Origin of the sequence: Actinoallomurus oryzae, from assembly GCF_039541955.1 — a bacterium.
Lineage (GTDB): Bacteria > Actinomycetota > Actinomycetes > Streptosporangiales > Streptosporangiaceae > Actinoallomurus > Actinoallomurus oryzae.
The window spans coordinates 114,562-171,552 of sequence record NZ_BAABHF010000061.1 but is presented as its reverse complement, the minus strand read 5'-3'; the positions used below and the strand labels follow the sequence as shown (position 1 = coordinate 171,552).

Genomic DNA, 56,991 nt, shown 5'->3' with positions numbered 1-56,991 from the left:
CTCGGTGACTCCGTGGATCACGTGATCGCCGTCGGCAAGCAGGAGATCCGGAACCGCTCCAACCCGGCCCAGTCGATCGCGCCGGGCAACCGGGTGGTCCTCCGCATCGACCACACGCGCGTCGCCGTCATCCCGCCGGCGGACCAGAAGACGGCCGCGGCCGGCGCGGCGGCGACCGAGACGCCCGGCGACGCCGGGTGACACGAGCGACCGACGGCTCGGCACAGACGACAGATCTCCGAAAGGGCGTGGCATGCGGCTGCTGGACAACGACGACGTCAGGTCGGTGCTCGACATGCGGGGGACCATCACGGCCCTCCGGCGAGCGTACGACGACCTGCGCGACGGCGAGGCGACCTATGTGCCGCGCATCGACATGTTCGCCCCGACCGGGCGCCCCGACGACTACTACCAGTGGGGGAGCATGGCCGGGGTGAGCATGTCGTACGGGATCGCGGCGGTGCGGCTCAAGTCGGACGTGGTGTCCTGGCAGGGCGGCACTCATGAGAAGTACTGCGTGCGGCCCGGCCGGTACTGCGGGCTCATCCTGTGCTTCCGCTTGACCGACGGCGCCCCGCTGGCCATTCTCCAGGACGGCTACCTGCAGCACATGCGCGTCGGCGGCGCCGCCGGGATCGGCACCGACGCGCTGGCGCGCGGCGACGCCGCCACGCTCGGGGTCCTCGGCTCGGGCGGTATGGCATGGACCTTCGTCGAGGCGATCGCGCAGGTCCGCGAGCTGACAGCGGTCCGCGTCCACAGCCCGACACCGGAGCACCGCACGGAGTTCGCCGGACGGATCCGCTCCGAGCTCGGCATCGACGCCGTCGCGGTCGAGCACGCCGAGCAGGCCGTCCGGGGCATGGCGATCGTCGCGACCGCCACCGACTCCATGTCACCCACGTTCGACCCCGCATGGCTCCGGCCCGGCGCGCACGTCGTCTGCGTCACCCGCCGCGAGCTCGGCGACGCGCTGCTCGACCACGCCGACGTCGTGACACAGCTCGGGATCCACACCGTGCCCCACGGCACCGACGTGCCGATGATGGAGTGGAAGGCCGGGGCGATCGCCGCGTACGTCGCCGGCCGCCCGGAGGACCGGCGGCGCATCCCCGCGGGACGGGCGCCCGAGAGGGGTGCCTGGCCCACTCTGCTGGACCTGGAGACCGGGCGTGTGCCGGGGCGCCGGAGCGACGACGACGTAACGGTCTTCGTCACCACCGGCACCCAGGGCCTGCAGTTCGCGTCCGTGGCCGGTCACGTGCTCCAGCGGGCCGAGAAGGCGGAACTCGGCCGGCGGTTGCCGGCCGAGTGGTTCCTCCAGGACATCAGGGACTGAGGGCGCCGGTCACTTCAGCTTCGGCGTGCTGCTGATCAGCCGGTCCCACTCGTCCGCCCACTTCTTCTGCTGGGCCTCGTACCCCTTGGTGTCATAGGGCACGACGTTCAGGCCCTTGGTCGTCGTGTCCCCGGGGACCTTGGTCGCCGGTGTCAGCCCCTGGTCGACGAGAACCTGCTGGCCGTCGCTGAGCATCCAGTCCTCGAAGAGCCACGCCGCGGCGGCGTGCTTGGCCGCGGCGGTCACCGCCACGCCGTTCGGCCGTGCGAACGCCGGAACCGGGTTGGCGCCGCCGGAACCCACGGCGGTGACGGGAGCACCCTTCTTCGCGACCACGGTGTACTCATAGCTGTAGTTGTCGGCGTTGAGCGCGGTCTGGCCGGCGGCCAGCAGGTCCGCCATCGTGATGTGGCCGTTGACCACCTTGGCGTTGGCCACGATCTTCTGCCACAGCTGCGTGATCTCCTGGTCGCTCTTGCCGTGGTCCTTCCACCACTTGGTGACGTTCTCGTACCAGTCGTTGTCACTCTGCTCGATGGAGATCTTGCCCTTGAACCGCGGGTCGGCGAGGTCCTCCCACGACTTCGGCAGGTCCTTCTCCTGCATCTGCTTGGTGTTCCAGCCGTCGACGAGGATGTTGAGACGGTCGGCGATCCAGCTGGTGTAGTGGTACCGGCTCGGGATCTGCTTCCCGGCCGTGCCGTCGTAGCCGCCGAAGATCTTCTTGGTGCCCAGGACGTCCATCTCGGAGAAGTTGCTCTCGACGACGTCGGCGCCGAGCTTGTTCGCCGCCGCCTCCTGGAGTGTGCGCTGCAGGACGTCCTCGGAATGCCCGCGGTACGTCGACACCTTGATACCGGTCTGCTTGGTGAACTCCGCCGCGACCCGGTCGGCGATGTCGGCGTTCATCGAGGTGTACATCGACAGGGTGCCACCCGCGGACTTGGCCTCCTTCAGCGCTTCGGCGCGCGCCTGGTCCTTCGGCATGGCGTTCAGCTTCTGGTATGTGGCGGCCGCCGCCTTTCCGCCCTTGCCGGATCCGATGTCGGAGTCCTGCGCGGGGGTGCCGCCACAGGCGGTCAGCGCCAGGCCCAGCGTCACCAGGCCCGCGGTCATCGTCGGTTTCCTCATCCGTCTCGCCTCCATGGTGGGACCGGGTCGCCGCTTCGGCTCGGTTGGACGCGTCGAGGGCCGGGCGGCGTGCCGGCACCTCGCCGTCCCGGTCAGTGGCGTGCCGTCCGCACGTGGACGACGGCCACCGCACCGTCCACCGCGTCGGCCGTCGCGGCCCGCAGGACCGCCGGCAACTTCTCCGGATCCTCGACGGTGCCGTGTGCGGCGCACCCGTACGACGCCGCCAGCCCGGCGATGTCGATGGCGGGGTCACCGATGCGCATGCCGATCCAGGAGTTCTCCTCCGGCCGGCCGCGGTGTCGTGCGACGTGCACCTGGTGGGGCTCGTCGTTGTAGAACGAGCTGTTGTCGTTGACCACGACGAGCATCGGGATCTTGTAGTGCACCGCGGTCCACAGCGCGCCGGAGGCCATGAGCAGGTCGCCGTCACCGACGATCGCGACGCCGAGCTGGCCGCGGTCGCGCGCGGCGAGCGCACCGCCCACCATCGCTCCGGGGCCGTAGCCGACGCCTCCGCCCCCGGAGTGCCCGAGGTACTCGCCGGCGCCGCCGAACTCCCACACACCGGCCGGCCAGCTCCGTGTGTTCCGCAGCGTCAGCAGCCGGTCGACGTCGCGGACCGCGGCCCACGTCTCGGCCACCAGGCGCCCCGGCCAGATCGGCGTGTCCGACCAGTGGGCGCGCAGCTCGGCCTCGGCCCGCTCATGCACCGCGGCCCGCCGCGACCGTGCCTCCGCCGCCGAGCGCTCGACGTCGTCGGCGGCGCGTCGTCCGTCGAGCGCGTCCACCAGCGCCTCCAGGCCGGTGAGTGGGTCGGCGAGCAACTGCACCGCGCGGGGGAGCGGGGCGGCGAAGGCGTTCGCCCACGACCGCATCGCCAGGTCGCCTGCCGACAGATCGATGATCGCCGGTAGCGGCGCGCCGGCGGCCGCGGCGCCACGGTCACCGCGGCCGCGGTCCGCCAGCAGGCCGGGGAGATCCACCACGTCCACGGCGAGGACCACGTCGGCGTCGCGCGGCAGGCGCGCGTCGCCGGTGCAGTTGGCCGGGTGCGCGGTCGGGAACGCCACCAGGTTGCGGTCGTCGACGTACGCGGCTCCGATCGTCTCGACGAGCCGGCGCAGCAGCGGTGTGGCGGCCGGGTCCAGTCCGACCCGGCCGCCGACGACGACGGGCAGGCGCGCGCCGGCGAGCAGGCGTGCCGCGGACTCCACCTCGGCCGGGTCGGGCCAGAGGGGTGGGGCGGGGCGGTGCAGGGCCAGGTCGGGCAGGTCCACCGGGCCCGGGAGCCGCTGCTCCTGCACACCCGCGTCGAGCGAGACGTAGACCGGCCCGGCGGGTGCCGAGTGGGCGAGCTGGTGCGCGCGTACGACGCTGTGTGCGAAGGCCTCCGGAGTCGTGGGCTCGTCGTCCCACTTGACGTACTGCCGCACCAGCTCGGCCTGGGTGGTGGCCGAGTGCAGCCAGTCGATCGGCCGCCGTGCGGCGGGATCGGCCGGCCCGCTGCCGCCGAGCAGCAGCAGCGGTGCGCGGTCGGTGAACGCGTCGTAGACCGCCATCGACGCGTGCATCAGGCCGACCAGATCGTGTACCGCGGCCGCGGCCGGACCGCCCCGTGCCTTGGCGTATCCGTGCGCCAACGCGACCGCGATCTCCTCGTGCAGGCACAGGAGCAGCTGCGGCGTCTCGTTGCCGCCGTGGTTGACGACCGAATCGTGCAGTCCGCGGAAGCTCGACCCCGGGTTCATCGGCAGGTACCGGTAGCCGAGCGCGTGCAGGAGGTCGACGACGAGGTCGGAGCCGAAGCCCGGTTCGGTACGCCGCGGGGGAAGGCCGGCCGGTCGCTCGACGCTCACCTCGGCGCTCCCACGGCCGGGTCCTCGGGGCTGGTCGGCAGGGGGCGATGGTGGTGCGTGCGCTCCGTCAGATGCGGTTCGACCATGGGCGTCTCTCGCCTCCAAGGACTAATGGACTAACCAAAATAGAGCATAAGTGGCACATGCCACAAGAAGCTGGGAGATATCTCCTCCGCCGCTCTCAGCGCGGCTGGCACACCACGTCGACCAGGGCGGGCAGCCCGGTGGCGGTCACCCGGTCGGCGGCGCGTCGCACGGCCGCGCCGACCCTGCCCGGGTCGTCGACCGGGCCCTCGGCGTACCAGCCGAACGAGCGGGCCAGCGCGGCGAAGTCCGGCGCCGGGTCGGCGATCTCCATGCCGATGTACGCGCGCTCGATCGGGGTGCCGCGTTGCCGGGCGAGGCGTTCCTGGTGCTCCCAGTCGTTGTAGTAGGCCCGGTTGTTGTACATCACCACGAGCATCGGCAGCCGGTAGTACGACGCCACCCAGAGGGCCCCGGCATCGAACATCAGGTCGCCGTCCGGTTGCAGGTCGACGACGAGACGTCCGCTGCCGCGGTGGGCGAGCGCGACCCCGAGGGAGATGCCGATCTGCGTGGCGGTGCCGAGCTGGCGCCCGGGGTGACGGTGCGGCGCGTCGAAGTCCCACAGGCGCCGGGCCCACTCGGCCGCGGTGCCCGCGGTCAGCACCCAGTCGTGGTCCTTGACCACGTCCCAGACCTCGGCGGCCAGCCGCGAGGTGGAGACCGGCGAATCCTCCGCGTGCCGCGCGGCCTCGGCCTCCCAGGAGGCGCACCGGTCGGCGTGCAGGCCCGCCAGCTCGGCGGCGTACGCCCTCCGGCGTCCGGCCCGGTCCGCGTCGTCGGCGCCGACGAGTTCCCGGCACAGTGCGAGGAGCATCGGCAGGGCGACGACGGTGTCGGCGGTGACCTGGAGATCGGTCTCCAGCAGGGCCGCGTGGTCCTCGCTCCACGAGGAGGTCCCGATGTCGTTGAAGCCCAGGTCGAGAACGGTGGTGCCGGGCGCCAGGCGCGAGGCGATCGTCCGGGTCGTCGAGTCCAGCCGCTGCGTCGGCTTGCCCATGTCCTTCACGTCGAGGAACAGCACGCAGTCCGCGCGTTCGATGGCGGCGGTCCCGGTGACGCACAGCGGATGGCGGTTGGGGAAGTTGAGCCGGATGCCCGTGTCGTCCACGCCCGCGCCGACCACCTCGGCCAGCTCGGTGAGCAGCCCGAACGCCGCGGGGTCACGGCCGGCGTAGCCGGGCACGATCACCGGCCGGTCGGCCGCGCACAGGAGTTCCGCGAGCCGGCGCAGGGCGGCCGGGTCGGGACCGATCCGCGACGGTGCCGCCAGGCGCGAGAAGTCCGGCATCGCGACCGGCTCATCCAGCGGGTCCTCCTGCAGCCCGGCGTCGAGCGCCACATAGACCGGGCCGCAAGGTTCGCTCGTCGCGATCCGGTGCGCCCGCGCGAGGGTGGTCGGCACGTCGGAGACCGAGCGCGGTTCGTGGTCCCACTTGGTGTAGTCGCGGACCGCGTTGCCCTGGACGTTGGCCGAGTGGATCCAGTCGATGTTGGGTCGCCGCCGGTCGTGCGTGGCCGGCCCGGAGCCGCCCAGGACGATGACCGGCGCGCGGTCGAGGTGCGCGTAGTAGATCCCCATGGCGCCGTGCAGGAGACCGACCACGTTGTGCAGGATGACGCCCATCGGCGTTCCCGTGGTCTTGGCGTAGCCGTGCGCGATCCCGACCGCGATCTTCTCGTGCGGGCAACAGATCATCTCCATCTCGTTGCCCGCGTGGTTCACCAGGGAGTCGTGCAGGCCACGGAACGAGGATCCGGGGTTGAGGCTGACGTACGGCAGGCCCAGCGCCCGCATCGACTCCACCATCACGTCCGAGCCCCAGGCGGGCTGGTCCGTCGTGCCCATCGGTCCTCCCGTCGGGATCACGCCGCACCGGCGGGAACACCGGTCGCGGCCATCAGGTCGTCCGCCTCGAGCCTTCCGGGGTCCATGGCCACGTCCAGCCGCTGCGCGAGGGCGGCGAGGACGAGTTTGCGCACCCGGCGGCCGTCCCACCCCGCACACCGCTCGGCGACGCGGGCGTGCAGCTCCTCGTCGGCCGCCAGCTTGGCGAGTTCCGGCCACAGCCCCGCGAGCTCGACCAGGGAGTGGCGGATGATCGAGGCGATCGTGGCGGTGTCGGGGAGCTCGAACGTGATGACGAGGTCGGCGCGGGACAGGAACGCCTCGTCGACGCCGGTCAGGAAGTTGGTCGTGGTGAGGAAGAGCACGCGGGGGAGTTCGGCGGCGATGGCGTCGATCCCGGCGAGCACCGCGTCCGTGGACCGGTGCACGTCGACCGGGTTCGTCTCCATGGAGGCCGCCGAACGGGCCACCGCGAAGGACTCGACCTCGTCGATGAGCACGATCGTGTGCGGCCGCCGCATCGCGAGTTCGGGGATCGTGTCGCGGAGCAGCCGGGTGATCGCCCGCTGGCTCTCGCCGAGCAGTTCGGAGGGGAACGCGTGCGGGTCGATCTCCAGATAGGTGGTCGCGCCCTCCGGCGCCACCGCGAGGGCGGCACGCTGGGCGAGGCCACGGGCGAGGGTGGTCTTGCCCGTGCCCGGCGGGCCGGCCAGCACGATCAGTCCGTGCGGCAGCCCGGCGAGGGTCGCCAGGCGCCGCCCGTGCAGGAGGGTGAGCAGCGCCTGGGAGAGCAGCCGTTCCTTCAGGCCCGGTGGCGTGACGATGTGGTCCCAGGGGCCCTCGTGGTGATCGGCGGGCAGGGCGTGCAGCGAGAGCACGCCCTTCGGCAGCGCCGGTCCGTTCACCATTCCCAGGTGGGCCGGGTGAGGGCCGGCCAGTCGATGGTGCTGGGATCGCCGGCCTGCTTGTCGCGGATCGCGTCCGGTGGTTCCTCGAACAGCACCATCGGGTCCATGAGGACGCGCATGGTGTCGAGGAGGCTGTCGAACATGTGGATGCGCACGACCTTGGCGGTGTGATCCGGATCGGAGTTGAGGTGCTGATGCCACAGGTAGTGGTCGACGACGATGATGTCGCCCTTCTTCCACTCGTGGAACTCTCCGACCTCGGGCTCGGTGCCGAGGAACGACCTGCCGTGGCCCTCCACGACGTACAGCCAGGCCTCTCCGGGGTGGCGGTGCATCGACTGGCCCCGGCCGGGCCCGATCTCGAACATCGCCATCGACATGCCCGACGCCTGGTAGCCGATCGCCCGGTCGAGGAGGAACGTGGTCCGGGTGCCGCGGGGGGTGTTGAGCAGTTCCAGCTCGTCCCAGTCGGTGTGGAGCCGGCCGTTGCGTCGGCGGTCCTGTTCGGCCGCGAGGCGCTGCCTGCGCCGGGCGTACGGGTCGGCCCCGGGGATCGCCGGGGACTGGACGGGCTTGGGCGCCAGCTCAGCGTACGGGGTGTCGCCGCCGTCCTCGTAGATGGAGTAGCCCATCGTGAACATGAGCGGCTCGGCGGAGAACGTCAGGTACCGGCAGGGCTCGGTGCCGTCGTTGCCGAAGCGGTGCCAGGACCACAGCGGCAGGTGCAGTGAGTCGCCGGGCCCCCAGTCGATGCGCCGGCCGTCGATCTCGGCCCAGCCGTGGCCGGCGACGCAGAAGACCATGACGTCCCAGGAATGCCGGTTGACGTTCGTGACCGTGCCCGGGTCGAGTTCGTGCGCGAGGGCGTCCATCGTCCGCGTGGGGCGGTCGCCGTCCGCGCCGACGTACACGCCGCGGCGTACGCCCGGCGCCGTCTCGGCCATCGCGACGTCCTCATGGGCCACGACGGTCTTCTGGTAGCCGCGCCATTCCTCGAGGAATTCCGCACGACGCTTCTTCTGCACGTGGTAGTGCGTCACGCGGGTGGTGGTTCGGTTCGGCATGAGCGCTCCTCAGGCCTCGGCGTCCGCGGGAGTACGCGCGTCGTCGTATTCCGGGGCGTTCTCGAGGTAGACGACGTTGTCGTAGCCGAGGTGCTTGAAGATGCGGTTCTGTCCGGAGAGCAGTTGGAGAGGGCTTCCGTCGGCCGCGAAGTGCTGAGCGACGGTGTTGTGGGGGACGTAGAGGGTGTCGCCGGCCTTGATCTCGTGCCGCGTCGGCTCCTTGGCCACCCGCGCGTAGTAGCGTTCGGCGATCTCGGCCTCGACCTCCCAGTGCAGGCTGTATCCCTCACCGGAGAGCACGTACAGCACCTCATCGGCCATGTGCCAGCGTTTGCCCGACCGGCTCCCGGCCGGAATGTCGAGGACGAAGGCGTCGACGCTGAAGGTCCGCACGTCGGTGTGCCGGGGGGAGGACAGCACGCGTACGCGGCCGAGGGGCGTGGTCTCCCAGGGCGTGTCGGCGGGCTTGACGACCTTCTTGCGGTCGTCCACGCCGGGCGTCCAGATCGCGCCCCAGTCCTCGCGCGGCCCGAAGCGGTCCTCGTCCTCGACCGGGCCGCTGCGCCCCTGCTGGATGAGACCCAGGTACATCCACAGGGACTTGGCCTTGATCACCAGGCAACGGGCGGTCTGGTCGTAGGGGTTGAAGTGGCGGTGAACGGAGTCGGTGTGGACCAGGACGAGATCGTCTTTGGCCCATTCGTAGCGTTGGTCGTCGTGGATCTCATAGCCGGCGCCCTGCAGGATGTAGAAGGCCGCTTCGTTCTGGTGCCCGTGGCCGTGGTTGGAGGAGTGGGGAGGAAGCTCGACGAAGTGAACCTGGAGGCTCTGGGTCAGGAACGGGTCGTCGCCCGGACCGATTCGCCACCATGTACGGGACTGCGCCGAGTCGCCGGAGTGGGCGACCTTGGCGTCGTCGACGACGACCGAATCGTCGCGGACCCGGGGAGCGGCCAGCTGCCGGCGCCGGAACTCCTTCAGCCCGTAGGTCTCCGACGTGATGCCACGCAGAAAAACCCGCCCGCTCTTGCCCATGTGAACCTCCAGTGGTCTTCGTCGCGCGGCCACGACGGGGGCGGAAGCGGTCCGCCCGGGCCGTCACGACGCCGAGCGCGCAGAGGACGGGGAACGGCCCGGTGGGACCGGCCCCGACGATCGGCGCGCCGGCCGATACCCGCGCGGGTGTGCCGCCCGCCGCACGCTGCGCTCCATTGGTACTACCTTTATACCTAACTGAGAGGCTGGTCAATGAGGCGACGCCCCGTAATGAAGTCGTTTCAACCGGTCATGCTGGTTTTTTGGGATTGAAAATGGTATTACCAACATGCCATAGTGCGTAAGTTGCGACGAGTTCGTGGGCCGGCCGGAGGCCATGGGATGACAGTGGTGGGCGCGCTGGGACTCGGCGCGATGGGCGGTCCGATCGCCGGGCACATCCGCCGGGCCGGATTCGACGTACGCTGCCTCGACATCGATCCGGAGGCGACCCGGCCGCTGGCCGCGCTCGGTGCCCGGGTCTGTGACTCGCCCGCGGAGCTCGCCGCGGGCACCGACGTCTGCCTGGTCTGCCTGCGCGGCGACGAGGACGTGCTGGAGGCGTGCCTGCCGGACGGCGGGCTGCTGGCCTTCCTCAAGCCCGGCTCGGTGCTCGTCGTCTGCAGTTCGGTACGCCCCGAGACGTGCCGGACGCTGGCCGGCGCGGCGAACGCCGTGGAGGTGCTCGACGCGGCCCTGACCGGCGGCGTGCGCGGTGCCGAGGCAGGGGAGATCAATCTGCTGGTCGGCGGGGACGAGGAGCCGCTGCGGCGCGCCCGTCCGGTGTTCGACGCCTTCTGCTCGGCAGTGCACCACCTCGGCGAGCTCGGGTACGGTCAGGTCGGCAAGACCGTCAACAACCTGATCCACTGGGCTCAGATCGCCGCGATCGCCGAGGCGCTCTCACTCGGCTCGCGACTCGGCGTGCCGCCGGAGCTGATGCGTCCCGCGCTCGCCGCCGGGCCGACCGACAGCCGTACCCTCCGCGAGATCGAGCTGATGCGCCTGACGTGGTACGTCAAGGACATCGACAACGCCCGGCGGATGGCTCGTGCCGCCGGCACGCCGCTGCCGCTGACCGACGAGGTCCGCCGCCTGATGGACCACATCACCGTGCCCGGCATCGCCGCGCTCCTGGAGGAGGGCCGCCCGATCGACCTCCCGGCCCGGGAGTGACCCGGGAGTGACCCGGGAGTGAACGCGGTGCGGGAACGGCCTGCGGCCGTTCCCGCACACCTCACGTGGCGGCGGGCCCGTCGTCCCGCTCCGTGCCTGCTGGCGGGCGGGCCGCCGAGGACAGGACGTTGAAGAGCGTGTCCGTCCAGGCGCCGGCGTCCTCGGGTGCGTCCGTCGCCTGGCGCACACCGGTCTTGGCCGCGTACAGGACCAGATCCGACCGTGCCGTCAGCGACCGGGCCAGCCGCGCGACCTCGCCCTCCAGGTCGGCCGCGGGCACGACCTTCCCGACCAGGCCCCAGGACAGGGCGGTCTCGGCGTCCAGCGTACGGGCGCAGAGCAGCATCTCCATCGCACGTGCCTCACCGACCATCCGGACCAGGCGTCGCGCCCCGCCGCCCCCGACCACCATGGCGTGGTCGACCTCGGGATAGCCGAGACGGGTGTCCTCCGCCGCGATCCGCAGGTCGGCGGCGAGCGCGACGTCCAGCCCGCGGCCGAGCACGTGGCCGTGGAGACCGGCGACCGTCGGCACCGCGCACGAGGCCACGGCGGCGGCGAGGTTGCCGTGCACGCGCGTCCACAGCGCCACCCGGGCACCGGGGTACGGGCCGCGCGGCTCGCGGAGATCCTGGCCCGCGCAGAACGACGGCCCGGCGCCGCGCAGCGTCACGGCGCGCACCTCCGGGTCCTGGCTCGCCCACGCGAGCGTCGCGGCGAGATCTTCGCGCATCCGCGTGGACAGCGCGTTGTGCTTCGCCGGCCGGTTCAGCACGACCTCGGCCACCCCGCCGGTCACCGTGACGACGACGTCCTCACCGGTCGTCGGCTGCCGTACCGTCATCGTGCGGCCCCTCCCACGGCCAATGCGTCGAGGGCCAGGGCCCCGCTCCGGCCCGGCGACGCGACGAGCGGGTTGATCTCCGCGGCGGACAGCAGGTCGCCCAGTTCGGCGGCGAGCCGGCCCATCGCGCAGACGGCGTCGAGGACCGCGTCAAGGTCGCAGGCCGGGCGGCCACGCCACGCTCGGAGGAGCGTGGCCACGCGGGTGCGGTTGAGCGCGGCGAGCGCGGTGTCGCGCGAGCAGCCTGCCGGCGCGAACGCGACGTCGCCGAACAGCTCCACGCCGACGCCGCCCGAGCCGACCATCACGACCGGCCCCACCTCCGGATCGCGGACGAAGCCGACCACCAGCTCGACATCGGCCGGCACCTGCTCGGCGACGAGGAAACCGGTACCCGCGCCATGCCGGGAGGCGATGCCCGCGCAGGCGTCGCGGACGTCGTCCGGAGTGGTCAGCCCGAGCACCACGCCGCCCACGTCGGACTTGTGGCCGACGTCCGCGGAGACGAGCTTGACCACGTACGGCGCGGTGAGCCGGCTCGCGGCCCGTGCCGCCTCCTCCGGCGTGCCCGCCTGTTCCTCGCGGGGTGTGCACAGGCCGTAGGCGCGCAGCAGCGACTTCGCCGAGGGCTCGGTGAGCCGGTCCGTGCCCGAGGCGGACAGCAGCCCGGCCGCGAGCGTCCGCCGCTCCGTGACGCCGGGATCCGGCTCGCCGGGCGGCGGAGGCGACGGCGTCGCGCGGGCGATGGCGGTCACCGCGCCGAGCGCCCGGTCCGTACCCTGCAGGAAGGCCAGGTTGCCCAGCTGGTCGCGCAGCGACCGGCCATGGGCGGTGACGTTGACGGATGCCATCGAGAACAGGGCGACCGGTGTCCCCGAACCGGCCACCACACCGCCGGGGAACCGCGAGTCGAACAGCCGCAGCGTCCGCTCCTTGCCCGGTTCGGCCCGGCCGAGGAGCTCCTCCTGGAGCAGGACGACGCCGACCGCCGGGTCCGCCGCCATCGCCTCGACGCAGCGCGCCAGCGTCTTCGGGTCGGACAGGCCGGCGTAGCCCGAGTCGAGCGGGTTGCTGACCTCGACGCCCTCGCCGACCAGCTCCCGCAGGCGGCGGTGCGTCTCCTCGCCCAGCTCGGCGAAGGTCGCGCCCTGCCGCTCGGCCCCGTCGAGCAGCAGCTCGCGTACGCCGCCGGAGACGGTGACGGCGCCGACGGCGGGCCCGCGCGGGCGCGCGACCCGGGACAGGTACTCACACGCCTCGACCGCCAGGTCCATGCTCGCGACGCAGACGATCCCCAGCTGCTCCGCCACCGCGGAGAATGCGGCGTAGGACCCGGCGAGGGCGCCGGTGTGGCTGGCGGCCGCCTGCCGGCTCTGCGGCGTCTGGCCGGCCTTGAGCACGACGACGTGCTTGCCCGCCGAGATCATCTCCGCGCAGGCGGCGAAGAACGCGTCCCGGTCCCGGATGCTCTCGGCGAACACCAGGACGACCCGTACACCGTCGTCGGTGGCGAAGAAACGGAGGTAGTCGGCGGTGGTCAGGCAGGTTTCGTTGCCACTGGAGACGACGTAGCGCGTTCCGATGCCCCGGTCGGCCAGGACCCGGTTGAACGACATGATGATGCCGCCGCTCTGGCCCACCACGGCGATCGGGCCTTCCTTCAGCTCGGCGAGCCGCGAGTCGGTGGTCGTGACGAGCGAGGCCGGTACGGAGATGTTGCCGAGGCAGTTCGGCCCCGAGATGGCCAGCTCGTCCGCCGCCGCGATGTCGCGCAGCCGATCGAGCAGCCCGCCGCGCTCGCCGCCGAAACCGCTGGAGAACACGGTGGCGCTGCGCGCGCCCGCCTTCCCCGCGCCGCTCAGGACCTCCACGGCGGCGGGGGCGGGCAGCAGCACGACCAGGTGGTCTGCCGGGCCGGGGAGGGAGGCGAGGTCCGGGTAGCAGGGCTCGTCCCACAGGGTCGGGTGCCGCGGGTTGACGGCGAAGACGGGGCCGGGGAAGCCGAAGCGCCGGAGGTTTCCGCGGATCCGGTCCGCCCACCCGCCGGCTCTGTCGCGTGCCCCGACGATCGCCACGCTCCTGGGCCGCAGGAGCGCGGCGACGCCGTTCGCGGCCTGCTCGCCGGGCATCAGGCGCGGGCCCGCGGCATCGGTGCGAATCCCGGGCGGTACTCCTTCTTCAGGAAGCTCTCCGCCCCGTCCGTGCGCCCGGCCTGTGCCTGCTGGCGCCTGAGCTGGTCGGACTTGGCGGTCAGCCAGGACAGCGAGGCCTCGGCCGACATACCCCGGATGTCCACGCCCTTGAACGCCTCCTTGCAGGCGCGCAGGGTGAGCGGGTCCTTGGCCTTCAGCTCGTCGGCGAGCTCGCTCACCGTACGCTCGAGGTCGGCGAGCGGGACCGACATCGTGGTCAGGCCGATCCGCGCCGACGTCGCGCCGCCGAACGTACGGCCGGTGAGGATGTAGTACAGCGCCTGCTTGGGCGGCATGAGGTCGGCAACGATCTTCGTCACCATGCCGCCGGGAATGTGTCCCCAGTTGACCTCCGACAGCCCGAACGTCGCCTCGTCCGCCGCGACCGCGATGTCGCAGGAGGCGACCACGGTGAAGGCACCGCCGAAGCAGTAGCCGTTGACGGCCGCGATCGTCGGCTTGGGGAAGTTGTACAGCAGGCGGTACCGCCAGTCGTGCGAGTCGCGGCGGGCCTGCTCCCGGGCGCGGGCGTCGTCGCGGATCTCGTGGAAGTACTCCTTGAGATCCTGCCCGGCGCAGAACGACCGGCCCGCACCGGTGAGCACGAGGACCTGCGTGGTGTCGTCGTCGGCCAGCCGGCGTAGTGCGTCCACCATCTCGCGGTGCATCGTCGGGTTCATCGCGTTGCGCTTGTCCGGCCGGTTGAGCCGTACGGTCGTGACGCCGTCGGCGGTATCCACGACGATCGTCTCGTAACCGTCCATCTCTGCCATGGATGCTCCTTTCAAAACCGCGTGGGTCAGCCGGCCTCGACGAAGAGGCGCTGGTAGAGGGAGTTCCACTGGGACATTTGCGCCGACGCCTGATCGGCGGGCACGTAGTTGGCGGTGAACCTCCCGCCGTCGGGCTTCAGCGCGGCAAGCTTGGCGGGGACCGCGGGACTGGCCGGGATGTCCCCGTGGTCGGCGATGATCTGCTGGCCCTCCTTGGAGAACATGAAGTCGAGGAAGAGCATCGCGGCGTGCGGGTGCGGCGCCTTGGCCGCGAGCGAGATCCGGCCGAGCTGGCTGGTCACCGGCTGCAGCGGCACCCAGTCCACCGGAGCGCCGTCGGCCCTGCTGCCCGTGACCTGGTGGTTGAAGACCTGGAGCGCGATCGGGAACTGGCCGGCCACGACCTGGTCGAGCACGGTGCGCCCGGAGGAGTTGACGTTGTGAATGTCCTGCTTCGCCAACTGCTGAAGGTAGGCCATGCCCTTGCTCTGGCCCATCGAGGTGAGGATGTTGCCGACGAAGGTCGGCGCTCCGGACCCGGCGCTGGTGCTCCAGGCCATCTTTCCCTTCCACTTCGGGTCCAGGAGATCCTGGTACGTCTTCGGCGGCTGACCCTGCGGAACGAGCTTGGTGTTGTAGGCGAGCACCATGTAGTAGAGCAGTTCGGTGCCCCAGTAGCCCTCGGGGTCCTTGAACCGCGACGGGAAGGACTTCAGCTCGGGGCTGTCGAACTTCTGCAGGAACCCCGCCTTCCGCAGCAGCGTCGAGGTCCCGGACCCGTCGACCACGTCCGCCCGGTACGACCGGGCGCGGTACTCCTGGATCATCTTCTGGGCGACCTGGTTGGAATCGCCCCGATACAGCTGAACGGTGATGAACGGGTACTTCTTGTGGAAGGCGTCGGCCATCGGCTTGGACACCTCCGTGGGGATCAGAGTGGTGTACCAGACGAGCCGCTTCTCCTTCTTCGCGCCCTCCACCAGCATGTTCGTGCGATCGCCCTTGGTGTACTGGGCCACTTGGGCGACCTGCCGCGCGGAGACGCCTCCGTTCGCGCAGCCGGCGACCGCGAGCGTGACGACCGCCGCGCAGAGCGCGCCGGCGACTCGATGACCGCGCATGTCCGTCCTCCTCACCCCCGAGACGTGTTCTCCGTCGTTCGCCGGGGTCAGGTGAGCGTGATGTTGACCGTCTTCTCGCGGGTGTAGGAGAGCAGTTCCTCCAGGGAGTTCTCCTTGCCGAGGCCGCTGTGCTTCCACCCGCCGAAGGCCGTTCCGGCCGGGCGCCGGCCGGTGCCGTTGACGTAGACGTAGCCGGCCTCGAGCCGGCGGGCCATCCGGTGCGCGGCCGTGACGTCGCGCGCCCAGACGTTGGCGGTGAGGCCGTACTCCGAGTCGTTGGCCCGGCGCAGCACGTCGTCCACGTCGGACCAGGCGAACACCGACATGACCGGACCGAAGATCTCCTCGCGGCCGATGCGCATGTCCTCGGTCACGTCGGCGAAGACCGTGGGCTCGACGTAGAAGCCGCGGTCCAGGTGCGGCGGCCGGCGGCCACCGGCCAGCAGCGTCGCGCCCTCACGCTTGCCGCTCTCGATGAACTCCATGACCCGCTCGTAGTGCGCGCGGAACGCCAGGGGGCCGACGTCGCTGCCCTCCTCGCTCGGGTCGCCGACGACGAGTTCGCCGACCCGCGCGACGAGCGCGTCGAGGAAGGCGTCTCGGATGTCGTCGTGCACGTACACGCGTGAGGCCGACCCGCACGACTGGCCGGCGCACCGGACGAGGTTCATCGCCGCGACGGCGGCGTGGGCCGCCTTGAACGGGTCGACGTCGGGGAAGACGATCAGGGGGTTCTTCCCGCCGAGTTCGAGGGTGACGTGCTTGATGTGCTCCGCCGCCGCGCGCAGCACCGCGCCACCCGTCGGCACCGAACCGGTGAAGGCGATCCGCGGCACACCGGGGTGGGAGGTGAGGGCGTTGCCCGCGCCCGCGCCACGGCCCGTGACGACCGACACGACACCCGGGGGGAAGACGTCCGCGGCGATCTCACCCATCTCCAGCGCGGACAGCGAGGTCTGCTCCGCCGGCTTGAGGATCACCGCGTTGCCCGCGGCGAGCGGCGCCGCGATCTTGCCCGCCGCGAACTTCAGCGGGTGGTTGAACGGGATGATGCGGCCCACGACCCCGTACGGGCTGCGCTCGGTGAACGTCAGGCTGTCCGGGAGCTGTGGTGCGGTGAACCCCTTGGTCTCCGAGGCGATCCCCGCGTAGTAGCCGATCTCATCGGAGACGCTGCGGGCGTCGGCCAGCATCCCGGCCAGGGGGTTGCCCGAGTCGGCGACGTCGAGCCGGGCGAACTCCTCCGCCCGTTCCCGGATGCGCGCGGCGAACTCGCGCAGCAGCTCGCCGCGCCGCCGCCACGGCACCGCCGCCCAGCCCTCGGCCGCCTCGCGGGCCGCCGTGACGGCGCGGTCGACGTCCGCGGGTCCGGCGTCGGGGAACGTCCCGATCGTCTCCTCGGTCGCCGGGTTGACGGAGGTGAGCCGCGCCCCGTCCGCGGCGTCCACCCACTCACCACCGACCAGCATCGGGCGATGGGGAACATCCACGGGGGCGGTCGCGCCGGCCTGGACCGTCTCAGTCACTGGGCATCATCCTCACAGGCGTCGATTCGTTGGTGGGGGAAGTCATTCCAGGCCGAGCGCCCGCGCGGGGTTCTCGGCGGCGACCCGGTGGATCTCCGCGGCGGTCAGCCCGGCGTCGTGCAGCGTGCCGAGTGTCAGGCGGAAGAGGTCGGACGGCTGCGGGACCGCGCCGGTGAAGTAGTCGGTGGCCACGACGACACGGTCCAGGCCGATCTCCCGGATGGCGGCCACCACCTCGGCGGGGTCCTTCCGGCCCGGCGCGATGTTGGTCCAGCACACCTCGGCGTACGCGCCGAGCTCGGCGACGCGCCGTACGGCGTCGAGGGGCGCGCGTACGGAGTTGGAGAGCGGATGGCTGCAGATGAGCCGGTCCAGCCCGGCCGTCGCCGCCTCCTCCGCCACGGCGAGGGACTCCTGCCACGACACGTGCCCGGTCGCGAGCGTGAGGCCGTGGTCGCGGCAGAACCGCACCAGGTCGCGTACGTCGTCGGTCGGCTTGCCGCCGTCGTCGATGACGCGCTGGACGCACAGTCTCTCCGGGCGGAACCACTCGAACGCGTCGGCCAGCCGCCGGTGGAACCCGCCGTTGCGCAGGTCGTTGACCGAGCCCCAGGTCGGCAGGAACACCGTCCGCGCGCCCTGGTGGTACGCGGCCTCGACGCTCCACAGGTCGATGCCGCCGGTGGCGCCGTTCAGCGTGATGCTCGGCCACACCTCGACCGGCCCCTCGTAGAGCCGCTTGATGAACGGCACCACCGAGACGGTCGGCCACAGGTGCGACTTCAGGACGACACCGCGCATGCCCGAGCGCTCCGCGGCGGGCAGCCATTCGTCCTCCGGCCCGCGCTTGCGGAACAACGTCTCGGAGAACTCCAGGTCGACGTGACAGTGCAGGTCGATCGTGTCCTGAAGGAGATCGTCGTAACGGTTCATCGTGAGCCCCTAGCCCTGGATCTCGATACGGGCGCGCCGCGCGATGACGCTGAGCAGCGCGACGCAGACGCCGAGGCCCAGCGTCCACACCACGCCGAAGGCGGCGCTCTGGGTGATCTGGCCGTTGTTGAACAGGTCGAACAGCGACACCGCCATGACCTGGGTGTCCGGGCTGGAGAGCAGCACGGACATGGACAGCTCCTTGCCGGCGACGAGGAAGACGAAGATCCACGCGGCCGCCAGCGACGGCATCAGCAGCGGCAGGACGATCCGTGCGAACGTACGGCCGGGCTTGGCGCCGCTCATCACGGCGGCCTCCTCCAGCTCCCGGCCGATCTGGACCAGGCCCGAGCCCGTGTAGCGCATCCCGTACGGCAGGTACCGTGCGACGAAGGCCAGCACGAAGATCCAGATCGTCCCGTACACCGCGATCGGGACCTGGAGGTAGAAGGCGGACACGCCGAGTCCCATGATGATGCCGGGAATGACGAGCGGGATGCCGCCGAGCTGCTCCAGCACCCAGCGACCGCGCAGTCGCGTCCGGGCCACGAACCAGCCGGCGCCCGCGGTCAGCAGGCACACCGCCGTCGCGGTGCACACGCCGATCAGCAGGGTGTTGGTGATCGAGCCGAGCAGCGCCGGCTGTCCGAGTACCGCGTGGTAGTTGTGCAGTGTCAGCAGCCGCGTCGGGATCTGCCCGGGCGCCGCGTAGTACGGCAGCACGCTCGCCCAGACCAGCAGCCCGATCGGCGCGACCAGGCCGACCAGGACGAAGAGCCACACCAGCGCGGTCGCCAGGGACCGCCACCGGCCCAACCTGATCCGGTGCGGCCGGAAGCCACGCCCGGTCACCGTCGCGTACGCGGCGCCTCGGCGGGTGATCCGGGCCGACAGCGCCAGCAGCACGCCGACCGCGACCATGAGGAGGACGGCGTACGCGCCGGCGCCTCCGTAGTCGGGCGGCTGTCGCTGCGTGCCGAGGTAGATCCTGGTCGTCATCACCGTGACGCCGCCGGGCAGGCCGACCATCGCCGGCACCTCGAACGCCTCGAGCGCGCGGACGAAGATGAGCATCGCGACGGCGATCCCGCCTGGTGTGACCAGCGGCGCGGACACCCGCGACAGCGTCTTGCCGACTCCGGCCCCCGACACCTGCGCGCACTCTTCCAGAGACGGGTCCATGTTGCGGAGTACGGCCGCCAGCAGCAGGAAGGCCAGCGGCGCCGACACCAGACCCTCCACGAAGATCATCACGGGCAGTGAGTAGGGCTTGACGACCTGGCCCAGGCCGAACCAGTGCCTCGCCGCCTGGTTCACCGGGCCGTTCGGCCCGAGCAGCAGGATCCACGACATCGCGTACAGCACATACGGCATCGCCAGGGCCAGCAGCATCGCGACCCGGCACACCCCGCGGCCGCGGGCGTCCGTGCGCTCGACCACCCACGCGAGCGTGCCGCCGACCACGAGGGCGAGGACGGTCGCGCCGGCCGCGAGCGTCAGGCTGTTGCCGACGACGCGCAGTGACGCTCCCTGCGTGAACAGATGCTTGTAGTTGTCCAGTGTGAACGTGCCGGGCTCACCGATGAAGTCCGTCGTGTACAGGCTCCGCTGCACCACCGTGACCAGCGGCGGAACGGTGAGCAGTGCGAACACGGCCGCGACGAGCCACATGACGATTCGAGGGGACAGGAGGGACGCTCGCTCGGTCCGCGGCCGTGCGGTGACGGAGGCCGGCGCGAACCGCGGCTCGGATGACACACCCATCGCGGATCAGCCGCCCTGCACGAAGAGCTGTTGGTACACGTCGCTCCAGTGGCTGAGCTGGGTCGCCGCCCGATCCTGGATGTAGTCGGCGGTGAACCGGCCCGGACCCGGCTTCAGCGTGGGCCGCAGCGCCTCGACCTGGGGACTGGCCGGGATGCCGCCGCGCTGCCGGACGATCTGCTGGCCCTCCTTGGAGAACATGAAGTCGAGGAAGAGCATCGCGGCGTCCGGATGCGGCGCCCGGGCCGCCAGCGAGATCCGCGAGACCTGGCCGGTCACCGGCTGCAGCGGGACCCAGTCCACCGGCGCGCCCGCCGCCTTGCTGAAGTCGACCTGATCGTTGAAGACCTGAAGAGCGAGCGGGAACTGGCCGGCCACGACCTGGTCCAGCACGCTCCGGCCGGAGGAGTTCACGTTGTGGATCCCCTGCCCGGCGAGCTGGTGAAGGTAGGCCGTGCCGCGGGCCTGGCCCATGGAGGTGAGGATGTTGCCGACGAAGGTGGGTGCGCCGGAGCCGGAGCTGGTGCTCCAGGCGAGTTTGCCCTTCCACTTCGGGTCCAGCAGATCCTGGTACGTCCGCGGCGTCTGACCGGAGGGGACGAGCTTGGTGTTGCGGGCGAGGACCATGTAGTAGAGCAGCTCGGCGCCCCAGTAGCCGCTCGGGTCCTTGAACTGCGCGGGGTAGGAGGCCAGCTCCGGGCTGCGGAACGGCTGCAGGAACCCGGTCCGCTGCAACATGGCCGACGTGCTGGTGCCGTCGATCAGGTCGACTCGGTACGAGCGCGTGCGGTACTCCTGGATCATCTTCTGCGCGACCGTGCCCGAGTCGCCGCGGTACAGCTGAACGGTGATGAACGGGTACTTCCGGTGGAACGCGTTCGCGAGCGGTTGGGCGATCTGGTTGGTGATCACGGTCGTGTACCAGACCAGACGCTTTTCCTTCTTCGCGCCCGCGATCAGCATGTTCGTACGGTCGGCCTTGGTGTACTGAGCGACCTCGGCGACCTTCTTGGCCGCCGAGGCACCGGTCTGTCCGCATCCCGCCGTCAGGATTCCCAACGTGACGGCGGACACGGCACCGATGATCGCCCGTAGTGTGCGCGGACCGGTCATCTCGCCACCTCTTCCGGGTTCGCTGGGAATCGATCAGTGCATGACCGAGCCACCGTCGACCACCAGGGTCTGTCCGGTGACGAAGTCGCTGTCCGGAGAGGCGAGGAACGCCACGGCGCCGACGAGGTCGGCGGGCATCTGGACGCGCTTGAGCGCGCGGTCGCCGAGCCGCTCCGCCCGGCGGTTCACCGTCGCCTCGTCCGGATCCTCCTCGCTCAGCGTGCTGCCCGGGGCGACGCAGTTGACGGTGATCCCGTCGCCGCCGAGCTCGCGGGCCAGCGTCCTGGTGAACCCGAGGATCGCGGCCTTGGCGGTCACGTAGTGAATGCGGGTCGCCGAGCCCTTGAGCGCGGTACCCGAGCTGATGTTGACGATCTTCCCGTAGCCGCGCTCACGCATGGCCGGGGCCACCGCCCGGGTGGTCAGCCACGGTCCCTTGACGTTGACCTCCATCAGCCGGTCCCACTCGGCCGGCTCGATCGCGTCGAAGGACGCCCGGGACATCGGTACGACGGAGAACATCGCGGCGTTGTTGACGAGCACCGTGATCGTGCCGAAGGCGTCCAGGGCGGCGGTCGCCAGCCGGCCGACGGAGGCCTCGTCGGCGATGTCGGCCTGGACCGCGACCGCCTCGCGGCCCTCCTCGCGAAGCGACGCGGCGACCTTCTCCGCCGCGTCGCCGTCGAGATCGGCGACCACGAGCCTGGCGCCCTCGGCGGCGAGGCGGCGCGCGTAGGCGACGCCGATCCCGTGGGCCGCGCCGGTCACGATCGCGGTCGCTCCCGTCAGTCGTCGGCAGTTCACTTCATCCATTGATCCTCCCTGGATAAACGCCATGCCGGACAGGAGCTCGAGCGTGATCGAGCGCATCACCGGAATCGCCGGGGGCTCGGCAGGGCTTTTCGGGGGTCGGCTGAGATTCGCGACAGAGTGACGTGCCGCCGTGGGCGGCGAATCGGCGTGAATGAGGGGTGCTCGCGGAGTCGCCGGATCGGCCTGGCTAGTCGCCACTTTTGCATATTGGTAATACCATTGCAATACCCAGACCTTATTTTCCGGCATGAGAAGGCCCGGCCGGGCGCGCCGGCTCTTACTTCAGGCTCGTGATGATCGACGCCGGGGGCACGACCGAGTCGGTGACCTTGAACTGCGCGGCCGCCTGGGACCACGGTTGGACGTCGGCGGGGGTCATGGTCGTGGCGAAGTCGGGCAGCGTGACCCGGCCGGCGAGCTGTGCGGAGACCTTCGTGTACTTCGGCAGGATCGAGGACAGGTAGCCCGGGTGCGCGGCCATGTACTGGTCGGCCTTGTTCAGCGCGGCGGTGAACCTCGATGCGACGTCCTTGTGGTGGGACAGCCATGAGGACGACGCCATCCAGCACGCGTACACGGGATGCCGTGCGATCTCGCTGTCCGGCTGCGGCGACATGACCTTCGAGCCGTGGGAGACCACCGTGGTGGTGAACGGCTCGTCGACGATCGCCGCCGCCACCCGCCCCGCCGACAACGCTCCCGGCATGCGGGGGTAGTCCAGCCCGATGAAGTGCACCGAGGCCGGGTTCACGCCCCGCGACTGAAGGTACTTCTCCGCGATCAGCTGGTTGGCGTTGTGCAGGGTGTTGACGGCGATCGTCGTACCGGCCAGGGCGGCGGGGGTTCGGATGGCCGCCGCGCGCGTACGCGAGACGACGAGCGCCAGCTGAGGACCGCTCGGCGAACGGAAGGCCGCGGCGAAGCAGGAGATGTCCAGGTGACGCCGGCGTGCCTGTAGCACCGAGACGATGTTCGACTGGCCGATGTCGACGGCATTGGACTGCAACGCCGGGACCACCTGCGCGCCACCGTTGATGGAGCGGACCTTCACCCGGAGCCGGTGCGCCTCGAACAGGTGCCGGCTCTCGGCGGTGTACAGGTCGCCCAGCCCGACGACCGGCGGCGCGCCGACGGTCACGGACGTGACACCGGCCGGCCCGCCCGAACCTCCACGGGCCGGCGCGAGCAGGGTGAGAGCGGCGGCCGTCAGCACCGCGGCCGGCCGCCCGGCGCGGCGGCGCATCGGGTGCGCGCCCCGGTTGTTCGCCATGGAGACCTCCCCTTCAGATCCGGTAACGCGTGCGGACGGACGCGGGGAACAGCTCATCGACCTCGACCCGGCGATGGGTGACGCCCTGCTCGTCCGCCCAGCGGGCGAACGCCTCGAGGGTCGTGCGGTTCGCGTCCACGCCGTACGGCCAGGGCTCGCCGCCGAACGCCGCGCGGGTGCGCGCCAGCGCCTCATCGGTCCACAGGAGCGGCACCCGGCTGCCGGGCCCCGCGGGCCCCGCGGCGAGCCGGGGGATGCGCGCTCAGGACGGCGTCGATGTCGCCCGCCAGGAGCATGTCGTTCAGGCTGCGGCCGGGCACCGGCGTCAGTTCGACGCCCGGCGGGAGTGCGAGCTTGACGTGCTCACGTCGTCCCGGCTGGTTCACGCCCGCCTGGAACCACCGCACCTCCTCCAGCGGGATTCCCCACTCCTGCGTGAGCAGCCCGCGCATGTACACCGCGGCGGTCTGCGCCCACTCGGGGATGCCGAGGCGCTTGCCCCGGAGCCGCTCCGGCGCGGTGATCTCGCCGGCCCGTACGTAGAACGCGGAGTGGCGGAACACCCGCGAGGGGAACACCGGGAGCCCGACCATCGAGTCGTCGCCCTGGGAGACCTGCGCGATGTACTTGCCCATCGACATCTCCGAGAGCTCCCACTCGCGGTACTCGTAGAAGCGGTGAAAGATCTCTTCGACCGGTAGCTCCAGCCACCGCACGCGCGCGCCCTCGACCGGAACCCGTCCGGACGTGAGCCCCGCGACGTGTTCGTAGTAGGCCATCGCCAGGGTGAGGTCCACCGTGGTTTGCGTCGTCACCTGGCCGCTCCGTTCCGCTCGACCAGCCCGAGCACCTGCTCGTGCAGCTCGTGGAAGCGCGGCAGCGCCCGGGTGACGGACTGGCTGCGCGGCCGGGGCAGGTCGACGGTGACCTGCGAGACGACCGTCGACGGCCGCGCCGACATCACCAGGACGCGGTCGCTGAGATAGATCGCCTCGCCGATGTCGTGGGTGACCAGGAGCGCGGCGAAGCCGACCTGCTCCCACAGGTCGCGACGACCAGGCCGATGAACATGGCTTCCAGCGTGGTGCCCAGGCTCGCGAGGATGTCGGTGGCGGAGTCGCCGAGCGCGCTCAGCACGGCGGGGATGGTCGGCAGGTTCTGGGTGTCCAGGACGCCCGTCTCGGTGAGTAGCGCCCAGACCACCAGCACCACCACGACGCCCGCCGCGCCCCGGAGGCGGCGGCGCCGCCGCGGACGTGGCGTGCGGGCCGGTCCGGAGCCTGCGGGGCGTGTCATCGCGGCGCGGGTCCCCCTTCGCGTGACGCTCGTCATGTCCCGGCCCCCATCAGCACCTCGTCGGGCGCCGGGACGGATTTGAGGAGTCCGTACTTTCGCGCGACGTTCTCCCACGCGGTGATGTCGCCGGGGGTCAGCTTGTCGGTGAACAGGGGCAACGTCATCGCCGACCGGGCCTGCGGGCTCACCTTCAGGTGCTTGCCGACGATGGTGCGGAACTCGTCCGGGTGGGTGGAGATATAGGTGTCGGTCTGCCGCATGGCCGCGACGAAATCCGCCGCGACGGTCTTGTGCGAGGACACCCAGGACTTCGACGCGTTCCAGCACGAATAGGTCGGGGTACCGGGCACCGAGGCCAGCGGCGTGCCGGTCAGTATCGTCCCGCCCTGGCCCATCGCGATCGTGGTGAACGGCTCGGTGGTCATCGCCGCGGCGACCCGCCCGGCCTTCAACGCGGCCGGCATGTCGGGGAACTGCAGGCCGATGAAGTGCACCGACGTCGGGCTCACCCCGTGTGCGGACAGGTAGGTATCGGTCAGCAACTCGTTGACGCCGGACGTGGCGTTCGCCGCGATCGTCTTGCCGGACAGGTCGGCCGGGCCGCGCACGCCGGCGGTGTGCGATGGTTGCCGGCATTCATGGGATTACCCCTTGGTCGTCACGACCGTCCGAGGGCGATCTGGTGACTGAGATGGCCGCTGGCCAGTGCCGCCAGGCGGCCGGGTTCGGGCAGCCCGTCCCGGCCGCGCCAGACGACGTGCAGGTCGGGCCGTACGAGAATGAGACGGTGGCCCTCGTAGACCGTCTCGGCTGCGGCCGAGCGGACCTCGAAGGCGGCGAACGGCGCGTCGTATCGCGCGAAGGCCCCGGCCAGCCCGGCGACGTCCGCCTCGGTGCCCGGGGTGTACAGCAGTGTGAAGCAGCGGCCCAGGTGGTCGTGCAGGGCCGTGCCGTCATCCAGCCAGATGTGCGGGAGCCGCGCGCCCGGCCAGGTCGTTGGCGTGTACTGGAAGCTGTTCGGATCCGGCCCGTCCCCCTCTTCGGAGACGATCAACGGTGAGTCCTGGTAGCGGTAGCCGAGTTCGATGCCGAGCAGGTCGTTGCTCCAGCGCTGCTCGCGGTCGGCGATCTCGGCCAGTGCGGCGCGCGTGCGCGCGCCCGCCGGGGTGTCGTCGGCGATGTCGGGCCGCCACGCGGCCCGCCAGGCACGCCGGCCCCCGGCCGCCTTGCGGGACGCCGCGACGTTGCGCTCGCCGATCGGCCTGCGTTCTCGTTCGTACGAGTCGAGCAGCGCCGGTCCGCCCCATCCGCGCAGGGTGCCGGCGAGCTTCCAGGCCAGGTCCACGGCGTCGCCGGCGCCGGTGTTCATGCCGAGCCCGCCGGTCGGGATGACGAGGTGGGCGGCGTCGCCCGCGATGAACACCCGGCTGTCGCGGTAGCGGTCGGCCAGCATGAGGCGCTGCGTCCATCGGCCGACGTACAGCGTCTCGTAGTCGACGGGGATGCCGGCCACCGACTCGAAGAGACGCGGCATGTCCTCGTCTCGGTCGACGACCGCGTGCAGGGAGAAGTGCTTCGTGTCGTCCTGGACGATGAGGAAGGAGGAACGCTCGTCCGCGATGTGGTAGTGGCGGCCCTTGCCGATCGGGATGCGTTCGAACAGGTCCGGGCAGTGGAACAGCGCCTGGCGCAGTTCGAGCAGCGAGTCGCCGCGCAGTTCGACGCCGAGCGTCTTGCGCACCGTGCTGTTGCCGCCGTCGCAGCCCACCAGGTAGTCGGCGCGGATCTCCCGGGATCCGCCGTCCGCGGTCCGTACCCGCGCGGTCACGCCGTCGCCGTCGTCATCGAGCCCGGTCAGCTCGTGGCCGAACCGGACCGTGACCCCGGGAGTGCGCTCCGCGACCTCGCGCAGCAACGGTTCCAGGGTGTACTGGGAGATCAGCTGGTACGGCTCCAGCGGCAGCGACCCGTCATTGACGTCGCGGGCGGTCGTGACGAACTCCGCGACCGACGGGTACCGATGGTGCACCAGCGGTGGCCGCGTCACCGACTCGACGCAGACGAAGACGTCCATCGGCACGTCGCGAGGCAGCCCCGCCGCCCGGATCCGGTCGGCGATGCCCGCACGCCGGAAGTTCTCCATCGTCCGTGCGTTGCACCGCTCCATCTTGGGCAGCCGGCCGAGTTCCGCCCGCTTGTCGATCAGTTCACAGGTGACGCCCTGCTGGCCGAGCTCGATCGCCAGCGTCAGCCCCACGGGGCCGCCGCCGACGATGAGAACCTCCGGCATGCTCACGCCTTTGCGGTAAGGCCGAGAAGGCGGGTGACGTTGCCGTGGAAGATGGTGTCCTGCTCGGCCTCGGTCAGCCCGACCTCCTGCAGGTTCTTGATGGTGGACCGGATATAGCCGGGGCCCCGCTCCGGGTCGTACGGGCTGTCGGAGCCGAACAGCACGTGGTCGACGCCGTAGAAGTCGATCGAGCAGCGTACGGCGTTGGCGGCACCGAACATCGCGGTGTCGACGTACATCTGCTTGAAGTACTCGATCGGCCGTTTGGTCAGTGGGTAGCCCTCGACGTCCTCCTTCTGGTCCTCCGGCGTACGGGCGCCGAGCTGGTCCCAGCCGGGGCCGACCCGGCCGGCGAAGTGCGGCACCATGCTGCCGCCGTGGTGGATGAGCAGCTTGAGATCCGGATGACGTTCCAGCACGCCGGAGAAGACGATCCGGGCCATGAACGCCGACAGGTCGTACTCCCAGCCGAACGTCCACCAGATCTCGTACCGGGACCGCGGCTCGGTCGGGTAGTCCGACCACGCGGAGCTACGGCAGGGATGCACCTGGAGGAGCCCGCCCGAGGCCGCCATGCGTTCGTAGAACCCCTCGAACCGCTCGTCGTCCATCGGCCGGCCGTTCACGTGGGTGTAGATCTGCGCGCCGTAGGCGCCGAGCTCCTCGACGGCATAGTCGAGTTCCGCCACCGCGGCGTCGGGATCGTCCATCGGAACACACGCTGTGAACCCGGCGAACCGGTCAGGATGGTCGCGGACCAGCTCGGCCATCGACTCGTTGCCGATGCGCGCCATCTCCTTGGAGATGGCCGGAGAGCCCAGATCCTCCACGGGCGGCGCGGCGATGTTGATGATCTGGCGGTAGTCGCCGAACTCGTCCATCTGGGCGAACCGGAGGTCCATGTCCACCAGCGACGGGATGTTGGACACGCGCTTGCGCAGGTTCGCCGCGTGCACGGCGACGTCCAGCTCGAAGAAACGGTCGTAGTAGGGCCGCGGCATGATGTGGCAGAAGGCGTCGATCTTCACGGGGTATCGGTTCTCCTCATCGTGTCCGCATCGCTGGGTGCGTCCTGGCCGGCCACGCATGTACCGTCACGCGGCCGAACGGAGTCGTGCCGGTTACGCCGGTACCGCTTTGACCGGATCGAGACCGGCCAGCTCCAGGTAGTACGCCCAGCGCCCGCCGATGGCCGCCACGGTCTCGCCCAGCCGGCTCAGCTCGTCCGGCTGGATGATCCGCGGCCGCAGGCCGGTCTTCAGGATGGTGAGGTTCGCCTCGGCGAGCTGTTCCACGGCGATCGCCGCCAGCACCGCCCGCCGCAGGTCGTCGGCGGCGCTGACGACGCCGTGACCCTGGAGATGACACAGTCCTCTCTGGCCCAGGGCGCCGGCGAGCTCGCGGCCGAGGTCCGGTGAGGTCACCAGGAGGGGGCACGGCCAGGTTCCGACGTCGCCGCCGGCCGTGAGCACCGATGGGACGTGCAGCACCGGGAGCAGCTCCGCGCCGATGACGCCGAGGAGGGTGCCGGCCGGCTGATGCGTGTGCACGACCGCGGACACGTCCGGCCGCGCGCGGTAGATCTCCGTATGGATGAAGCGCTCCGCCGGCGGCCCCTCGGCGTCCCCGGCGGCGCCGGCCTCGACGAGTTCGCCGTCGAGGTCGATCACGACCATGTCGTCGGGGGTCAGGCCGCCCAGGCCACGCACCCGGGGAGAGTGCTTCGGCTTGATGAGCACCCGGTCGGTGCCCGGCACGCGGGCGCTGCAGTGGCCGAGGTAGTCCACGAGGCCCTGGTGGTACAGCACGCGGTGCGCGGCGGCCAGCAACTCACGGAGGTGATCTTCTTCGGGGTGTCGCGACAAGGACATGCGGCCCGCCCTCCTACTATCATGTAGTGATAGTCAGAGTCTCTTGGTGTGAGAAATTTACGCCGAGTTAAATCGCTAATGCGGACGGTGTCAACCCTTTGTCCAGCTCTGCGCCGGTTCGCGGCGCCGAAAGCGCTCGGCGTGTCCTCGCCGTGCTCATGGCGTTCACCAAGGAACGCCACACCCTGTCAGCGCGCGACCTCGCCGAGGTCACCGGCATCCCGTTGCCGAGCGTCTACCGGTACGTCGCGTTCCTCCGGGACACGGGGCTGCTGGTCGGCGCCGACCAGGGCGGCTACCACCTGTCCGCGCGGGTCATCCAGCTCGCCCAGGCGGCCGAGGCCGCCGAGACGCTCGTCGACCTCGCCGATCCGGTCATGCGCCGGCTCGCCGCCGAGACCGGGGAGACGGTCATCCTGGTCCGCCTGGTCGGCAGTTCCGCCGTGTGCGTCCACCGGGTGGAGTCATCGCACCGGCTGCGCACGTCGTACGAGCCGGGCCAGCCGATGTCCCTCGAGCACGGAGCGAGCGCACGGATCCTGCTGGCGTCGATGTCTCCGGAGGCGCGACACGCGTACCTGGAGCCATTGGCCGCGCGCGATCCGGCGGCCGCGGCGCGGCTGGAAGAAGAGGTCGTGCTCGTGGAGCAGCGCGGCTGGGAGTGCAGTGAGGAAGAGATCGACATGGGGATCTGGGCGGCGGCCGCCGCCGTCCGGGACAGCACCGGCATCCTCGCCTCACTGTCCGTGCCCTCACCGCTGGTGCGGGCCCCCGCCGCGAAGCAACACAAGCTGCTCGGTCAGGTGCGCGCCGCCGCGGAAGAGATCAATGAGCTGCTGCGCTCCGCCCACCGCTGACCGGTAGGCCCCGCCCCCTTGGGGCGCCCATCCCCTCGTTGGTCGCGAATGAGCGCCTCAGCCGTCCTTGCGTCCGATGAACACGAAGCGGACAGGGGATCCGAAATGCTCTAGCCTTCCTCCACCCTCGGTACGGAGAAGAGGCGTTCATGACGAGGTTCGCGCCGCTGGGCCGGTTGCCCCGGTCCGCCCGCTGGCTGGTCCGTATCCTGATCGTGCTCCTGGTCCTCGCGCTGGTGCTCACCCTGTACGCGCGGTGGACGATCCGGCGGTCGTATCCGCGAACGAGTGGCCGGATCGCCGTTCCGGGACTGAGCAAGGACGTCACCGTCTACCGCGACCGGTACGGCATCCCGCAGATCTACGCCGACGACGCCGACGACCTGATGCGCGCCGAGGGCTACGTGCACGCGCAGGACCGGTTCTGGGAGATGGACTTCCGCCGCCACGTCACCGCCGGGCGGCTCTCGGAGCTGTTCGGCCGGACGACGCTCGACACCGACAAGGTCGTACGGACGATGGGCTGGCGCCGCGTGGCCGAACGGGAGCTGCCCCTGCTGCGCCCGGAGACGCGGCGCTACCTCCAGGCGTACGCCCAGGGCGTCAACGCGTGGCTGCGGCAGCATCCGGACACCGCGACGCAGAGCCTGGAGTACGCCGTGCTGGGGCTCCAGCGCACCGGCTACCACCCCGAGCCGTGGACCCCGGTCGACTCACTCGCCTGGCTCAAGGCCATGGCCTGGGACCTGCGCAGCAACATGGACGACGAACTCGGCCGCGCGCTGGCCGCCATTAAGGTGCCCAGGGACCGCGTCGACCAGCTGTACCCGGCCTATCCCTACGACCGGAACCCGGTCATCGTCGCCGGCGGCGAGAAGGCCCGGGGCGGCCCGGTGGACCGGCCCCGCGCGCGTACGCTGCCGCCCGCGCTGGAGAAGTTCTCCGCCGCGATCCACGCCATGCCGACGCTTCTCGGCAACGGCGCGCCCGGCCTCGGCTCGAACTCCTGGGTGGTGGCGGGCAGCCGCACGTCCACCGGCAAGCCGCTCCTCGCCAACGATCCGCACCTCGCGCCCGCCATGCCCTCGCTCTGGTACCAGGCGGGCCTGCACTGCCGGCAGGTGAGTCAGGCCTGCCCGTTCGACGTCGGCGGTTTCACCTTCTCCGGAGTCCCCGGCGTCGTCATCGGGCACAACCAGCGCGTCGCCTGGGGCTTCACCAACCTCGGCCCGGACGTCACCGATCTCTACCTCGAACGCGTGAGCGGCGGGACGTACGAGTACGAGGGCCGCCGGGAGCCGCTCCAGACCCGGACCGAGCAAATCAAGGTCGCGGGCGGCAGGCCGGTCACCATCACCGTACGGGCGACCCGGCACGGCCCGCTGCTGTCGGACGCGCTGGACGACGCGCGCCGGGCCGGGAACGGACTCGCGGTCGCGCTCCGCTGGACGGCGCTGGACCCGGGCCGTACGGCCGACGCCATCGGGCTGATGGACACCGCGCGGAACTGGACGGAGTTCCGCACCGCCGCCGCGTCCTTCGAGGTGCCCGCCCAGAACCTCGTGTACGCCGACGTCGACGGGAACATCGGGTACCAGGCGCCGGGGCGCATCCCGATCCGTACGAAGGGGGACGGCACCTGGCCCGCCGAGGGGTGGACGGGGAAGCAGGAGTGGAAGGGCTACCTGCCCTTCGACCGGCTGCCCGCGGTCTACGACCCGAAGCAGGGCTACATCGTCACCGCGAACAACGCCGCCACCGGTCCCGGCTACCCGGACCTGCTGACCAAGGACTGGGCGTACGGTTACCGCGCCGCGCGCATCGAGCAGCTCATCCGGCGGACGCCGGTGATGGACGCCGCGGGAATGGCGCGGATCCAGATGGACGACCGCAACGGGTTCGCGCCGGCGCTCGTGCCGCACCTGCTCCGCGTCGGCTCGGGCGCGACGGTGGACCTGCTGCGCGGCTGGGACTTCACCCAGGGCGCCGACTCCGCGCCCGCGGCGTACTACAACGCGGTCTACCGGCACCTGCTCATCCGCACGTTCAACGACGAGCTGCCGGACGGCGCCCGCCCCGACGGCGGCGACCGCTGGTTCGAGGTGCTGCGGAGGCTGCTCGACCGGCCGGCGGACCCCTGGTGGGACGACGTGCGGACGACCGGGGTGCAGGAGACCCGCGACGACGTCCTGCGCGCGGCGATGAAGGACGCCGGCACGGAGCTGCGCCACCGCCTCGGCGGTGACCCCGCGAAGTGGAAGTGGGGCGACCTGCACCGGCTGGAGCTGACCAACGAGACGTTCGGCGACTCGGGGATCGGGCCGATCGAGTGGCTCTTCAACCGCGGCCCGCTGAGGCTGGGCGGCGGTGACTCGCTCGTCGACGCCACCGGCTCCAACGCCCAGACCGGTTACGGAGTCGACTGGGTGCCGTCCATGCGCATGATCGTCGATCTGGCGGACCTCGACCGGTCGCGGTGGATCAATCTCACCGGGGAGTCCGGACACGCCTTCGACGCGCACTACTGGGACCAGGCGAAACTGTGGGCACGCGGCGAGACGATCCCGATGCGCGCCACGCCGGAGACGATCCGGCGCGAGGCCCGGCGGACGCTCACCCTGACGCCCTGAGCGCTCGCCGTCGTGTACGCCGGGTGACGGAAAGAACCCGGTCCGGTGCCGGCCGGACGTTATCCTGCCGCAGGGGAATGACGGGGGTGCGGGGGGTCGTCATCACTGATGTCGGGGGATCCGGGGGTCCGGGGCCGTGGCTTCGCTGGCTGCCGTTCCTGGCGATGGGCGTCGTCGCACTGAGCGACATACTCGCCGGCCCGGACGTACGGTTCCGGCCGCTGCTCGCACTCGGGCCGGCCTTCGCGGCCCTGTGGTGCGGCATGCGGCGCACCGCGCTGGTGGGCATGGCCGCGCTCGTCCTCGACGTACTGCTCAGCTCCTACAGCCACGCGCTCGGCCGGCGGCAGAACACCCTCATGCTCGCCATGGTGGCCGGCATCACGGTCGCGAGCGTCTTCGCCAGCTCCGGACGGCAGCGGCGTGAGCGTCTGCTCGCGGAGGTGCGGTCGGTCGCCGAGGTGGCCCAGCAGGTGCTGCTGCGCCCGGTGCCACGCCGGGTCGGCCCGGTGCACGTCGCGGTCAGCTACACCTCCGCCACCGCGGAGGCCCGCATCGGCGGTGACCTGTACGAGGTCGCCTCGACCCGGGCCGGGGTCCGCGTCATCGTGGGCGACGTCCAGGGCAAGGGCCTCGAGGCGGTGGAGACCGCGGCGGCCGTGCTCGGCGCCTTCCGCGAGGCCGCCTACGACGAGCTCGAGCTCACCGGGGTGGTGGCGCGCATCGAGGCCTCGCTGCGCCGGCGGCTGTCGGGGGAGAAGTTCGTCACCGCGGTGCTGGCCGAGTTCGACGAGGGTGACACCGCCACGCTCGTCAACTGCGGGCACCCGTCGCCGCTCATCCTGCGCCAGGGCGGCGTCGGGGAGTTCGCCGAACCGGAGGACGTCGCGCCGCCGCTGGGCCTGACCGGCCTTGCCGACACCCGGCCGCAGCCCTACACGATCGGCTTCGCGCCCGGCGACCGGATGCTGTTCTACACCGACGGCGTCATCGAGGCGCGCGACAGCGAGGGCCGCTTCTACCCGCTGGCCGACCGTAGCGGGCTGCTGAAGGCCGCCGACCCGGAGAAGGCGCTGGAGGAGATGCGCTCCGACGTGCTGCGTCACGTGGGCGGGCGGATCACCGACGACGCCGCGATGTTGCTGGTCCGCCGCCGCTGATACTCCTGGGGCCTGCGTGGCCGATGTCTCCTGAAGGGTAGTGCGGTCCACCCGCCTGGCTACTCCTCACGCATGGCAAAGAGCCCACTACTAAGAGTAGTGGGCTACTGAAAGTAATCAGCGCAGGTCACGGGGGCCAGAACGCCATCGGCCTCCGGTCCTTCGTGCGCCATTCGATAGGAGCGGAGATGTCGGGGATCACACTCGACCACGGAGTTCGGGAGGGGCCGGACGCACCCGCGGCGACGCGATGTCGTCGTCCACGCGTGTGCGTGCCGGCTCCGGGGCCGGCCGCCGGGCCGGCGGCGCCGGCGTTACCGCCGGGGGCTTGTCCGGCTGACCGGGCGGGAGGCGCCGCCGGTCCACCGGAGCGCCGTGGGGGTGGCACGTGATCGCGACCCTGCGGCAGTTCCGGTCCTTCGGCCGGCCCGCGCAGATCCTGTTCATCAACGAGATCGGCGTGAGCATCGCCCTACTCATGCTGGTGCCCTACCTCGCCGACCACCTCGTGCACGGCATCGGGGTGGCGGTCTGGATCGTCGGCATCGTGATGAGCCTGCGCCATTTCAGCGAGGGCCTCTTCGTCATCGGCGGCACGCTCGCCGACCGCATCGGGTACAAGCCGATGATCACCGCGGGTTGCCTGCTGAAGGCCGTCGGCTGCGGGATGTACGCGGTGTTCGGCAGCCTGCCGTGGCTGATCGCCGCGTCGGTGCTGACCGGAATCTCCAGCGCGCTGTTCGTCCCGGCCAACCGCGCCTACCTCGCGCACGAGGAGAAGGAGCGGACCGTCGACGCGTTCGCGGTCTTCAGCGTCTGCCGCCGTCTGGGTGTGCTGGTCGGCCCGCTCGTCGGCGTCCCGCTCATCCACTTCGGGTTCCGTGCGGTGAGCCTGACCTCGGTCGCCATCCTGCTCGCGCTCGCGGCGGCGCAGTGGCGCTTCCTGCCCGCGATCTCCGGGCCGGAGACGGGCTCGTCCCGGCCGATCTGGGCCGACTGGCGGGAGGCGCTGAGCAACCGGCCGTTCCTGGCCTTCGCGGCGACGATGTTCGCCTCGTACGCGCTGACGTTCCAGATCTCGTTCGGGCTGCCGCTGGAGATCCGTCACATCTCCGGCGGGCACGCGGGGATGACCGCGCTGTTCGTGATGTCCGCCGTCCTCGGCCTCGCCCTCCAGGTCCGCCTGATCACCTGGTGCGAGAGGCGCTGGACGGCGGGTCAGGCGATGGTCCGCGGCCTGATCATCATGGGGGTGGCGTTCATACCGCTGATGCTGCCGCCGATGCAGGGCTCGATGGTCATCCGGCTCCTGCCGATCCTCGTGTGCGCGGCGACGCTCAGCATCGGATCGATGATGCTGCACCCGTTCGAGATGGCCACGATCGCCAACCTCTCGGGCGGCCGGGTGATCGGCACGTACTACAGCGTCAACAACCTGCTGTCGGGCTTCGGCGGGGTCTTCGGCAACCTGGTCAGCGCCGCCGCGATCGGCCTGTCCCACAGTATGGGCATGAAGAGCCTGCCCTGGCTGGTGCTGCTGCTCCTCGGCCTGGCGTCCGCGGCCTGCCTGAAGTTCGTGGACCGCGGTGACCGGCTCTCGCCGGCGCCGCTGCGGCCCCAGAGCGCGCCGGCGACGCCGTGACGGACGGCGGGGTGACCGGCCGGTGCCGGTCACCCCGCGCGCTCCGTTCGGGCGGTCGGTGGCTCAGCTCGGGGTGGAGGACGCGGCCGGGGAGGACGCGGGCGGCGTGGTCGGGCTGCCGGCCCCGCCGGTCGCCACGGTCATCACCGGCTTCTTCAGGGCGCTGCCCTTGACCCAGGTCTTCCAGGGCATCTGGTAGTAGCCCCAGCCGTTGTTCCACTCCAGCTTCCGGGAGGACCCGGTGATGTTGATGATGTCGCCCCGCAGGCTGAGGTTGTAGAACCAGCGGGCGCCGGCGACGCTCTGGCGGACGCAGCCGTGACTGCAGTTGCGGTGGCCGAGGCACTCGTACTCACCGGGACTCTGGTGGAGGTACTCGCCGCTGTTGCTGATCTGTACGTCCTTCAGCACCAGCTCGTGGTAGTAACCCGCCTCGCCCTTCTTGACGTTGGGTGAGGTCATCCAGACCTCGGGCAGCTTGCCCATCGCGAGGTGAATGCCACTCGTGGTGCGGAAGTCGTTGCCGTGGGAGTCGCCGCCACCCGTGCCGCCACTGATCGGAATGGTCTTGGCGAGCTTGCCGTCGACGTAGACCTTGCTCTTGTGCGTCTTGAGGCTGACCTTCGCGACGTGCGACGCGCCGATCTTGAAGCTGCGCTTGAAGTCCTTCGTGCCGTACGCCTTGGAGGAGGCGCGGACGCCCGCCATGTGCGCCACCACCGACACCGATGTGTGCGCGGGCCAGTAGGACTTCGTCCGGAAGATGACCTCCTGGGAGGTGATCCAGCGCCAGGCGCCCTCGACCGGCTTGGTGGAACGCACCTCCAGGGCCTTCTCCACCGCGGCCTTGTTCGTGACCGGACCGTCGAAGTTGATCATGATCGGCATGCCGATGCCGACCGTCTCCTTGGAGCGCGGCGTCACGTCACTGATCGAGATGGAGGACGACGCCTTCATCGTGGAGAACTTGCTCGTCGCGGTGGTGACCTTGCCGTCGGAGTTCTTGGCGGTCGCCGTCACCGTGTAGATGGTGCCCGGCTTGAGCGTCCACTTGGTCTGCCAGCTCTTCTTGTCCGCCGACAGGACGCCCTCGACGGTGCTCCCACCGCCCTGCACCGTGACCTGGTCGATCACGCCGCTCGCGGCCGTCACCTGCACGCCCTTGTCCGGGCGGACCTTCTTCACCCCGTTCGCCGGGGTGATCGTCGCGGCGGCGGCCGGAGCCTTGGCCGCGGACTGGCTGGCGTTGCCGCTCGACGAGCAGGCCGCGATCGGTGTGAGGAGTAGCCCGGCCGCCACCGGCGCGAACCAACGACTGGACCATGTCACTTTCATCCTGCGATGCACCCCTGGGACCCCACTCTGCTGCAGACCATGCCAACTCAGTACAGAGAACGTTCGAGCCGTACATGTGATCGACCCCGCACAATCCGGGCATCATACTATCGATCACTGAATGGCCATTCCGGGGTTTCTCAGGTATCTCCCAGTCGCTCGTGCCACGCCGGAAATCGCCCGTGTTGACGGTGAGTGACATTAGGCGGGGCGTCCGTTCCTTATCGGCGGGTCCGCCCGAGGTCGGGCGTGCTCTTCCGGGCGCCGCGAAGCGGGGCGACTCCATTTCCCGATTCTTCGCGCGGGGCATCCGGGGGTGGCGTATTTCCGAGGCCCGGCGCGGTCGCGCGCGTTCCGTTCCCGTGCGCCACCGGAGATCCGGCCCGCGCTCAGCGGCGTACGGCGGCCTGGTAGGCGCGCAGGGCGCCGGGGTCGTCGGCGCTGCCGTGATGGTGGATCTGCCGCCACCGTTCCTCGCCGGGAACCCAGGCGAAGAAACGGCTCGTGCGGAACTCCACCGGTATCCGCATGCCCTCGGCGTCCGTGTACTCGCAGCGTTCGCGGCCGGCGAAGACCGCGGTGTCCGCCGTGACGTAGGTCGCGGCGTCGGTGAACGTCACGCTCAGGTCCATGCCGCTCGAGAAGATCCGCCGGTACAGCTCGGTGATGGCCGCGCCGGAGCGGATGATGCCGCCGACCGGGTTGTCGAGCTGGGCGAGCTCGTCATCGGACCACACCTCGGCGAGCGTGTCGAGATCGGCGCTGTTCAGCGCGTAGTAGAAGGTCTCCAGCGCGGCGACCGCCCCCTCCCGGCCGCGCACGGTCGTGCCGGCGAGCCGGTTGCGGGCGGCCGGGCCGAAGTCGTAGTCGACCACTTCGTACATGTCGCTCCTCGGGGGATCACTTCTATGCCCGGGTGTCGTCCGCCCACGCGGGGTCGGCGACCTCCCGGGTGAGGTCGCCGGCGTCGACCTGCTCGCCGCAGGTGGTACAGAGCGTGACCGGCTCCAGCGGATGGTCGTGGTGCAGGATCCGTACCGGCGGCGCCGTCACGGCCCACCGGTTGCCCCACGTCAGGAGCGCGCGGATGACCGGGCCGAGATCACGGCCCGCCTCCGTGAGGTGGTAGCCGTCGTAGCGCCCGCCCTCCTCGGACGGCCGGCGTTCGAGCACGCCCGCCTCGACCAGGGTCTTCAGCCGCGCGGCGAGCCGGTCGCGCGGGGCGCCGGTGCCCCGCGCGATCTGGCCGAACCGGTGGTTCCCGAGCAGCACCTCGCGTACGGCCAGCAGCGCCCACCGGTCGCCGACGATCTCCAGCGCGGAGGCGGCGGAGCAGGGGCGGCCGGGGAGGGTTGCGGGGTCGATGCGCGTACCGGTCATGGCCTCACGCTAGCGGCTTACGGTTTGATTCTCAAACCAGAATGCGTCTAAGGTCTCGCCCATGACCTCTGTGGTTGGATTCTCAAACCGTTCTCGTGTGGCCGCCGGCGTCGTGGTGCTGGCCGTCTTCATGACCAACCTCGACCTGTGGATCGTCAACGTCGCGCTGCCGGCGATGGGCGCGAGCTTCTCCCACGGCGGCCGTCCCGCGTCGCTGGCCGACCTGTCCTGGGTGCTCAACGCCTACGCCATCACCCTGGCCGCGCTGCTCGTCGTGCTCGGCCGGGCCGGCGACCGCATCGGGCAGCGGCCCGTGTTCATCGCCGGGGTCGTCGTGTTCACCGGTGCCTCGGTCGCGTGCGCGCTGGCGCCGGACCTGGGGGTCCTGGTGGTCGCGCGGGTCGTCCAGGCCGCCGGGGCGGCCGCCCAGCTGCCGACCTCGCTCGCCCTGCTCCTGGCCAGCGTGCCCGCCGAGCGGAGGACCGGCGCCACCCGCGCCTGGGCGGCGTTCGGTGGCCTCGCCGCCGCCGCCGGGCCGGTCGTCGGCGGGCTGCTCGTCGAGGTCGACTGGCGCTGGGTCTTCGTGGTGAACCTGCCGGTCGGCGTCGTCGCCGTCGTCGCGGGGCTGGCCGCCCTGCCCGCGCCCGCGGCGCGGGAGACCGGGCCGCTGCCCGACGTGTGGGGCGCCGTGCTGGTCACCGTCGCGGTCGCCGCGCTGACCGGAGCGCTCGTGCAGGCACCCGGCTGGGGATGGGCCTCCGGCCGCACGCTCGGGCTGCTGGCGATCGCCGTCGCGGTCGGCGCGTGGTTCGGGCTGCGGTCCGCGCGCCACGCGACGCCGCTGCTGGAGCTGCACCTGCTGCGCCTGCCCCGGTTCGGCGTGGCCGGCGCCGGCACGTTCCTGTTCGGGGTCGCGTTCGCCGTGATGCTGCTGTCCAACGTGCTGTGGTGCCAGGACGTCTGGCACTGGAGCGCGCTGCGCACCGGCCTCGCCCTCGTGCCCGGCCCCGCGCTGGTCCCGATCGTCACCGCGCTCACCGCGCGGGCCGCGCGCCGGTTCGGTCACGGCCCGCTCGTCGCGGCGGGCGGCCTGCTGTTCGCCGCCGCCATGCTGTGGCGGGTCGCGATGGTCTCCACCGCGCCGGACTATTCGCGCGACCTGCTCCCCAGCCTGATCCTCGGCGGCACCGGCGTCGGCCTGACGCTCGGCACGCTGATCGCGGCGGGGGTCCAGTCACTGCCCGCGGCGCGTACCGCCACCGGCTCCGCCCTGGTCAACTCCTTCCGGCAGATCTCCTCCGCCCTCGGAGTCGCACTCCTGGTCACCCTGCTGGGCTCCCGCGTGGACGCGGGGTCCACCGGCGACTTCCGCCTGGCCTGGACGCTCGCCGCCGTCCTGAGCGTCGTCACCTCCGTCCTCGGCGCCCTGCTCGTACGGGCCCGGACCCCGGCCGTCTCTCCTGCACAGTCCGGGCGGGAGAGGACCTCAGTGTGACTCGCGGCGGACCTCGCTCCCGCTGGAGCCGGTGAGGAAGTCCAGGTCGGCGCCCTGGTCGGCCTGGAGAACGTGGTCGATGTAGAGGCGCTCCCACCCGCGTACGGGGGCGGCGTGCGCGGAGGAGGACGCGGGCTCCCGCGCCTCGAGCTCGCCGTCCGGCAGCTCGACGTCGAGCCGCCGGGCGGCCACGTCCAGGACGATCATGTCGCCGGTGCGGACCTTGGCCAGCGGGCCGCCCGCGGCCGACTCCGGCGCGGTGTGCAGCACGACCGTGCCGTACGCCGTGCCGCTCATGCGCGCGTCGCTGATCCGCACCATGTCGCGCACCCCGCGGGCGAGCAGCTTGGCCGGCAGCGGCATGTTCCCGACCTCGGGCATCCCCGGGTACCCCCTCGGGCCGCAGCCCCGCAGCACCAGCACGCTGTCCTCGTCGACGTCCAGGTCCGGGTCGTCCAGGGCCGCCCGCAGGTCCTCGATGCTGTCGAAGACAACCGCGCGCCCCCGGTGGCGCAGCAGCGACGGCGACGCGGCGGCCGGCTTGATCACCGCGCCGTCGGGGCACAGGTTGCCCCGCAGTACGGCGATGCCCGCCTCCTCCTGGAGCGGCGCCGTACGGCGGCGGATGACCGTCTCGTCGTGGATCTCGGCGTCGGCCAGTCCCTCGCCGATCGGCCGCCCGGTGACCGTCGGCGCCGAGGAGTCGATCAGGTCGGCCATCTCGTTCAGCACCGCCCGCAGTCCGCCCGCGCGGTGGAAGTCCTCCATCAGGTGCGCGCCGGCCGGCTGCAGGTCCACGAGCAGCGGCACCTTGGCCCCGGCCTGGTCGAAGTCGTCCAGGGTCAGCGGCACGCCCGCCCGGCCCGCGATCGCCAGCAGGTGGACGACCGCGTTGGTGGAGCCGCCGATCGCGGCGAGGGCCACGATCGCGTTGAGGAACGACCCGCGCGTCAGGACCGTGCTGGGCCGGCGGTCGCTCGCCACCATCTCGATGATCGTGCGGCCGGCCTGGTGGGCGCGTTCGAGCAGGCGGCTGTCCGGCGCGGGGATGCCCGCGACGCCCGGCAGCGTCATGCCCAGCGCCTCGGCCATGCAGGCCATCGTCGAGGCGGTCCCCATCGTGTTGCAGTGGCCGCGGCTGCGGATCATCGACGACTCCGCCTCCAGGAACCGGTCCTGCGAAAGCGTGCCCGCCCGCACCTCCTCGCTGAGCCGCCACACGTCGGTGCCGCAGCCCAGCGGCGCACCGCGGAAGTGCCCGGTCAGCATCGGCCCGCCCGGCACGACGATCGCCGGCAGGTCGACCGACGCGGCGGCCATGAGCAGCGCGGGAATGGTCTTGTCGCACCCGCCGAGCAGCACGACGCCGTCGACGGGGTTGGCGCGGATCATCTCCTCGGCCGCCATCGCCGCCAGGTTGCGGAACAGCATCGCGGTCGGCCGGAGCTGCGTCTCGCCCAGCGAGGGCACCGGCAGCTCCAGCGGCACGCCGCCGGCCTCCCACACACCGGCCTTCACGCTCGCGGCGACCTCGCCGAGGTGGCTGTTGCACGGCGACAGGTCGGAGGCGGTGTTGGCGATCGCGATGTGCGGCCGCCCGTCGAACGCGTCGGAGGGAAGTCCGCGCCGCATCCAGGCGCGGTGGATGAAGGCGTTCCGGTCCGTTCCGGCGTACCAGTGCTGACTGCGCGGCGTCATGGGCGTGCTCCTGCGGTCGGCGGCGTCTACCGCCCATACTGGTCCGTGACCTCCCGGATTGCGACCGTCCGGTGATCACGAGAATCCGGGCACCGGGACGACCGGGCCGTTTCGGCCCGTACGGGAACCGGCCGCGCGCCGATCTCGGCGGCGGACCGCCGGGCGCTCGGTCCGCTCGCCGGCCGCTTACCGTTGTTCGGCTGAGAGCCGATTGGGGCGCGAGTTGTCGGTGGTGTTGCCTACCCTTCCTTGGTCGGGCGGGTGGATGACGGGGGGAGTGGGCTGTGAGCGGCCGTAGGGCGCTGGATCTGGACTCGCTGGTGGTCAGCGACCGGTTCCGGCTGTTCAACTTCACCCGGCGTGACGACCACGTCGCGTACCTCTGGGTGCTGCGGGCCATGGACCGGCTGCGCGCCGTCCACCAGGTCCAGGTCGACAGCGACCAGGTCGGGGCGGCCCTCGCGGAGCTCGCCGAGCTGTACGACGACGTGCCCACCCTCGACGGCAACCTGCGCAGCCGCCTCGACGCGCTCTATGACGACCGGGTGGTCCACCGGTTCGACGACGCCTCACGGGCGGGCAACCTCGTCCGCTACCGCAACCGGCAGTCGGTCTACCAGTTCAGCGAGCTGGGCTACTGGGCCTACACCGCGGTCGAGGACCTCCTCGAGGCCCGCATCCAGGACGCCAACCTGTCACGTCTGGTCTTCTCCGACATCCTGGAGGACCTCAAGGCGCTCGCCGCGGCCAACCGCGCGGGCGAGACCGAGCAGGTCTACCGCCGCCTGTCCCGGCTCGACTCGGTGATGGAGGACATGGGGCGGCGCTCGGCGCAGTTCCACGTGACCCTCGGGGAGATCGTCCGTTCCACCGACACGTCGCCGGACCTGTTCCTCCGCTACAAGAACGCCCTGCTCACGCACATGACCGACTTCATGGCCGAGCTCGACCGCTACCTCGCGCGGCTCGCCCGCGCGGTGCACGAGGTCGAGGACACCGGGCTCGGCACCCTCCTGGCCCGCGCCGCCGAGGCCGACGAGCGGCCGTTCATGTCCTACACCGAGCGGCTCGACGAGTGGGAGCGCCGCTGGGCCGCCCTGCGCGAGTGGTTCGCCGCGGAGGGCGACTCGCGCGCCGGCGACCTGCGCTCGGCGACCCGCACGGCGGTCTCCGGAGTGATCGCACTGCTGCGCCAGATCACCGAGGCTCAGCGCGGGGGAGTCAACCGGGCGACCCAGCTGCGCCACCTGGCCGAGTGGGTGTGGCGCGTCCCCGACACCGACGCCGCGCACGCGCTGATGTCGGCGGCGTTCAACCTGCGTTCGGCCCGTCATCTCGGTGGCGCCCACGACGACGCCGAGGAGATCTCCGACCGCGCCACCTGGTGGGACGCGCCCGGCGTCGAGCTGTCGATCAGTCTCTTCCGCACCGGCAAGGCGCCCACGACGGGCGTGCCGCAGCCCGTGCGGGCCAACGCGGGCGCCCGCGTCGAACTGCGGCGCCGGCAGGCGGCCGAGCGCGCCGCCGAGCGCGAGGCGGCCGGCCGGCTGCTGGACGCCGGAGCGTACGACCGCGTGCTCGACGACGACGAGACGCGGGTCCTGCTCAAGCTCCTGACCCGCGCCCTGGAGGCCCGCACGGTCGTCGCCGGCCGGCTCGGCGCCGGATCCGGCGCGAGCGACACGGTGATGATGCGCCTGTCGCCGGCCGAGGAGGGCAGCACGGTCCTCACCACGCGCGGACGGCTCCACCTGCCCGGCTTCACGGTCGAGATGGCGCCCGCCCGGCGAGGGAGGTCCTGATGCGGCGCCCCCGCGCGGCCGCCGGGGTCCAGACCACCGACCTCGGCGCCTACCAGCAGGCGGTCCGCCGCGTGCTGACCTGCGACCTGATCACCGCGACCCGGCCGCGGCCGGGCGTGCTCGAACAGGTGCTCCGCTGGGCCGACGAGATGACCCGCGACTTCCGCGAGCTGCTCGGCTACACCCTCATCGCCGACACGCGCCAGGTCCGGCTCGTACGCCGACTCGACCGGCTCGACCCGACCCAGGGCCTGATGTTCGCCCGCAAGGGCGGCCGGCCCTTCGACCAGCGGCGCATGGCCTATCTCTGCCTCGTCCTCGCCTCGTTCCAGCGGTCCCGGGTGGAGATCAGCCTGGCCGACCTGGTCCGGGTCTTCACCCCGGCCGCCAACGCCATCGAGGGCCTCGGCTTCGACCCGACGGTGAGCGCGCACAAGGCGGCCGTGGTCGACGTCCTCGGCTGGCTCGTCGAGCGCGGGGCCCTGCGCCTGTCCGACGGCTCGCTGGAGGCGTGGGCCCGCGACAGCGAGCACGGCGACGCGCTCTACGACATCGACCACGACATCTGCGCCGTCCTGTTCAAGCCCGCCCGGCCGGTGCAGCACCTGACGAGCGCGGCCGGCCTGCTCGACGACCCGCTGTCGCGCGTCGACGGCGCCGTGCACCCGCAGGCCGTGGCGCAGCGCGCGCGGAGGCTGCTCACCGAGCTGCCCGTGGTCTACTACGACGACGTCGAGCCCGCCATCGCCGACCTGCTCCGCCGTCCGGGCCTCGCCGAGGACCTGGCCCGCTTCACCGGCCTGGTGGTCGAGCGTCGTGCGGAGGGCGTCATGCTCGCCGACGCGGGCGGGGTGTTCACCGACCGGCCGTTCCCCGGACGCGGCGGCGCCGTCAACCGTACGGCCGGGCTGCTGCTCGCCAAGATCGCCGATCTACTCGAGGACCCCGAGCAGGAGCCGGCGCTGATCGAGACGCCACGCGAGGCCGACGACCACGCCGCACTCGTGGCGCGGATCGACTCCGGCCTGCCGGAGGCCGGAGTCGTACGCGAGCTGGCCTGGACACCGCCCGAGACCGAGGCTCCGGCGTCCGGTCCGGCCGGCACCGCACCGCTGGTCGAGCGGACCCGGCTGGAGACGATGATCGACGAGCTGTTCGAGGAGTTCGGCGCGGCGTCCTTCACCAGCGCCTGGCAGCACGACCCGCGCGGCCTGCTGGACGCCGCGGTGACGTTCCTGGCCGAGCTCGGTCTGGTGCGGCCGGTCCCGGGCGGGGTGCTCGTCCGGCCGGCCGCCGTGCGCTACCGCAACATCACGCTGGCCCTCGCCGACACCGCGCAGCTTCCGCTGCCCGCACCCGCAGGAGGAGAGACGTCATGACGGCACGGTTCCGCCCTTCTCGCGCGGGCGTCATCAACGTCTGGGACTACGCCGACGAGGAGTTCGTCTTCGCCGATGGGCGACTGGTCCTGCGCGGTCACAACGGCTCCGGCAAGACCAAGGCCCTGGAGGTGCTGTTCCCGTTCGTCCTCGACGGGGTCGCCGACGCCCGGCGACTCGACCCGTTCAGCGGCGACAACCGGACGATGAAGTCCAACCTGCTCTACCGCGGCCAGGAGTCCGAGTACGGCTACGTCTGGATGGAGTTCGCCCGAGCGGGGGATGAGGCGTCCACGGACGGGCGCGGCCGTCAGGCCCGCGCGGAGGAGACGGTGACTCTGGTCATCGGCCTGCGGGCGCATCGCAACCGTGACGGCGTGCGCTCCTCCTTCTTCGTCACCGGCAAGCGGCTCGGCGTCGACTTCGGCCTGCTGGGCCCCGACTCACGGCCGCTGACCGACCGCCAGCTCCGCGAGTCGCTGGAGCCGGGCGCCGCCTACAAGACGGCCACCGAATACCGCGACGCCGTCGACGCGCGCCTGTTCGGCCTGGGGCGCGAGCGCTACACCCAGCTCCTCGACCTGCTCCTCGCGCTGCGGCGCCCGCTGCTGGCCAAGGACCTCGACCCGGCCAAGGTGTCCGACACGCTCACCGCCGGCCTCAGCCCGGTCGATGAGGACCTGGTCGACCAGGCGGCGCGCGACTTTGAGAACCTCGCCGCCGTGCAGCGCCTCTTCGACGACCTGACCGCCGCCGACAGCGCGGTCACGACGTTCATGGCCGACTACACGACCTACCTCCAGGTGCACGCGAAGGCCAAGCTCGACCGCATCGGGTCGGGGTTCGAGGGCGCGACCGGCCACGCACGGGGCGTCGCCGAGGCGCTGGCCGAGGTCGAGCGGGCGACGGCGGCCCACGCGGCGGCGGTCGCGGCCCGTGACGCCGCCGAGGAGGAGCGCTCCACGCTCGGCGCCCGGCTGGGCGCGCTGAAGAGCCACGACGCGTACCGCAAGCAGGGCGACCTCGACCGCATGCGCACGCAGATCACCGCCACCGCGGCCGAGATCGACAAAGAGCGCGCCCGCCTCGACCGCGCCGGGGAGACCGTGCGCGCCCTCACCCGCGAGGCGGACGAGGCCGACGAACGGCTGCGGTCCTCGCGGCTGGCGGTCGGCCGCTGGACGGGCGCGCTGGAGGACGCCGCCGAGCGGGCCGGCATCGCCGCCGACGGCGACGGCCCGGCCGACAGCGGTGAGGAACTGGCGGTCGACGCCTCCGCGCGGAGCACCGCGCGGCGCGACGACGTCGGCAAGGTGCGCGAACACCTCGCGCTGGTCGGCGCCGCCGAGGCCGACCGCGCCCGCGCGGAGGAGGCGGTGGCCGAGGCCGCCGACAAGCTGGCCCGGCGGGAGACCGAGTGCGCCGAGGCCGACGCGCATCTCGCCGCCGTGCGCGAACACGCCTCCTCGGCCCTGGCGGACTGGGCGTCGCGCTGGTCCGGCGGCGAGGAGCCGGTCGCCGAGGCCGCCGACGTGGAGGCGCTCACCGCCGCCCTGGAGCTGATCGGCGAGGCGGGCGCGCGGAGCCTGACCGAGGTGTTCGCCGACCTGTCCGACGACCGGCGTCTCGCCGTGGTCTCGCGCCGGCAGGACCTGGCCGGGCGGCGCGAGCGGCTGGCCGCGGAGCTGGCCGGGCAGCGCGCGCTGCGGGCCGAGATCGAGGCCGAACGCGACGACGCGCCGCCGCCGAGCGACCTGCGCACCGCCGACCGCGCGTCCCGGCCGGGGGCGCCGCTGTGGCGGCTCGTGCGCTTCGCCGACGACGTGGAGCCGTCGAGGGCGGCGGGCATCGAGGGCGCGCTGTACGGCGCGGGCATGCTGACCGCGTGGATCCATCCCGATCCCGCCTCGACGATGGCGGCGGTGTCCGAGGCCGAGGCCGACGGTTACCTCGTCCCGGTGACGCCGGGTCCGGAGGGGCCGACGCTGGCCGACGTCCTCGTGCCCGAGGAGCAGGATCTGGTGCCGGCCCCGGCGATCGCGGCCGTGCTGCGCTCGGTGGCGCTGACCGATGATCCGGCGGGTTTCTCCGGTGCCGCGGCGGTCACGGACCGGGCCCAGTTCAGCCACGGCGTCCATGTCGGCGCCCGGCCGAAGGAGGCCCCGGAGTTCATCGGCGCGACCAACCGCGAACACCGCCGCCGGGCGCGCCTGGCCGCCTGCGACGAGGCGATCGCGGAGCTGGAGGCGCGCGACGCCGAGGCCGCCGCCGAGTCCGAGCGGCTGGAGGAGCTGCTCGGCGACTTCAAGCGCGCCCAGCGCGAGCTGCCCCCGGCGAAGCCGGTGGTGGACGCCGTCAAGCGGCTGGCCGACAACGCCATTCTGCTGACCGTCGCCCGTACCGCCGAGACGGAGGCGCGCAAGGCTCTCGAAGGCGCGTCCGCCGAGGTCGACGCGCGCCGGCGGCGCCTGCGCCAGACGGCGGCCGAGCGCGGCATGCCGGCCACGGCCGAGGCGGTCGACGCGGTCGCCCAGGCGGTCGAGGACTTCACCGCCGCCGCCGGCCACCTCGACGCCGAGCGGCGCAACGTCGCCGTCCTGGCCAACGACGTCGCCGGCCGCCGCGACAACATCGAACGCCTCGCCTCCGACCGCGCGGAGAGCGCCGAGGCGCTGGCCGAGAAGGAGAAGGCGCACGCCGCGGCGGTCGAGGAGCTCGCCGAGCGGGAGAAGGCCCTCGACGCCCCGCTGAAGGAGGTCCTCGCCCGGATCGAGGAGACCGAGGCGCTGATCAGGGCGGCCGACGAGGAGTACCGGCGGCAGCGGTCCGAGGCGGAAAAGCAGGACCGCCGCCTCATCAAGGCCGAGGCCGACCTGAGCAACGGCCGCAAGCTGGTCACCGAGGCGATGAACGGCCTGTTCGAACAGGCGGCGTCCTTCGCCCCGTACGCCCACCGCGACCTGCGGGTCCTCCTGGGCGTCGCCGACGCGCGCCCCTGGCCCGCCGACGCGAGCTGGGAGCCCGCCCGCGCCGGCGAGGCCGTCATCGAGGCCCTGTGCCGCCCCACCGCCGAACCGGCGGACTCCGCCACCGCCACCGTGGACGGCGACACCACGGTCACCGACGATCCGACCGTCACCGGACCGGCCGGTACGGGTTCGGCCGAGGCCGGCGTATCCGCCTCGCCCGACGCTGTCGCCGACGCGGCCGGCACGGTCGGTACAGCAGCGGACACGATCGGGGCGGGAACGGCCGGTCCGGGCGAAGTCCGCGCGCCGGGTGCCACCGCCGAGACGGCCGCGGGCCGCTCCGCGCCGCTGGATCCCGCGGCGGCGGTGCGGGCGGCGTTCCCGGCCGGTGTGGTGGAGCTGCTGGACGCGTTCCGGGCCGAGATCGGCGGGGGCCGTCCGGTCACGGACGGCGCGCTCAAGAGCGCCGCCGGGCGGATGTCCGACGCGCTGCGCACCTTCGGTGACGCGCTCACCTCCTGCGAGGCGGACTACCGCCTCGACTACGACCCGACCGGCGTCGTGATGGTCTTCGTCATCGACGAGGACGGCCGCAACCCGGTCGGAGTCTTCGCGTCCAGGGTCGCCGAGCGGGCCCGGGAGCAGGGCGTCCTGCTGGAGGAGCGCGAGCGTACGGTCCTGGAGGACGAGCTGCTCACCGGCCTGGCCCTGCAGATCCACGGGCGCGTCCTGGCGGCCCGCGACCTCGTCCGGGGGATGAACGCCGACACGCGGTCCCGTCCGATGTCGTCGGGCACCGCCATCGGCATCCGCTGGGCCCACTCGGACCGGATCGACGACCGGCAGCGCGCCACGTCACGGCTGCTCACCCGCGACGCGCAGGGCCTGGGCCCCTCCGGCCTGGCCGAGCTGCGCGGCATGCTCCGCGAGATGATCCGCGACTACCGCGCCGCCCATCCGCGCGCCACCTACAAAGAGGTGCTGTCGGAGGTCCTCGACTACCGCACCTGGCACACGTTCGAACTGCTGCTCATCGTGCCGGGCGAGCCGGAGGTCCGTCTCACCCGGGCCCGGCACTCGGTGATGTCGGGGGGTGAGAAGTCCGCCGCGATCCACCTGCCGCTGTTCGCCGCCGCGAACGCCCTCTACTCCTCGGCCGGCCCGGACTGCCCGCGCATGATCGCCCTGGACGAGGCGTTCGCCGGCATCGACGACAAGTACAAGCCGGACCTGCTCGGCCTTACGGTCAAGTTCGACCTGGACCTGTTCATGACCGGCCACGACCTGTGGGTGCACCACGAGACGGTCCCGATGGCCGCCCACTACGACATGCACCACGACAAGACCGCGCACGCGGTGTCGGCGATGCTCGTCCTGTGGGACGGCACCCAGCTCATCGACGCCGAGGCCGGGTTCGCCGGCAACGACGAGCTCGCCGAAGAACTCCTCGGCATCAAGCCCCGCCGCCACGTCCCGCCCGTCGCCGACGACTCGCTCCTGAGCGCCCTGCCCGAGGGCGAGGACGAGGAGGACGAGCCGTGACGGTCGAGGAGCGTGCGATCGAGCGCTTCCACGGCCCGGCGTACCGGCGGCTGCTGGATCGCGCGCGCGACCGGCTCGAACGCCGCGGCGGATCCCTGAGCGGCACGATCAGCCTTCCCGAGCCCACTCATGACGAGCGCAGGGCACTCGACGGCCTCCTCGGCGGCGCGCGGCGGCCGGATGCCAAGACCACCTCGGTGGATCTGACCCGGCTGGACGCCGCCGTCCGTACCTCCTGCGGGCTGAGCCTCGTCGCGCTGCTGGAGACGGTTTTCGGCCGGCCGCTGAGCGACCGCCCCGCCGAGGAGGCCGCCAAGGAGGCCGCGCGTGCCGAGCTGCTCCGCGTCGCGGAGGAGAGCCCGCTGTACGCCTCGGCGGACTGGTTCCGCGACTGGGCCGGCACCCGCGGCATGCCGGCCCGGCTCATCACGCAGGGCAACGGGCATCTGTTCGCTCGCGCGGTCAAGGTTCTCGAACGCCTGGAGGACTCTTCGGGCCCGGTCGAGCTCACCACACTCGCCGACGAGGTCACCGGAGACACCAAGGCGCTCGGACCACGGTCTCCGCTGTCGACGCTGGTTCTCGACGCGCTGGCCCGCCGGATCGGTGTGCCCAAGCCGACGGCGGCCGAGGACCGCCGCGCGCTGTGGGAGGCATTCGGCGTCCTTCCGGACGATCTGGCGAGCCGCGTCCTCGTGCTCAACCTCCCGGCCGAGGGCGCGGGGCTGGGCGAGTGGCTCACCGGCGCCGCACGCCACGGCACGCCGTTCCATGTCACACTGCACCAGCTCACGACACTGCCGGTCACCACGGACCGGCCGGTGGCGTACGTCTGCGAGAACCCCACCGTCGTCCGGCGCGCGGCGGCCGAGCTGGGCCCGGCCGCGCCGCCGCTGCTGTGCACCGAGGGACTGCCGTCGCTCGCCTTCCACCGCCTCGCGAGCACGGTCACCGCGGGCGGGGGCACACTGCGTTACCACGGCGACTTCGACTGGCCGGGCCTGGCGATCGCGCAGTCGGTGATGTGACGTCACGGCGCCGAGCCCTGGCGAATGTCGGCCGCCGACTACCTCGCCGGCGTCCGCGGCGCCGACCGTCACCTGCCCCTGAAGGGCAAGGAGTCCCCGAGCCCGTGGGCGCGCGATCTTGCCACGACCATGGCCGAGACGGGCCTGGTCGTCTCCGAGGAGACGGTCGCGGACCGGCTGCTCGCCGACCTGAGAGGCGCGTCATAGGCCGCGTTCGCAGCGAGCGGGCGTTCCGACGACCTCTGCTCGTGCCCGCATGACCCGCCGCGAACCGGTCGCCGGCGGCCACCGCGTCACGCCCACGCGAGCCATGACACGATCCGGACCCATGAGACGGACCTCACCTGGCCCGCCGTCCGTGCCACGGTGCCCGCGTCGCGGTACGTCTCCGTGACCGTTCACTGTCCCGTGAAGTAGCGTCAGGCCAGCAGCAGCACCCCGAACAGGGCGACGCCCGCCAGCAGCCAGGCCACATAGTCGCCGACGTGCCCGGAGTGCAGGCGGTGCAGCACGGTCGCGCGCGGCAGGTGACCCCGGACGCCCAGCACCGCGATCCCGAACGCCAGCGCCACCGCCGGCAGGCCCGACACCACGCTCTTCACCGTCCACGGTGCCGGCTCCGCTCCGGGCAGGAGCGGTGCGACGGCGTGCCCGAGCACCGCACCCGGCAGCAGTCCCAGCAGCAGTCCCGCGATCACCAGCAGCAGGCCCGGCGCCAGCATCGTCCACGGCAGCCGTGACAGCCTGACCTCCGTCTCCGGGTCGTGGTGGTCGTCGGTGCCCGGGAGCCGCTGCCCCACGCCGTGGAACACCCGCAGCCACACCCGCAGCACCGCCCCCGCCGTCAGGGCCGACGCGATGATGCCGAGGGCCAGGATCCAGTGCCCGCCCTCCTCCTCGATCAGGGCCTTGCCCGCCCAGGTGCCCGACGGCGGCAGGCCCGCCAGGCCGACGCCGCCGAGGAGGAAGATCGCGCTGGTGAGGTGCATCGACCGTCCACGGCCGTGCAGGTCGTGCTCGTCGACCGTCTCGTACCGGTTCAGCAGCGCCCCCGCCCCGACGAACAGGCCCGCCTTCACGCCCGCGTGGCCGATCAGGTACCAGGCGGCGCCGGCCAGCGCGTCCGCGCGCAGCAGGCCGAGGCCGACGAGGAGAAGACCGACGTGGCTGACCGTGGAGTACGCGAGCAGCCGCTTGATGTGCCGTTGCAGCACGCACATGACCCCGCCGAGCAGCGCCGCCGCGGAGCCGAAGACGATCAGCGCCGTACGGACCGGGGCGGCCGGGACGGCGTGCGCGAAACTCGTCAGGTACGTCCGGGCCACCGCGTACACGCCGAGTTCCACCATCACGCCGGAGAACAGCATGCAGACCGGCGTCGGCGCCACGGCGTGCGCGTCCGCCAGCCAGAAGTGGAAGGGCACCGCCGCCGCCTTCACCAGGAAACCGGTGCAGATGAGGACGAAGGAGACGGTCACCAGTGCGTCGTGGCCGTGCAGGTGCCGGCCGACCGCGGCGAAGCCGAGCTGGCCCGTACGCGCGTAGACGAGCGCGATGCCGGTGAGGGTGAGATAGGCCCCGAGGGAGTTCACGATGCCGAAGTTCAGCGCGCCGTGCACGGTCTCCGGCTCCTCGGGCTGGTACCCGGTCAGCGCGTACGCGACGACGCTCATCAGCTCGAAGAACACGAAGGCGTCGAACAGGTCCCCGGTGAGCGTGAACGCGCACATCGAGCCGCTGAACAGCAGCACCAGCGTGTGGAAGATCGCCTGAACGTCGTCGAAGTAGTGCCAGGAGACGACGAGCGCGCACAGCGCCACGGACGCGACCGTCAGCGCCAGTCCGGCCCCGGTCATGTCGCCGACCAGGGCGATGCCGACGCCCTCGCCCCAGCCGCCCATCCACACCGTGGTGCCCCCCTGGGCGAGCACCAACGCGAGCAGCACGATCTGCGCGGACACCGTGCCCGTGGCCAGGGCGTCGGCGGCGAACCGCGGCAGCCGCCGCCCCACCGCCGCGAGCAGCGCGGCCACCGCGAACGGCAGCCCGATCGCGAGTTGCAGGATCACGGTTCGAGCGAGCGCAGCTCGTCCGGGTCGACCGTGCCGCGGCGCTTGGCCACCTGCACCGTGAGGGCGAGGAGCAGCGCGGTCACCGTCGCACCGACCACGATGTCGGTGAGCGTCATCGCCTGCACCAGCGGGTCGACGACGTTCCGTGTGGGCTTGATGTCGGAGAAGACGGGAGCGGTCGCCTTCTTCTGGTAGCCGACGGTGAGCAGGAGCACGTACGTCGCGGACTGCGCCACCGACAGGCAGACGACGGCGTGGACGAGGTTCCGGCTGGTCACGATGCCGTAGATGCCGACGAGCAGGATCCAGCCCGGGATCAGGTAGGGGAGATGACTCATGAGCCCTTCTTCGTCGGGGGAGAGACCATGGACGCTGTGTCGCCGATTCGCTCACTCCGTTCGCTCATGAGTCCTTCCTCACGAGAAGGGCCTGCTCGAAGAACTTGGCCAGCGCCAGCACGAACGCGCAGCCGACCTCGAGGCCGACCACCGCGTTCATGGCCTTGACCTGCCCGGCGAACCACAGCGCCAGCACGACGAACGCGCCCGCCGCGAGCGCCTCGCCGGTCTCGAACATCGGAATCGGCCGGATCCGGGCGAGCGCGGGGTAGTCGCCGGCCAGGTAGACCAGATGGATCGCGCTGCCGAGGACCACGCCGCCCTGGAAACCGCCGCCGGGGGACAGGTAACCGTGCGCGACGATGTAGACGCCCGTCATCAGCGTGATCGGCAGCAGCAGGTACCCGGTGATGCGCAGCGCGTCGAAGACCTGGGCGGCGCCGTACGCGTGCTCGCCCGCGGACTCCTCCTGCTCGGCGCGCACGGTCCGCAGCACCAGAACGGTGGCGAGCGCGGAGGCCATGAGGATCAGCTCCTCACCGAGCGTGTCGAGCGCCCGCTGGTCGAAGTTGATCGAGGAGATGACGTTGGGGGTGTGGTGGGCGAGCGCGTTCGGCAGCGTCCGCTGGCCGTACGGGTGGACGGTGCCGCCGAACCCGGGCAGCCGGAACGCGGCCAGCGCGAACAGCACCGCCAGCCCGATGCCGCCGACGGCCAGCACGAGCAGCCGCACCCGGCCGGTCACGACTCGTCTCCTTCGTCGGGTTCGCGCGTGTGGTGGCGGCGGATCGCGTGGATCGCCAGCATCACGATGAGGGGGACGACCACCGTGCCGACGCCGGTCTGCGACATCGCCACGTCGGGCGCCTGGAGCACGACGAACAGGACCGCCAGCACGATTCCGTACCCGGACAGCACGATCGCCTGCCGCGCCGGGTCGCGGGTGAGCACGACCGCGGTCGCCATGAACGCCGTCAGCAGCAGGGCGGCGATGATCAGCACCTCACTCATGGGAGACCCGCCTTCCGGCGCGCGCCGTGGTGATGACGGTCGCCGGCCCGGTGACGAGGAGCAGCAGCCCGATAAAGATGATCTTCACCACGTCGTGCCAGGACGACCACGGCGCGAGGGCGAGCCCGGCGGTCACGAGGGGCGTGGCGATCACCGAGCCGATCGAGATGAAGTGCAGGCGCAGGAAGCGGTCGCGGTTCAGCAGCAGCCACAGCGTGGCGAACGCCATCAGCGCCGTGCCCGCCCAGATCAGCACGGCGCTCGCCACGCTCACGCGGTGCCCCCGAGAAAGCGCGCGTACACCAGGGAGCCGGCGAACGACAGCAGCGCCATGACGAACGCCGCGTCGAGGTAGGCCGGCCGCCCGTACCCGGCGGCCAGCAGCATGAGCACGAGCGTCGCGGCCGGCCCGGCGATGATGAGCCCGGCGAGCCGGTCCACCGGCTCGCCCCGCAGTGTCGCGAGCAGGCAGGGGAACAGCGCGGCCACCAGCAGCGCGAACGCGGCCGGCAGCCCCACGGCCAGGGCGGTCATCGCGTCACCTCGCGTTCGAGCGCGGACGGCCGGTCGCCGATCCGGTGGACGATGAGCGTGTTCCGGTCGGGGTCGACGTCCGCCACGTAGGTGTTCGGCGCGACGGACAGCGCCAGCGCGCCGAACCCGCGTCGCGCCGCCGACCGATCGTCTCGGGGCAGGCGGATCTCGGCGAACGCCCCGTGCGGGTGCACCAGCAGGCGCACGAATCCGCTGACGGCCTGGTCCGGCAGGCGCAGCAACCACCGCAGCCATCCGGCGCGGGGCCAGTAGATCTCGTCGTTGTCGGAGGCCAGCAACGTGCGGCGGGTGAGGACCGCCGCCGCGCCCCACACGACCCCGCTGATCGCTCCGACCACGATCTCGGTCAGTGAGATGGTGGAGATGATCGCCAGGTACACCGCGAACAGGACCACGGCCCACACCGCCGCTTCGATGAACTCCCGTCGTCTCATGCCGCCGTTCGTTCCCCCGTACGTGGCGTGAATGCACCGACGACGCCACGACCCGCACACTCGCGGGAACGGATGACGGACGGTGACCTCCGAGGCGAAATGGCCGGATTGGGACGTTCCAACCCCCTTGCGCGGGGTTTACAAGCCTTGTCAGGGTTTCTGATGGCTAGGCAGCCGGTTCTCACCCCCCGCTCCGGCAGCCGCGGGAAATGCCATCGTGTCGGCATGTCCCGGGCCGCCGGGAGCCGAGCGCCAGTGCCCATGCCGTCCCGGGGCGCGCCACACGGGCGTGCCCGACGAACTGGGAGGCACGTTGAAGTCCATTCCCCTGACCCGGCGTACCGGTATGGCCGTCGCGGCCGCCGGAGTCCTCGCGATCGCGGTCGTCCCCGCGGCCCATGCGGCGACCCCGAGCCCCACCCCGCAGTCGAAGGTCGCCTCTGACCTGGCCCGGCAGCTCGGGTCCCGTTCCGCCGGCGCGTATATCGACGCCTCGCACCAGCTGGTCGTCACGGTGACCAACGCGGCCGACGCGAAGACCGTCAAGGCCGCCGGGGCGACACCGAAGACCGTCGCACGTACGGGCGCGCAACTCCAGGCGGCGAAGAAGGCCCTGGACGACGCCGCGGTGCCGGGTACCGCGCGGATGATCGACCCGAAGACGAACCAGGTCGTCGTCGCGGTTGACAGCACTGTCACGGGCGACCGTCTCAGCAAGGTCGAGAAGGCCGCGTCCGCGCAGGGCGCCGCCGTCCGCATCCGGCACGTGAGCGGAAAGTTCCGTCCGCTCATCGGCGGCGGCGACGCCATCTGGGGCAGCGGCTACCGCTGCTCGCTCGGGTTCAACGTGACCACCAGCAGCGGCGCCGCCGGCTTCATCACCGCCGGGCACTGCGGCAACGTGGTCAGTACGTGGTACTCCGACCAGGGCGAGAGCAGCGAGCTCGCCACGACCGGAAAGAGCGTGTTCCCGGGCAACGACTACTCGATCGCCACGTACACGGGCAGCGCCTCACACCCCAGCGAGGTCGACCTGTACAACGGCTCCACGCAGGCGATCAGCGGCGCAGGTGACGCGACGGTCGGCGAGTCCGTCAAGCGCAGCGGCAGCACGACCGGCGTGCACGGCGGCACCGTGACCGCCGTCGGCGCGTCGGTGACGTACGAGGAGGGCACGGTCAACGGGCTCATCGACACGAACGTGTGCGCCGAGCCCGGTGACAGCGGCGGTGCGCTGTTCGACGGCGGCACCGCGCTCGGTCTCACCTCCGGCGGCAGCGGCGACTGCAGCTCCGGCGGCGAAACGTTCTTCCAGCCGGTCCCGGCCGCGCTGAGCGCCCTGGGCGCCGGCATCGGCTGAGCCTCCGGTGACGGGACCCCTTCGGCCTGGTCCGGAGGGGTCCTTCGCCGGTCCGGACCGCCGTGCGCAGGCGGGCGCCGTCAGCGGGCGGGCGGCGGGTCGGTGTGCTCGTGCAGTTCCCGGGAGAGGGCCTGCACGGCGTGCGCGAGAAGAGCCACCTTCGTCTCGAGTTGAAGGATGCGTTCTTCCAGGTGGGCGGCCGAGGGGGCGCGGAACCCGATGTTAATCTGCCGTGTCATCCTGCCTTCTCTCGTTTGCTGAACGGCCCCGCCGGCTCACTCGGCGCTAACTCGGCGCACACTCAGCGGCCCCGTCGCGCCCGGCATCGGGGCTCGGCGCGGTGACCGGCGGTCAGCGCGGCGCCCGGGGTCCGCGCGGCGCCGCACCGCCCTCGGCGTACCGGCTCGGCAGCACCGGCTCGATGCGGTACAGCGTCGGGCGTCCCAGGTGGCCCGGCGTCGGCCGGTGCCTGCGTCCCGCTACGGCGGCGACCAGGTCCCGTGCGGTGATCAGTCCGACGAGCCGGTCCTCGCCGTCGGTGACGGCCACGAAGTCCAGTTGGGCGGCGAGCATCGCCCGCGCCGCCGCCGCGACCGAGTCCGAGACGCCGACCTGCGGCATGAGGCGGTGGCCCACGACCGTGCTCACCGGCATGCGCATGCGGTCCGGTCCGCCGCCGTCCCACGCGGCGGCCATCGTCTCGGCGTCCAGGACGCCGATGCAGTGACCGTCGGTGCTGACCACCGGCACGTGGTGATACCCGCCCTGGCGCATGAGTTCCCACGCCATGAGCGTGGTCTCCTCGGCCGCGACGGTGAGCACCTCGGTGGACATCACGTCGCCAACGAGGCTCTCCTCGAAGCTCGAGGTCATCGTGTGGCCTCCAGATAGGTCGGGTGGATCCGCCGTCCGCTGACGTACTCGCCGCGAATGCGGATGAAGTAGCCGAGGCCTCCGGGGGCCCACGATCTCAACGGGAGCCGGGAGAGGCGCTCGATCTCGGTGGCGACGCGGACGACCCGTGCTTCCCCGATCACGGTGACCGACCAGCCCGAGCGGCTGCCCGGCTCGAAGGCGTCGGTCTCGAACGCGACGACCGCACCGCGGGCCGAGGCCAGCTTCGAGCCCGGCGGCATCGAGATGATCACGTCGTCGCCGTCGAACACGAAGTGGACCGGCTCGATCGCGGGCAGCGCACGGTCGGTGAAGACCACCCGGCCGAGCGTCACGGACCGCATCAGCGCCAGGCAGTCGTCGCGATCAAGGACCTCGATCCCGTTCGCGTCGAGTCTCATGGCTCGATACTCCCCGGGGCTCCGATCGGCGGGCAGGGGCGAAGGTCCCGGCGAGGCCCGCCATTCCTCCGCATCGGGCCCCGATGGGGAGGACCTTCGCCTGGGTAGGACCTGGAGCGGTCCTGCCGAAATGCCGCCCGACCTCGTCTTTCATACTGGTCTGAGCAGGACTTGCCGATCGGGGCAGGACGTTGACGCGGAGAACGGGAGGCATGCGCCGTGCGCCCTGAAGGGCGGCCCGGGGACGATCGCGCGGGCCGGGTGCTGCCGCAGCTACGGCTGGACGATCTTCTCGCCGAACTGCAGTCGCGGGTGGCGGCGGTGCTCGCCACCCGAGACCGGGTCCACGCGCTCCTCGACGCGGTCGTCTCGATCGAGAGCGATCTCGAGCTGGACACCGTGCTGCACCGGATCGTCGAGGCGGCGGCCGCGCTGGTCGACGCCCGGTACGGAGCGCTCGGGGTGATCGGCCAGGACGACCGGCTGTCGCGGTTCGTGACCGTCGGCATCAGCGAGGAGGAGATCAAGGCGATCGGCTCCTGGCCGACGGGCCAGGGCATCCTCGGCCTGCTGATCAAGGAACCGGCGTCGATCCGGCTGGCCGACCTTTCCACGCATCCGGCCTCGTCGGGGTTCCCGCCCGCCCATCCGCCGATGCGCCGGTTCCTGGGCGTGCCCGTACGCGTGCGCGACGAGGTGTTCGGCAACCTCTACCTGACCGAGAAGGCCGGGGGCGGAGAGTTCGACAAGGACGACGA

Annotated in this window: 51 protein-coding genes and 1 pseudogene (2 of these 52 cut by a window edge); 14 read left to right on the top strand and 38 right to left on the bottom strand. The window is 71.7% G+C overall.

The features are described from left to right. Together ABEA10_RS46885 and ABEA10_RS46880 are read left to right on the top strand one after the other, a co-directional pair. Positions 1-201 carry the 3' portion of an ABC transporter ATP-binding protein gene (locus ABEA10_RS46885; protein ID WP_345475179.1) on the top strand. Its footprint begins 1,011 nt before the window's first position, so 201 of the gene's 1,212 nt are visible here — the last part of the coding sequence; its start codon lies beyond the left edge, outside the window; its stop codon occupies positions 199-201. A 52-nt stretch (positions 202-253) separates the two neighbouring features. Beyond that, on the top strand, positions 254-1,339 hold the full coding sequence (locus tag ABEA10_RS46880; RefSeq protein ID WP_345475178.1) for an ornithine cyclodeaminase family protein: 1,086 nt from the start codon (positions 254-256) through the stop codon (positions 1,337-1,339). Between the two features lie 9 nt (positions 1,340-1,348). Here ABEA10_RS46880 and ABEA10_RS46875 read toward each other — a convergent pair whose 3' ends face one another. The 6 genes from ABEA10_RS46875 to ABEA10_RS46850 form a co-directional block, all read right to left on the bottom strand. After that, positions 1,349-2,470, bottom strand: a complete 1,122-nt coding sequence (locus ABEA10_RS46875; protein ID WP_345475177.1) for an extracellular solute-binding protein — start codon at positions 2,468-2,470, stop codon at positions 1,349-1,351. Between the two features lie 92 nt (positions 2,471-2,562). Beyond that, entirely contained in the window at positions 2,563-4,329 is a 1,767-nt protein-coding gene (locus ABEA10_RS46870; RefSeq protein ID WP_345475176.1) for a thiamine pyrophosphate-binding protein, read from the bottom strand. Positions 4,330-4,510: 181 nt separating this feature from the next. Next, complete coding sequence (locus ABEA10_RS46865; RefSeq protein WP_345475175.1) at positions 4,511-6,262, bottom strand: thiamine pyrophosphate-binding protein; 1,752 nt, start codon at positions 6,260-6,262, stop codon at positions 4,511-4,513. A gap of 17 nt (positions 6,263-6,279) precedes the next feature. After that, entirely contained in the window at positions 6,280-7,167 is an 888-nt protein-coding gene (locus ABEA10_RS46860) for an AAA family ATPase (protein ID WP_345475174.1), read from the bottom strand. After that, positions 7,164-8,234 carry a cupin domain-containing protein gene (locus ABEA10_RS46855; protein WP_345475173.1) on the bottom strand — a complete coding sequence of 357 codons (1,071 nt, stop codon included), beginning with the start codon at positions 8,232-8,234 and terminating at the stop codon, positions 7,164-7,166. The genes ABEA10_RS46860 and ABEA10_RS46855 overlap by 4 nt, the downstream gene beginning before the upstream one ends. A gap of 9 nt (positions 8,235-8,243) precedes the next feature. After that, on the bottom strand, positions 8,244-9,269 hold the full coding sequence (locus tag ABEA10_RS46850) for a cupin domain-containing protein (protein WP_345475172.1): 1,026 nt from the start codon (positions 9,267-9,269) through the stop codon (positions 8,244-8,246). A 342-nt stretch (positions 9,270-9,611) separates the two neighbouring features. Between ABEA10_RS46850 and ABEA10_RS46845 the strand changes: the two genes are divergently transcribed. Beyond that, positions 9,612-10,445: an NAD(P)-dependent oxidoreductase gene (locus tag ABEA10_RS46845; protein ID WP_345475171.1), complete on the top strand. Its 834-nt coding sequence runs from the start codon at positions 9,612-9,614 to the stop codon at positions 10,443-10,445. A gap of 61 nt (positions 10,446-10,506) precedes the next feature. On the opposite strand, the gene ABEA10_RS46840 is transcribed toward ABEA10_RS46845, so the two are convergent. From ABEA10_RS46840 to ABEA10_RS46755, 18 genes are all read right to left on the bottom strand, one after another. Then, entirely contained in the window at positions 10,507-11,289 is a 783-nt protein-coding gene (locus ABEA10_RS46840; RefSeq protein WP_345475170.1) for an enoyl-CoA hydratase/isomerase family protein, read from the bottom strand. After that, a complete protein-coding gene (locus ABEA10_RS46835; protein WP_345475168.1) occupies positions 11,286-13,418 on the bottom strand; it encodes an acetate--CoA ligase family protein in 2,133 nt (710 codons plus the stop codon). The genes ABEA10_RS46840 and ABEA10_RS46835 overlap by 4 nt, the downstream gene beginning before the upstream one ends. Next, a complete protein-coding gene (locus tag ABEA10_RS46830) occupies positions 13,418-14,254 on the bottom strand; it encodes a p-hydroxycinnamoyl CoA hydratase/lyase (protein ID WP_345475167.1) in 837 nt (278 codons plus the stop codon). The genes ABEA10_RS46835 and ABEA10_RS46830 overlap by 1 nt, the downstream gene beginning before the upstream one ends. A gap of 26 nt (positions 14,255-14,280) precedes the next feature. After that, the gene (locus tag ABEA10_RS46825; protein WP_345475166.1) at positions 14,281-15,375 is read right to left on the bottom strand and encodes an ABC transporter substrate-binding protein; all 1,095 of its coding nucleotides are present in this window, start codon (positions 15,373-15,375) and stop codon (positions 14,281-14,283) included. A gap of 47 nt (positions 15,376-15,422) precedes the next feature. After that, positions 15,423-16,901 carry an aldehyde dehydrogenase family protein gene (locus ABEA10_RS46820; protein WP_345475165.1) on the bottom strand — a complete coding sequence of 493 codons (1,479 nt, stop codon included), beginning with the start codon at positions 16,899-16,901 and terminating at the stop codon, positions 15,423-15,425. Positions 16,902-16,943: 42 nt separating this feature from the next. Then, positions 16,944-17,834: a DUF6282 family protein gene (locus ABEA10_RS46815; protein ID WP_345475164.1), complete on the bottom strand. Its 891-nt coding sequence runs from the start codon at positions 17,832-17,834 to the stop codon at positions 16,944-16,946. A 9-nt stretch (positions 17,835-17,843) separates the two neighbouring features. Next, positions 17,844-19,505, bottom strand: coding sequence for an ABC transporter permease (locus tag ABEA10_RS46810; RefSeq protein WP_345475163.1), 1,662 nt, complete (start codon positions 19,503-19,505; stop codon positions 17,844-17,846). A gap of 99 nt (positions 19,506-19,604) precedes the next feature. Then, positions 19,605-20,711 carry an ABC transporter substrate-binding protein gene (locus ABEA10_RS46805; RefSeq protein WP_345475162.1) on the bottom strand — a complete coding sequence of 369 codons (1,107 nt, stop codon included), beginning with the start codon at positions 20,709-20,711 and terminating at the stop codon, positions 19,605-19,607. Positions 20,712-20,744: 33 nt separating this feature from the next. After that, positions 20,745-21,524 (bottom strand): SDR family NAD(P)-dependent oxidoreductase, encoded by a 780-nt coding sequence (locus ABEA10_RS46800; protein WP_345475161.1) that lies wholly within the window; start codon positions 21,522-21,524, stop codon positions 20,745-20,747. A 277-nt stretch (positions 21,525-21,801) separates the two neighbouring features. Then, entirely contained in the window at positions 21,802-22,794 is a 993-nt protein-coding gene (locus ABEA10_RS46795; RefSeq protein WP_345475160.1) for an ABC transporter substrate-binding protein, read from the bottom strand. Positions 22,795-22,807: 13 nt separating this feature from the next. Next, the gene (locus ABEA10_RS46790; RefSeq protein ID WP_345475159.1) at positions 22,808-23,008 is read right to left on the bottom strand and encodes a hypothetical protein; all 201 of its coding nucleotides are present in this window, start codon (positions 23,006-23,008) and stop codon (positions 22,808-22,810) included. Further along, the gene (locus ABEA10_RS46785; protein ID WP_345475158.1) at positions 22,986-23,609 is read right to left on the bottom strand and encodes a substrate-binding domain-containing protein; all 624 of its coding nucleotides are present in this window, start codon (positions 23,607-23,609) and stop codon (positions 22,986-22,988) included. The genes ABEA10_RS46790 and ABEA10_RS46785 overlap by 23 nt, the downstream gene beginning before the upstream one ends. After that, a complete protein-coding gene (locus ABEA10_RS46780; RefSeq protein ID WP_345475157.1) occupies positions 23,606-23,755 on the bottom strand; it encodes a hypothetical protein in 150 nt (49 codons plus the stop codon). The genes ABEA10_RS46785 and ABEA10_RS46780 overlap by 4 nt, the downstream gene beginning before the upstream one ends. Further along, positions 23,755-24,090, bottom strand: a complete 336-nt coding sequence (locus ABEA10_RS46775; protein ID WP_345475156.1) for a hypothetical protein — start codon at positions 24,088-24,090, stop codon at positions 23,755-23,757. The genes ABEA10_RS46780 and ABEA10_RS46775 overlap by 1 nt, the downstream gene beginning before the upstream one ends. Positions 24,091-24,122: 32 nt before the next feature. Then, positions 24,123-24,698: an ABC transporter substrate-binding protein gene (locus ABEA10_RS46770; RefSeq protein ID WP_345475155.1), complete on the bottom strand. Its 576-nt coding sequence runs from the start codon at positions 24,696-24,698 to the stop codon at positions 24,123-24,125. A 50-nt stretch (positions 24,699-24,748) separates the two neighbouring features. Continuing rightward, positions 24,749-26,380 (bottom strand): FAD-dependent monooxygenase, encoded by a 1,632-nt coding sequence (locus tag ABEA10_RS46765; RefSeq protein ID WP_345475154.1) that lies wholly within the window; start codon positions 26,378-26,380, stop codon positions 24,749-24,751. Between the two features lie 2 nt (positions 26,381-26,382). Continuing rightward, on the bottom strand, positions 26,383-27,408 hold the full coding sequence (locus tag ABEA10_RS46760) for an amidohydrolase family protein (protein WP_345475153.1): 1,026 nt from the start codon (positions 27,406-27,408) through the stop codon (positions 26,383-26,385). Positions 27,409-27,501: 93 nt separating this feature from the next. Then, positions 27,502-28,251 (bottom strand): class II aldolase/adducin family protein, encoded by a 750-nt coding sequence (locus tag ABEA10_RS46755; RefSeq protein WP_345475152.1) that lies wholly within the window; start codon positions 28,249-28,251, stop codon positions 27,502-27,504. 98 nt (positions 28,252-28,349) lie between these two features. Between ABEA10_RS46755 and ABEA10_RS46750 the strand changes: the two genes are divergently transcribed. From ABEA10_RS46750 to ABEA10_RS46735, 4 genes are all read left to right on the top strand, one after another. Beyond that, positions 28,350-29,108, top strand: coding sequence for an IclR family transcriptional regulator (locus tag ABEA10_RS46750; protein ID WP_345475151.1), 759 nt, complete (start codon positions 28,350-28,352; stop codon positions 29,106-29,108). Positions 29,109-29,257: 149 nt separating this feature from the next. Then, a complete protein-coding gene (locus tag ABEA10_RS46745; RefSeq protein ID WP_345475150.1) occupies positions 29,258-31,738 on the top strand; it encodes a penicillin acylase family protein in 2,481 nt (826 codons plus the stop codon). Positions 31,739-31,815: 77 nt separating this feature from the next. Further along, the gene (locus tag ABEA10_RS46740) at positions 31,816-32,898 is read left to right on the top strand and encodes a PP2C family protein-serine/threonine phosphatase (protein WP_345475149.1); all 1,083 of its coding nucleotides are present in this window, start codon (positions 31,816-31,818) and stop codon (positions 32,896-32,898) included. A 388-nt stretch (positions 32,899-33,286) separates the two neighbouring features. Then, a complete protein-coding gene (locus tag ABEA10_RS46735; protein ID WP_345475148.1) occupies positions 33,287-34,540 on the top strand; it encodes an MFS transporter in 1,254 nt (417 codons plus the stop codon). A gap of 63 nt (positions 34,541-34,603) precedes the next feature. Here ABEA10_RS46735 and ABEA10_RS46730 read toward each other — a convergent pair whose 3' ends face one another. From ABEA10_RS46730 to ABEA10_RS46720, 3 genes are all read right to left on the bottom strand, one after another. Continuing rightward, entirely contained in the window at positions 34,604-35,869 is a 1,266-nt protein-coding gene (locus ABEA10_RS46730) for a L,D-transpeptidase (protein WP_345475147.1), read from the bottom strand. Between the two features lie 395 nt (positions 35,870-36,264). Continuing rightward, positions 36,265-36,759: a YybH family protein gene (locus ABEA10_RS46725; protein ID WP_345475146.1), complete on the bottom strand. Its 495-nt coding sequence runs from the start codon at positions 36,757-36,759 to the stop codon at positions 36,265-36,267. Between the two features lie 22 nt (positions 36,760-36,781). After that, the gene (locus tag ABEA10_RS46720) at positions 36,782-37,255 is read right to left on the bottom strand and encodes a winged helix-turn-helix transcriptional regulator (protein ID WP_329261562.1); all 474 of its coding nucleotides are present in this window, start codon (positions 37,253-37,255) and stop codon (positions 36,782-36,784) included. Positions 37,256-37,352: 97 nt separating this feature from the next. On the opposite strand from ABEA10_RS46720, the gene ABEA10_RS46715 reads away from it, so the two are divergent. Beyond that, positions 37,353-38,750, top strand: a complete 1,398-nt coding sequence (locus ABEA10_RS46715; RefSeq protein ID WP_345475145.1) for an MFS transporter — start codon at positions 37,353-37,355, stop codon at positions 38,748-38,750. On the opposite strand, the gene ABEA10_RS46710 is transcribed toward ABEA10_RS46715, so the two are convergent. Beyond that, positions 38,742-40,448, bottom strand: coding sequence for an IlvD/Edd family dehydratase (locus tag ABEA10_RS46710; RefSeq protein WP_345475144.1), 1,707 nt, complete (start codon positions 40,446-40,448; stop codon positions 38,742-38,744). The two genes, ABEA10_RS46715 and ABEA10_RS46710, sit on opposite strands and share 9 nt — an antisense overlap. 284 nt (positions 40,449-40,732) lie before the next feature. On the opposite strand from ABEA10_RS46710, the gene ABEA10_RS46705 reads away from it, so the two are divergent. The 4 genes and pseudogenes from ABEA10_RS46705 (at position 40,733) to ABEA10_RS46690 (ending at position 49,375) form a co-directional block, all read left to right on the top strand. Further along, positions 40,733-42,250, top strand: a complete 1,518-nt coding sequence (locus tag ABEA10_RS46705; RefSeq protein WP_329261571.1) for a TIGR02677 family protein — start codon at positions 40,733-40,735, stop codon at positions 42,248-42,250. Continuing rightward, a complete protein-coding gene (locus ABEA10_RS46700) occupies positions 42,250-43,629 on the top strand; it encodes a DUF2398 family protein (RefSeq protein ID WP_345475143.1) in 1,380 nt (459 codons plus the stop codon). Before ABEA10_RS46705 ends, ABEA10_RS46700 begins: the two co-directional genes overlap by 1 nt. Beyond that, positions 43,626-48,140 carry a TIGR02680 family protein gene (locus ABEA10_RS46695; protein WP_345475141.1) on the top strand — a complete coding sequence of 1,505 codons (4,515 nt, stop codon included), beginning with the start codon at positions 43,626-43,628 and terminating at the stop codon, positions 48,138-48,140. The genes ABEA10_RS46700 and ABEA10_RS46695 overlap by 4 nt, the downstream gene beginning before the upstream one ends. Next, positions 48,137-49,375, top strand: a pseudogene (locus tag ABEA10_RS46690) (TIGR02679 family protein). Before ABEA10_RS46695 ends, ABEA10_RS46690 begins: the two are co-directional and overlap by 4 nt. Positions 49,376-49,587: 212 nt before the next feature. Here the strand turns inward: ABEA10_RS46690 and ABEA10_RS46685 are convergent. The 7 genes from ABEA10_RS46685 to ABEA10_RS46655 all read right to left on the bottom strand — a co-directional run bounded on the left by ABEA10_RS46685 (position 49,588) and on the right by ABEA10_RS46655 (position 53,578). Continuing rightward, positions 49,588-51,237 (bottom strand): complex I subunit 5 family protein, encoded by a 1,650-nt coding sequence (locus ABEA10_RS46685; RefSeq protein WP_345475140.1) that lies wholly within the window; start codon positions 51,235-51,237, stop codon positions 49,588-49,590. Then, positions 51,234-51,578 (bottom strand): sodium:proton antiporter, encoded by a 345-nt coding sequence (locus ABEA10_RS46680; protein ID WP_345475139.1) that lies wholly within the window; start codon positions 51,576-51,578, stop codon positions 51,234-51,236. The genes ABEA10_RS46685 and ABEA10_RS46680 overlap by 4 nt, the downstream gene beginning before the upstream one ends. Positions 51,579-51,642: 64 nt before the next feature. Beyond that, complete coding sequence (locus ABEA10_RS46675) at positions 51,643-52,323, bottom strand: MnhB domain-containing protein (RefSeq protein WP_345475138.1); 681 nt, start codon at positions 52,321-52,323, stop codon at positions 51,643-51,645. Next, positions 52,320-52,589, bottom strand: a complete 270-nt coding sequence (locus ABEA10_RS46670; protein WP_345475137.1) for a Na(+)/H(+) antiporter subunit B — start codon at positions 52,587-52,589, stop codon at positions 52,320-52,322. The genes ABEA10_RS46675 and ABEA10_RS46670 overlap by 4 nt, the downstream gene beginning before the upstream one ends. Then, the gene (locus tag ABEA10_RS46665; protein ID WP_329261590.1) at positions 52,582-52,863 is read right to left on the bottom strand and encodes a monovalent cation/H(+) antiporter subunit G; all 282 of its coding nucleotides are present in this window, start codon (positions 52,861-52,863) and stop codon (positions 52,582-52,584) included. The genes ABEA10_RS46670 and ABEA10_RS46665 overlap by 8 nt, the downstream gene beginning before the upstream one ends. After that, positions 52,860-53,123: an MrpF/PhaF family protein gene (locus ABEA10_RS46660; RefSeq protein ID WP_329261593.1), complete on the bottom strand. Its 264-nt coding sequence runs from the start codon at positions 53,121-53,123 to the stop codon at positions 52,860-52,862. Before ABEA10_RS46660 ends, ABEA10_RS46665 begins: the two co-directional genes overlap by 4 nt. Further along, entirely contained in the window at positions 53,120-53,578 is a 459-nt protein-coding gene (locus ABEA10_RS46655; protein ID WP_345475136.1) for a hypothetical protein, read from the bottom strand. The genes ABEA10_RS46660 and ABEA10_RS46655 overlap by 4 nt, the downstream gene beginning before the upstream one ends. Positions 53,579-53,891: 313 nt before the next feature. On the opposite strand from ABEA10_RS46655, the gene ABEA10_RS46650 reads away from it, so the two are divergent. Next, a complete protein-coding gene (locus ABEA10_RS46650) occupies positions 53,892-54,938 on the top strand; it encodes a S1 family peptidase (protein ID WP_345475135.1) in 1,047 nt (348 codons plus the stop codon). An 80-nt stretch (positions 54,939-55,018) separates the two neighbouring features. Here ABEA10_RS46650 and ABEA10_RS46645 read toward each other — a convergent pair whose 3' ends face one another. The 3 genes from ABEA10_RS46645 to ABEA10_RS46635 form a co-directional block, all read right to left on the bottom strand. Further along, positions 55,019-55,177: a hypothetical protein gene (locus ABEA10_RS46645; RefSeq protein ID WP_345475134.1), complete on the bottom strand. Its 159-nt coding sequence runs from the start codon at positions 55,175-55,177 to the stop codon at positions 55,019-55,021. Positions 55,178-55,289: 112 nt separating this feature from the next. After that, positions 55,290-55,811, bottom strand: coding sequence for a CBS domain-containing protein (locus ABEA10_RS46640; protein WP_345475133.1), 522 nt, complete (start codon positions 55,809-55,811; stop codon positions 55,290-55,292). After that, positions 55,808-56,233 carry a pyridoxamine 5'-phosphate oxidase family protein gene (locus ABEA10_RS46635; RefSeq protein ID WP_345475132.1) on the bottom strand — a complete coding sequence of 142 codons (426 nt, stop codon included), beginning with the start codon at positions 56,231-56,233 and terminating at the stop codon, positions 55,808-55,810. The genes ABEA10_RS46640 and ABEA10_RS46635 overlap by 4 nt, the downstream gene beginning before the upstream one ends. Positions 56,234-56,452: 219 nt before the next feature. Here ABEA10_RS46635 and ABEA10_RS46630 point away from each other — a divergent pair, with 219 nt between their 5' ends. Then, on the top strand, positions 56,453-56,991 hold the beginning of the coding sequence (locus tag ABEA10_RS46630; RefSeq protein ID WP_345475131.1) for a GAF domain-containing sensor histidine kinase. Its footprint extends 1,174 nt past the window's final position; 539 of the gene's 1,713 nt are visible here — the first part of the coding sequence; it begins with the start codon at positions 56,453-56,455; its stop codon lies beyond the right edge, outside the window.

What these genes read in the sequence shown, in the direction of transcription:
- ABEA10_RS46775 (WP_345475156.1), bottom strand. Translation starts at nt 24,090, where the DNA reads ATGACACGCCCCGCAGGCTCCGGACCGGCCCGCACGCCACGTCCGCGG.
- ABEA10_RS46805 (WP_345475162.1), bottom strand. Translation starts at nt 20,711, where the DNA reads ATGACCGGTCCGCGCACACTACGGGCGATCATCGGTGCCGTGTCCGCC.
- ABEA10_RS46755 (WP_345475152.1), bottom strand. Translation starts at nt 28,251, where the DNA reads ATGTCCTTGTCGCGACACCCCGAAGAAGATCACCTCCGTGAGTTGCTG.
- ABEA10_RS46720 (WP_329261562.1), bottom strand. Translation starts at nt 37,255, where the DNA reads ATGACCGGTACGCGCATCGACCCCGCAACCCTCCCCGGCCGCCCCTGC.
- ABEA10_RS46830 (WP_345475167.1), bottom strand. Translation starts at nt 14,254, where the DNA reads ATGGCAGAGATGGACGGTTACGAGACGATCGTCGTGGATACCGCCGAC.
- ABEA10_RS46635 (WP_345475132.1), bottom strand. Translation starts at nt 56,233, where the DNA reads ATGAGACTCGACGCGAACGGGATCGAGGTCCTTGATCGCGACGACTGC.
- ABEA10_RS46880 (WP_345475178.1), top strand. Translation starts at nt 254, where the DNA reads ATGCGGCTGCTGGACAACGACGACGTCAGGTCGGTGCTCGACATGCGG.
- ABEA10_RS46780 (WP_345475157.1), bottom strand. Translation starts at nt 23,755, where the DNA reads ATGTCGGCGCGGCCGTCGACGGTCGTCTCGCAGGTCACCGTCGACCTG.
- ABEA10_RS46865 (WP_345475175.1), bottom strand. Translation starts at nt 6,262, where the DNA reads ATGGGCACGACGGACCAGCCCGCCTGGGGCTCGGACGTGATGGTGGAG.
- ABEA10_RS46725 (WP_345475146.1), bottom strand. Translation starts at nt 36,759, where the DNA reads ATGTACGAAGTGGTCGACTACGACTTCGGCCCGGCCGCCCGCAACCGG.
- ABEA10_RS46645 (WP_345475134.1), bottom strand. Translation starts at nt 55,177, where the DNA reads ATGACACGGCAGATTAACATCGGGTTCCGCGCCCCCTCGGCCGCCCAC.
- ABEA10_RS46875 (WP_345475177.1), bottom strand. Translation starts at nt 2,470, where the DNA reads ATGAGGAAACCGACGATGACCGCGGGCCTGGTGACGCTGGGCCTGGCG.
- ABEA10_RS46845 (WP_345475171.1), top strand. Translation starts at nt 9,612, where the DNA reads ATGACAGTGGTGGGCGCGCTGGGACTCGGCGCGATGGGCGGTCCGATC.
- ABEA10_RS46850 (WP_345475172.1), bottom strand. Translation starts at nt 9,269, where the DNA reads ATGGGCAAGAGCGGGCGGGTTTTTCTGCGTGGCATCACGTCGGAGACC.
- ABEA10_RS46655 (WP_345475136.1), bottom strand. Translation starts at nt 53,578, where the DNA reads ATGAGACGACGGGAGTTCATCGAAGCGGCGGTGTGGGCCGTGGTCCTG.
- ABEA10_RS46840 (WP_345475170.1), bottom strand. Translation starts at nt 11,289, where the DNA reads ATGACGGTACGGCAGCCGACGACCGGTGAGGACGTCGTCGTCACGGTG.
- ABEA10_RS46670 (WP_345475137.1), bottom strand. Translation starts at nt 52,589, where the DNA reads ATGAGTGAGGTGCTGATCATCGCCGCCCTGCTGCTGACGGCGTTCATG.
- ABEA10_RS46800 (WP_345475161.1), bottom strand. Translation starts at nt 21,524, where the DNA reads ATGGATGAAGTGAACTGCCGACGACTGACGGGAGCGACCGCGATCGTG.
- ABEA10_RS46695 (WP_345475141.1), top strand. Translation starts at nt 43,626, where the DNA reads ATGACGGCACGGTTCCGCCCTTCTCGCGCGGGCGTCATCAACGTCTGG.
- ABEA10_RS46795 (WP_345475160.1), bottom strand. Translation starts at nt 22,794, where the DNA reads ATGGCGAACAACCGGGGCGCGCACCCGATGCGCCGCCGCGCCGGGCGG.
- ABEA10_RS46835 (WP_345475168.1), bottom strand. Translation starts at nt 13,418, where the DNA reads ATGCCCGGCGAGCAGGCCGCGAACGGCGTCGCCGCGCTCCTGCGGCCC.
- ABEA10_RS46855 (WP_345475173.1), bottom strand. Translation starts at nt 8,234, where the DNA reads ATGCCGAACCGAACCACCACCCGCGTGACGCACTACCACGTGCAGAAG.
- ABEA10_RS46740 (WP_345475149.1), top strand. Translation starts at nt 31,816, where the DNA reads ATGACGGGGGTGCGGGGGGTCGTCATCACTGATGTCGGGGGATCCGGG.
- ABEA10_RS46825 (WP_345475166.1), bottom strand. Translation starts at nt 15,375, where the DNA reads ATGCGCGGTCATCGAGTCGCCGGCGCGCTCTGCGCGGCGGTCGTCACG.
- ABEA10_RS46700 (WP_345475143.1), top strand. Translation starts at nt 42,250, where the DNA reads ATGCGGCGCCCCCGCGCGGCCGCCGGGGTCCAGACCACCGACCTCGGC.
- ABEA10_RS46810 (WP_345475163.1), bottom strand. Translation starts at nt 19,505, where the DNA reads ATGTGGCTCGTCGCGGCCGTGTTCGCACTGCTCACCGTTCCGCCGCTG.
- ABEA10_RS46660 (WP_329261593.1), bottom strand. Translation starts at nt 53,123, where the DNA reads ATGACCGCCCTGGCCGTGGGGCTGCCGGCCGCGTTCGCGCTGCTGGTG.
- ABEA10_RS46765 (WP_345475154.1), bottom strand. Translation starts at nt 26,380, where the DNA reads ATGCCGGAGGTTCTCATCGTCGGCGGCGGCCCCGTGGGGCTGACGCTG.
- ABEA10_RS46640 (WP_345475133.1), bottom strand. Translation starts at nt 55,811, where the DNA reads ATGACCTCGAGCTTCGAGGAGAGCCTCGTTGGCGACGTGATGTCCACC.
- ABEA10_RS46745 (WP_345475150.1), top strand. Translation starts at nt 29,258, where the DNA reads ATGACGAGGTTCGCGCCGCTGGGCCGGTTGCCCCGGTCCGCCCGCTGG.
- ABEA10_RS46710 (WP_345475144.1), bottom strand. Translation starts at nt 40,448, where the DNA reads ATGACGCCGCGCAGTCAGCACTGGTACGCCGGAACGGACCGGAACGCC.
- ABEA10_RS46815 (WP_345475164.1), bottom strand. Translation starts at nt 17,834, where the DNA reads ATGAACCGTTACGACGATCTCCTTCAGGACACGATCGACCTGCACTGT.
- ABEA10_RS46680 (WP_345475139.1), bottom strand. Translation starts at nt 51,578, where the DNA reads ATGAGTCATCTCCCCTACCTGATCCCGGGCTGGATCCTGCTCGTCGGC.